Genomic DNA, 54,498 nt, shown 5'->3' on the forward strand with positions numbered 1-54,498 from the left:
CAATGTATTGCACAACTTGTCATTGGTACTTTGGAGGGATCTATACACAAGTAACTGCCCCAAACGTGTATAGATATCTCCCTGTGGTCCTCGAGGCCAGGCTTGGGACAGGCGAGATGACTTGTACTTCTTAGGAGAGCTTTTTCTTAACGTAATAGCGTTTGGGAGGATTACCGGAGTTATCCCCTTCAAAGCCCAATTTTGCGGCTTATCGATGATACGTGCATCCCGTCATTTTCACTGGTTTCCTCCGCATTCTTCCAGGTATAAAAAGTAGGTCTATGGCTGGCTTTTAACGGTAACCGTTTGAAGCTGATGTGTTTGAAGAGAATACTTTGTATTACCCTTTATATAATATTATGTGCTGGCTGGCACCATGCGACTGCGCAATGTGGTGGCCAGATCATGGAGCCTGGTTTTGCCTTTCTAACCAGCAGCCGGGGCTGTGCGCCTTTTACAGTACAACTGGAAACCAACTATCTGGCCTCTACACCAGGTACGGTCTATTATGTCGACTGGGGAGATGGTACTCCCGAAGAAGAATATATTCAGCCTGGCGCTTCCGGTGTTGTCCTTACCCATGTTTATCCTAACTCTCCAGTAGATTGTGGTTACGATCTTATCATTGACGCTGAGAATGGATGTAACCCCAGGGGTAGCGTAGTGCCCATTTCCACCCAGGTAGTAGTTTGGACTAACGATGTAATCTCCGTTGATCCCGGGATATTTCGAGTTTGCCAGGGATATGCTGCTGATGTACAATTTACTGATAACAGCGATTGGAACTGCTTTCCCAGGGCTACAAGAGAAAACAATGAACCTCGCTGGATACAATGGATCTATGGAACCGGAGCGGATGCCAATAGAATTCCCGGTATACAGGTTGATGCTATCAGCCCTGGTGGATACCCTTATCAGGACCCGGCGCCAGGTTCTAATCCTAAATATCCTATTTACGCTCCAGGCGATTTGAGTTTGCCGATCAATGTGCCGGCTACCGCACCGGCAGATATCGGAAGAGAATTTCAGGTAACCTTAAAAAACTGGAATCAGTGTAATCCCTATGATAACGATCTCACGGACGGAGATGCCTTTAATCCTGTAAATGGTGATCTGGTAAATGGCGACAATACACCACAAACTATCAATGCGAGAATTGTTATTGTAGAGTCTCCGGAGCCAGAATACCAAACCAGGTTGGGTTCGGCTGCAGGTGCTGTTCAAAATACTTTTTGTATTGGAGAGAACATTTATTTCGAAGACCTGACAGCTCCTATTGCCGGTGCAGGCTTTCAGTATACCTGGGAATTTTATGATAACAGCACCGGTACAGGCACACCTGTTCATACCAGCAATGCGGTAAATCCTATCTATTCGTTTGCAAGCGGAGGCCAAAAATTAGTTCGTCTGATCATTAGGGATGGGAACGCTGCAGGTAACTGTGAAGCAGTGTACGACAACTTTGTTTTCATATCACCCACGCTGATTGCTAATATTGAAGCTACAGATCTGGCTGGTAACCCAATTACGCCTCAATTTTGCCAGGATACAGCCTCACCGCAGACCTTCGATGTCAGGTTTGTTGATACATCCGTAGGAGTACCTAATGCCAATACCAGATGGAGGTGGGAATTTTATGACGAAAATGACGCATTGGTTGCGGAGGAGCCGGGTGGGGGAGCTTTTTCCAGCACCGAATTAGGACCTTTTGATAGGTCATACCTTAATGTTGGCACATACAGGGCGAAGCTGATAATTATGGATCTCAACACTTCGTGTTCAAGTGAAGACGTGGTGCAGGTAGTGGTGTATGAAAATCCTGTGGCTAACTTCACCGCTGACCGGGTCTGTGAGGGAAGTGAAACAACCTTCACGGATATATCCACTCTTAACGCGATCAACGGAGAAAGTATAGTTTTATGGGAATGGGATTTTGACTATGATGGTGTCACATTCAGTAAAGATGCTACATTTGATAACCAAACCACTTTTTCGAGGTCATTGAGAACTGCGGGAACATACCAGGTAGCGCTGAGAGTAACAACAGATCAAAATAGCTGTTCCGATGTTTTTGTGCTATCCGTTACGGTAGACGCATTACCTGTGGCAGATATCACCCCTGATCAGACTTCCGGTTGTAGTGTTTTAGCCGTTAATTTCACCAATAATGGAGTGGGGTCACAACCTGAGCCTGTCGATCAGTATGTTTGGGAAATAAACGGCGGGAGTGGTTTTGAAGTGGATTCTATACAAAGACCCTCTGACCCAGGGTTTTCGGGTACGTTTGTGAAGTCTTTTGAAAACCTCTCTACTACAGATAAGAACTACGCTGTAAGGCTGCGGACCATAACAGTTCAGGGCTGCGAGGCGGTTAGCCCACCGGTTACCGTCACCGTTTATCCGGGGCCTCCTTCGGGCTTTAGTACTATCAACTATTCGCCATTTGACGACAACTGCTCACCGGTGGGCGTAGACTTTCAGGTAGATAGCGAGACACAGGCCCTAAATCCCAGCAGCTACCATTGGCAGGTAGATGATGTTGATGGCCTGGTATATCAGGAAAATACGGGCACTACACCGGCATTCAATTATATTTTTGAAAATAACACACCATCGGTAAAGAATTTTTATGTTACACTGAATACCACACTTCCCAATGGATGTAGTGGAGACTCTACCCGGATTATCCGGGTTAACCCTACCCCGCAGGCAGAGTTCACCATCGATACATTGAATTTCGATTGCGAATTGATGCGATTGGGCTTTGAAGCAACCCAAAAGGGATTAAGCGGCTACCAGTGGGAAATCAGGGAAAATGGAGTTGTTACTTTTGCTACCGATGCCACAGGGGACCGGTTGGAGCATACATTTAACAAAGCTTCTAATGATATATTCGTGGAAGTAAGTCTTCAAACAACCAATTTTGCTAATTGTGAAAGTGAAGTAGTTGCCAAAAGCATTGTTGTGCCCAAACTGGAAAATATCAATGCCTCTTTTACGGCTACCCCATTGAATCAAACGCTTCCGAACGCTACTGTCTATCTGACAAACACTACTAATGAAGGCCCCTGGAGCTATCTTTGGGATTTTGGAGATGGGCAAATATCCACCGACCCAAATGTGTCGCAGCATATATATGATACGTATGGTATTTATACTATTACACTGACTGTATCTGATAACGAATGTGTAGAGGTCAGCACCACCACTGTTACTATTGATCCCATACCACCTGTTGTTGATTTTGACTATGATCCTGCTGCAGGATGTGCTCCGCTAACGGTGAATTTCACTAATTTGACCCAATATGCCGACCCTGGTAGCTACTACTGGCAATTTGGTGCAAATCAGGGTATTTCCAGGTCTGAAAACCCAACCTACACTTATTATGAACCCGGAGTCTATACAGTGAGCCTTTCAGCTACAAATATACTTGGAGATACAATTACCGAAACCAAGCCACTGATCATCGAAGTATATGCCAGACCGAGTGCACAATTTGAGGTGCGTCCAGGCGTGGTTTATATCCCGGATAATCCGGTTTATACCAAGAACAATAGTTTTGGGGCATCTCAATTTACCTGGGATTTTGGTGACGGAACGATATATAATGGATATGAACCGACACATATTTACCAGTCGGAAGGAGAGTATGATATTACACTGATAGCCGCCAATGAATATGGGTGTAGTGACACAACAAGAAGGGAAGGGATAGTGAAAGCCATTATCGGAGGGCAGGTGCTCGTGCCAAATGCGTTTTCACCAAACTTATCAGGTCCGATAGGAGGAGAAGCTGGCGGTATACCAGGTACCAACGATATCTTTTTACCGCTTACCGAGGGAGTAGCGGAATTTGAGATGCTGATTTTCAATAGGTGGGGGGAACTGTTGTTTCAAAGCACCAATAAAAACATAGGTTGGGATGGCTACTACAATGGGAAGCTATGTCCGCAAGATGTATATGTATTCAAGTTGAACCTGACCTTTGAGGATGGTCGGAAAACGACCAGAATGGGCGATATAAACCTGATTAGATGATGAAAACCTGGTTATTTATACTGTTTTTTTGCTGTATAGCAATCAGAGTAATGGGGCAGGACCCGCATTTTTCGCAATACTATGCGGCACCTCTTTACCTTAACCCTGCATTTGCCGGAACAGGCAATGATCACCGGTTTATTGCCAATTATCGAAATCAGTGGCCTAATCTTGCCAATGGTTTTGTTACCTATTCTTTTTCTTATGACTACAACATCCAGGACCTAAGAAGTGGCGTAGGGCTGCTGGTAGGAGTGGATAAAGCCGGTTCGGCCAATCTCAGATCCACAAGTGTTGGTTTTTTATATTCCTATAAAGTACAACTATCCAATAAATGGATGCTTACACCCGGGCTTTATTTTGGGTATGGTCAGCGTAATATAGACTTCAATAAGCTTGTTTTTGGTGATCAGTTAGAGTTTAGGAATGACGGTCAGGTACCTACCACGGATCCAACTTTCGGTAACCTGGGCAGCACCGCTTACTTTGATTTTGGTGCGGGTTTGCTAATGTATAATAAAACATTCTGGGCAGGTTTTTCTGCACAGCATATCAATGAACCTAATCGCTCTCTTCTGGGCGAAGAGAGCAAGATACCGGTCAAAACTTCGGTCCATGCCGGTGTTAAGATCCCTTTGTACAATGGTGTATTTAAAAGAGATCGTATATCGACCCTGGCGCCATCGTTTGTCTATCAGAACCAGGGAAGTTTTGATCAATTGGATGTAGGGTTACATTTTCTGTACGAGCCGGTAATGATAGGAGTGTGGTATAGAGGAATTCCCATACAGCAAAATACAAAGGACAACGTTAGCCAGGATGCAGCGGTTTTAATACTGGGGCTCCAATTTGATCAATTGGAGATAGCTTACAGCTACGATTTTACCATCTCAGAATTAGGCTCTGTATCAGGTGGAGCACATGAAGTATCACTGAAGTATCTGATGGCACTTTCGTTTAGAAACAAAACGAAAAAGAAGGATAAGTTTATCCCATGCCCCACCTTTATGAAGTAGTTGCTTTTCAGGGTAGGTATTAAATGCTAAATTTGCGGCTTAACAAAAGTTACGGCTTTAGCCAAGCCTGCATGTATGGATTATTCTGAGCATATAAACACCAATCCTATTTTCAAAGTGGTGAGCGATGCCGCTACCGCTCTTAACCTGGAAACATATGTAATTGGTGGCTTCGTACGTGACCTGCTATTAAAGCGGCCATCAAAAGATATAGACTTTGTATGTGTAGGTAGTGGTATTGCCCTTGCGGAGGAAGTTGCGAAGAAACTTGGAAATGCACATGTCAGTGTTTTTAAGAACTTTGGCACCGCCATGGTCAACTATGAAGACTGGGAACTGGAGTTTGTAGGAGCAAGAAAGGAATCGTACCGGTATGATAGCCGGAAGCCTATCGTTGAAAATGGAACACTGGAAGATGATCAAAACAGGCGCGATTTTACGATCAACGCGTTGGCAATAGGTATGGTGGCCGGTAATTTCGGAAAGCTGATCGATCCCTTTGGTGGCGTGAAAGACCTGAAAAGGAAAATCATCAAAACCCCCTTAGGTCCTGATATTACTTTTTCTGATGATCCTTTGAGGATGATGCGAGCCATTCGATTTGCTTCTCAGCTTAACTTTGATATTGAACCTGTAACATTCGAGGGGATCATAAGAAATGTGGACAGGATAAATATCGTTTCACAGGAGCGCATTACAGACGAATTAAATAAGATCATCCTTTCCGGAAAGCCGTCTTATGGGTTTAAACTACTCTTTCACAGTGGCTTGCTGGAGAAAATATTTCCTGAAATGGTGGCATTACATGGTGTTGAAAGCATTGAGGGGAAGTCTCATAAGGACAACTTCTACCATACACTGCAGGTGCTGGATAATACAGCCGAACGGACTGATGACCTCTGGCTACGATGGGCGGCCATACTTCACGATATTGCTAAGCCGGCCACCAAAAGATTTGATAAAAAGGCAGGGTGGACTTTTCATGGCCATGAAGATAAAGGAGCCAGAATGGTGCCTAAAATATTTCGAAAGCTGAAGCTCCCTCTTAACGAAAAGATGGATTATGTGCAGAAGCTTGTGAGATTGCACCTGAGGCCTATAGCGCTTGTCAAAGAAAATATCACAGATACGGCCATTAGAAGGTTGCTCTTTGAGGCCGGAGATGATATAGAGGATCTCATGCTTTTGTGTAAAGCTGATGTCACCTCCAAAAATGACGTGAAAGTGAAAAAATACCTTAGTAACTTCAAAAAGGTGGAAAGAAAGATGAAGGAGGTAGAGGAGAAGGACCGGGTGAGGAACTTTCAACCACCAATAACAGGTGATGAGATTATCAAAGCATTCGATCTGAAACCTGGCCGGCTCATTGGCGACATAAAGGAAGAAATAAAAGAAGCCATCCTGGAGGGTAGGATCAGGAATAACAGGGAAGAAGCGTGGAATTACATGATGAAAGTGGCACAAAATAAAGGTGTAGCCAAATAAGAGAAATTCATTACCTTTGAAGTTTATAAAATTAACTGTATAAAAGATGATTAGTTTAAGAAGTGCATTGTCAGTATTGTTGCTCACTTTGATGTGTGGCACAGTTTATTCCCAAAACACGCAGAACGAGCAGCAAAAGGCGCCCTCCGCCGGGCAGATACTTTCCAGCCATTATGCCAGAACTTATCAAATGGCATTGAGGTATAACGATTACGGCATGGCAAAAAATGCACTTTATAACCTATATGTTGAAAACCCTCAAAACGATTCTATCCTATATTCTTTGTCGGCATTGTACCTGCAGTCAGGGCAGTATGCTTCTGCCGCCATCTCTGCACAGGATGTGATCCAGATGCGGCCGGAACATATAGGTGCGGTGGAGATCATGGCCGTATCATATGAGAACCTGGGGTTGAAAGACAAGGCGCTTGACAATTATGAATCGCTGTATCTAAAGACCGATGATTATCAAACCCTCTACAAAATTGCTTTCCTGCAGTACGAATTGGAAAGGTATAATGAAAGCAAGATCAATGCTGATATATTGATGACCAAGAAAGGGGCAGAAGATCTGAAGGTAGTATTTGATGCCGGTAACAATGAGCAGAAAGAATACTCTATAAAAGTAGCGCTACTCAATCTCAAGGGTCTTATTGCTAAAGCTCAGGGAGATAAAGCTGCAGCTAAGAAGCACTTTGAAGAAGCGCTGAAAATTGCTCCTGACTTTACACTTGCTAAAGAAAACCTGCAGAATATCGATAAATAATTCTTTTTCCGTGCAACCCTGATGAAATCTTTACGGTCTATAGCTATAGAACAGTGAATTCATTGGGAGAGAAGTTTCAAAATATCCATGCTGAAATCATAGAAAGGTGTCTGGAGGGAGACCGATATGCGCAGAATCAGTTGTACAAGCTGTATTCAAAGGCAATGTTTAATGTCTCCTACAGGATCACAAACAATTTTGACGATGCAGAGGATGCTCTTCAGGAAGCTTTTATCAGCGCATTTAAAAACCTTACTTCTTATAAAGGAGATGCTGCATTTGGCGCCTGGTTGAAACGAATTGTGATCAACAAATCCATTAACCTGATCAAAAAACGTCATTCCGGGCTTGAGGAGGTAAGCGAGGATGTGGGCGAAGAATCTGACGATCAGGAGGTAAAAGTCGATCAGCTAAGTGTAGAAAGGATTAAACGGGCTATTGAAAAGCTTCCTGATGGATATCGGGTGGTTTTTTCACTATATTTACTGGAGGGGTATGATCATGGGGAGATCGCTGAAATACTAGGAATAACCGAATCAACCTCAAAATCCCAGTTTAATCGCTCAAAAAAGAAAATCAAAGAAATATTAGAGAAGGAGGTGATCTATGAATGATCCATTGGAAAAATTCATTCGGCAAAACAGGGGAGAGTTTGATGATAAACAACCCTCCGACCGGGTATGGAATAGCGTATACAAAAAGCTTAACGGAGAAAGTAACCCGTCCTTTAACTGGATTTGGAAAGCAGCCGCCATTTTGTTTTTCCTTACTTCATCATTTATGTTTTATAAGCTCCGGTTCGATGGGCAGGCAGATGCTGTGGCAATAAGTAAGCAACAGCTCAACGAAGATTTTAAAACCGTTGAGTCGTATTATGTTCAGAAAATATCCGAGAAAAAGGAGCTCATCTATGACTTTGAAGAGAACAGTGTAAATGTTAATGGAGTTTTTGAGCAGGATTTACAAAAGCTGGAAGCAATGTATGAAGTGTTGAAGGATGAATTGAGGGAGAATCCAAGCAAGAAGGTGGTGGATGCTTTGATCCTGAATCTACTGGTCCGGGTTGATATCCTTAATGCACAGCTTCAGGAGCTGGAGAATATATCCAGACAAGACAAAGAAGAGCCTGAAATAAACGTTTAGTAGTTACTTGTGCTTAGGTCGAAAGAGCTTACTTTAGAATCAAGTACTTTGCCTTTTTCACATTTTAATACACGAGCCGGATATTTTTTCACCAAACTGTGGTCATGGGTTGCCATTAGTACGGCTGTTCCGCTTTTGTTGATCTCTTTAAATAAATTAAAGATCCCCTGAGATACCTCGGGGTCGAGATTTCCGGTGGGCTCATCTGCCAGCAGTATGACAGGTTCATTGATCAACGCCCTGGCGATCACTACCCGCTGTTGTTCACCCCCAGAAAGCTGGTGAGGCATTTTGGATGCTACAGAACCTAGTCCCACCCTCATGAGAACATCAGTTTGCCGGGCCTTCATCTTCGACTTTTCTTTCCATCCGGTGGCTTGCATAACAAAATCCAGGTTCTCGCCTACAGTACGATCCGGGAATAGTTGAAAATCCTGAAATATAATACCAAGCTTTCTGCGAAGCATAGGTACTTCTTTTGGTTTAATGGTACTGATATTATATCCGGCAACTATTATCTCACCAAGCCGAAGGTCGAGATCGGCATAAAGAGTTTTAAGCAAAGATGTCTTTCCACCTCCGGTTCGTCCTATTAAAAAAACGAATTCACCCTTTTCAATTTCAAAATTGACGTCACTCAGTACAGTTCTGTCATCCTGGAAGATGGAAGCATCTTTTACGCGTACTACTGGATCAGAGGAGAAAGACATCTTTTAGATTGTTTAATTTTAGCTGTTGACTTTATGATGATCTGCCAAAAATTGCTTCAAACCTGAATCCGTCAGCGGATGGTTGAGCAGACTTGTGATCACTTTCAGTGGGCAGGTAGCCACGTCAGCGCCTATCTCGGCACACTGTACCAGGTGCATGGTGTGTCTGATACTTGCTGCCAATACCTCTGTGGCGTAGCCATAGTTGTCGTATATCTGAACTATCTGCTCTATGAGGCTCAGGCCATCGTAGGCGATATCATCCAACCTGCCGATGAAAGGCGATACATAACTTGCTCCTGCTTTTGCAGCTAAAATAGCCTGGCCAGCAGAAAATACGAGCGTACAGTTGGTCCTGATCCCCTGAGCGGTGAGGTATTTTATGGCTTTTACTCCATCTCTGATCATTGGTATTTTGACCACGATCTTCTCATCTATTTTAGCCAGCTCTTCACCTTCCTTTATCATAGTATCAAAATCAGTGGCGATTACCTCGGCACTCACATTATTATCTACAATATCGCATATCGCTTTGTAGTGAGCTTTTACATTTTCTTCCCCTTTTATACCTTCTTTGGCCATTAAAGAAGGATTGGTCGTAACGCCATCAAGCACACCAAGATCATAAGCTTCCCGGATCTCGTTGAGGTTAGCAGTATCAATAAAAAATTTCATGTGTATATATTTTAGTATTGAGATATTAATATTGAGTTCGAAGCACGAAGTCGGAAGTCCGAAGTTGTGTTACTGAAGACTCACGATAAGGCGCTCATGGTTTAAACCCCTTCAAAGATAACTATGATAATGATAAACAAAAAAGGCAAATCAGGGTATCGCACCGCTACAACCGCTTACCCTTGCTACCTTCCGGTCCTGGGGGAGTTCAGCGGGAGCTGGTCGTACCCGATTTGCCACTGCAAAGATATGACTTCTGACACAATTGATGAAATCTATCTCCACTTTTTCGTAAATTGTTTTATATTTAAAAACCATGTCAACTAAAATGATATACAAACTCAGGTTATTAAAGCTCAATTGCTATCGCCAAAATGAAGCTGACGGTGATGAAATTTTTATCAAATACCAAAATAAAAGAGTATGGCCTTTGAATTCAAAGTATCAGAAGTTAAATGAAGGGTCCGCAAAATTAAACCTGGACATATCAGGAATTGAAAAGGAAAGTATGGTCACGCTTGAGCTTTGGGATTATGATCTTTTTACTCCTAACGATATGTTAGGCACCTTCTCCATGTTAGTAAATGAGCGAGGGGGACCGTTTACTACAGATTTGAAGAGAGATATGGGTACGGACGACAGCAAGTACTCTATCGAATGGGAAGTGTCTTAATTAGTGTTTCTAAGAAAACGCCAATGTCTGCGTTATGCTCGTCCCAAAAATGCTCATGTACCCAGTACGCTCCGCTTTTTGGTACTTCACAAGCCTTGCCCTTAATGTTTCTTAAAGCCACTTAGAGTTACAAACACTAATTACTTGACCAACCCTTTAAGATAAAGATTGAACTCCAGGGAACTGGACTCAGCAAAACCATCTACGGCCAGATCTTCAAAGATATCTTCATCAAAGTTCAATTTTCTTTTTTCAACCTCCCCTTTTTTGTGAACTGTGAGTTCAACACCCGAATATGTTACCGGGTTAACCTGTACCAGTACGATAAAATCTTCGAATTCTTTTTTAAAATATTGGTGGACAATGTTTTGCATACTACTACTTTAGTGTAAAGTTAGGTTATTTACCTGATACGTTAATTCTCTGAGCCTTAATATTCCCGTGAACAACTTGAAGTAAGTGATGATCGAAATCATATTAGCAATAGGTTAGGATAGAAGTAGGGATCCTTATTTTTCCATTGGTAGCAATAAGGAAAAAGCATATATTGTATGCTAAAAAAATGCCGGTGCTATCAGTTCTTCAAAAGCCAGTTTACCAACTCCTTTTTATCCAACTGCTGTCAGTTGTGGTTTTAGTTATTTATAGGCCTTCAAATGTTGATAGCTCCTGGACTGCCAGTGGCTTATGTTATATCCTCTTTATTCTCATCAACTCAATTTTTATATGGTCTGCGCCACGGCTTTGGGTGTATTTTTTTACGTCACTCGGCTTTTCAATTCTGTATGTGCTGCTGGCATACCTGGTACTGTGGGCATTTAATGAATTGCTAAAACTCAAGGGTTCCGGAGAAAGCGGAATGATATTTCTGGTGATTATATATCATCCATTCCTGTTGCTACTTGTAGTATTTTTGAAATGGGTCTATGGTAAAATAATTTAACGATGCGAGGCTTTTAGAGAAAATGTGCTTCCAGAAATTTTACCAGTTCGTTGGTGTCACGCAGTCCCTCTTCTTTTGATGTGTTGCTGAGGTGTGTCAATTTTACTGTTTTTCCGCTATTCAATAATATCATAATATAGAAGGTGTGAGATTCTATGGCGTTGCTTCTATATTTATAGCTTATCTCTTCTTTTATTTCGAATCCTTTAATTTCCTGAGCTGAATAATGATGTCTGAAAGGCGATCGTATATCGATACCGGCCGACTTGATTGTGAGGAAGAAAAACCATTTGTTTAGCATCACAAATAATGCAACCGTCAGTAAAATGCTGCCAACAACAGCGGCTACTATATGAATAGGGCCACTCGAGTCAGGATCAGAGTTTACGGCCAAAAAGGCGAATACCAGTCCCACCATTCCTGTAAAGGAGAGGCTGAAAAGTAATTTTTTAGTAAAAATTACTTTTACGCGCTGTCCACCATGAACATCGGACGTAAGTCGATAGCCATACTTGTTTAAAAGTTGAGCACAAGAATGTATTTTACGATATTCATTAGAGTCAATCAGCGGTTGCCAGTTTGCGATTGCTGTTATGTCAACCTCCAAATCGCTAGTGATCCCGTGTACTGTTTTTTCAAATGTCAATGCACCCGTGCTTAGGCTTTTTGGGCGAACAATCCCATCGTACTTACCAATAATGGTATATTGCATTTTGGTCAGCTCTACCAGGATTAGTTGTGTAAAATAGGTGTCTTTCTCTTTGACGTAATTAGCCAGAGCAACGGAGGTCTTTGTTCCTGCAAGAACAAAATCTTTGAGAAACAGGTGCTTTTCCAGATTGTGCGGAACCCCGTTAAGGTTTAATGAAAACAGGGTAGGGCCAAATGGTATTTCACCACCAGCTTCAAGCACTACAAAATTTTGTGGATCAGTCAATATGTTGATGCGTTCTGACAATCAATTATACTATTTGATCTGATCCTTTTGCCTTCATTTCACTTGTAGAAACTCCTGCAAGATATAGCTTTTAAATGAAAAAAGCTTCTGGTTTATTTGAGTTGAGCATTTAGCCATACCAAGCTTTGTTCTTCTTGTCCCATGCTGCCTTAAAAAATACTAACGTCCCGAAAGCTTTCGGGATGCTCATATTTGTTTGCGTTGCCTGGATCAAAATTAACTGCAACTTATACGGCACAGTACACTTAACTCAACACTTCATTTCAAAATGATTATCAAGGATGGCGTTAGCTATGTCGCCCACGCCTTGTCACCTTTTTTGTAGTCTATACAGGCCTCATATCTGCCGGGTGTTTCCACGTATCTTCGGGCCTGAGTACAGCCCACTTCTGAGGTAAAATAGCCCAACAGGGTGAGCTCCTTCATTAGTTTGAAATAATGAGGGACAGCTCCGGGATCTTTTTCATTGGCTTTGCCATATTCCCTTTGTTCTTTGTCCAGGGCATTGAGGAATGCTGTTCGTGTTTCCCGGGGCGCCTCGTCAAAGCTATCACCATGATCTTTTTCGAAGTCAGCTTTAAGTTTTGCCAGGCCATCAGTAAAGGCTTTTTGGTCTTTTTCCTCATAGCAATCCAGTACCATCATTGCCATGAAACCGCCTATGCCTACCGCTTTGGCTCCGGGGGTATCTGTTGTAGGTATTATTATGTCACCTATTTCATCCAGGAGGGCAACATCACTTTCCATGAAAAGTGCATTTACCCTTTCATCCCTTTCTACTGAGCAGCCCGAGAGGAATGCATTAGCACCTACTACGGTGCCTCCCATGATCACGGACACTGCTTTTATTGCATCTCTTCTATTCATATTTTTCAGAGGTTTCCTTTTTTTAATTCATTTGTTGCAAAATCACATGCTCTGGCTGTTAGTGCCATGTATGTCAATGACGGGTTCTGGCAAGCTGCTGATGTCATGCACGCACCATCTGTGACAAACACATTTTTTGCATCCCACACCTGGTTGTGGCCATTTAACACTGAAGTTTTTGGATCCCTACCCATACGGGCTGTCCCCATTTCGTGAATACCCTGGCCAAAGGTGTATCCTGCATCCCATGAAGTGACATTTTTCACACCTGCGGCTTCAAGCATTTCTGCTCCATCATTCATCATATCTTTGCGCATGTTTTCTTCATTTTCCTTGAGCGCACAATCAGTCACCAGCACAGGTAGTCCCCACTTATCTTTAGTTTCATGAGAAAGGTATATCCTGTTTTCATGGTAAGGAAGTATTTCTCCAAACCCTGTAATACCGATAGTCCACTGCCCCGGCTCTGACATGGCGTCTTTCAGTTTTGCGCCAATGCCCAATTCCGCTACTTTTTCACTCCAGCCATTTCGGCCGGCACCACCCTGGTAGCCAAATCCTCTAACATAGTCACGCTTATCACCGAATAGGTTTCTATATCGAGGAATATAAATACCGTTGGGTCTTCTGCCGTAGTAGTATTTATCTTCGTAGCCTTCCACCGTTCCGGATGCACCGGCTCTGAAGTGGTGGTCCATAACGTTATGGCCAAGCTCGCCGGAGCTGCTCCCCAATCCTCCAGGCCATATATCGGTGGCCGAATTCATAAGTACCCAGGTGGAGTTGAAAGCGGAAGCACATAAAAAGACTATTTTAGACTTAAATTCATAAGTCTGGTTGTTTTCGGCATCCAGCACCTCAACACCGGTGGCTTTTTTGCTATCCTTATCATATAGCACGCGAGTTACTATAGAAAAAGGTCTGAGGGTAAGATTACCGGTTTTCATGGCAGCAGGCAGCGTGGAGGATTGTGTGCTGAAATATGCGCCAAACGGGCATCCCAACCAGCATTTGTTTCGGTATTGGCACTGGGCGCGGCCCTCTTTTGCTGCCGTCAGGTTTGCCGAGCGCCCCATGATCATCGTGCGTTGTCCTTTATAGTGCTCCTTTATGCGAGCAGCAACATCTTTTTCTACACAGTTCATCTCCATTGGCGGCTGGAAATAGCCATCGGGTAGTTGCGGTAAGCCTTCTTTGGAGCCATTGACACCGATGAATTGCTCCACTTTGTCGTAGTAGGGAGAAATATCCTTATAGCGAATAGGCCAGTCTACAGCTATACCTTCTTTAGCATTGGCCTCAAAATCTATCTCACTGAGCCTGTAGCTTTGCCGGCCCCAGGTAAGTGACCGGCCACCCACCTGGTAGCCCCTGAACCAGTTAAATGGCTTCTCTTCTACATATGGACACTCCGCCTCATGAGCCCAAAAATCCAGGTTCAATTCATTGAGAATATAGTCACGCTTTAATACAGGATGTGCCTTTATCATCTCCTGGGTGTCCATTCCCCTGTGAGGGACTTCCCATGGATTTGTAGTGGCATTTTTATAGTCTACACCATGTTCAACATTTTTCCCTCTTTCCAGCAGCAGCACTTTCATCCCCTTTTCTGTTAATTCCTTAGCCGCCCAGCCTCCGCTGATCCCTGAGCCGACTACAATCGCATCATAAGTTTGATCTGCCATAAGATGTATTTTGTTTTTTATATATCACATATTTTAATAGCCTCTGCGAGAGCGGCTTCCTTGTTTTCCTTTGTAGGAATAAATTCCTGGGCTACATATCCCTTGAAACCGGTTTCTTCGATAGTTTTCATGATGGCAGGGTAGTACAGCTCCTGAGAATCATCGATCTCATGTCTGCCGGGAACGCCAGCCGTATGGTAGTGTCCAAAAAACTGATGATTTTCCTTGATGGTTCTGATGATATCGCCCTCATTGATCTGCATGTGGTAGATATCGTAGAGTAGCTTGAAATTTTCGGAACCCAACTGCTTACACAGTTCAATTCCCCAGGCGCTTTTGTCACACATGTAATCAGGGTGATCAATTTTGCTGTTAAAAAGCTCCATCTGTAATATAACATTATTTTTTTCAGCCAAAGGCATGACTCTTTTCAGTCCATGAATGCAATTCTTAAGACCCGTCTCGTCATCCATACCTTTACGGTTACCGCTGAAGCAAATCAGGTTTTTATACCCCGCGTGGGCTACAAGAGGTATCATTTTAGAATAGTTTTCAGTCAGTTGGTCATGATAACCGGGATCATTCCATCCTTCTGTCAGGCTGATCTCGGCTCCGTTGCACATCGATGAGTCTACACCGTGTTTTTTTAATACACCCCATTCCCCCGGGCCCACCAAGTCAATAGCTGTAAAGCCGATTTTTTTCACCAACAAGCACAACTCATCCAAAGAAAGATGACCATAGGTCCACCGGCACACCGAATGTCTGATGTTATTATTTAATCTATATTGTGCCGGACCTCCAAGAGAGGTGTGAGGTAACATAGGTAAAGTAGAGGCAGCTACTGCCCCGGTCACTAATTTTTTAATTGCTGACCTTCTGCTTTTATGCAAGTTCATGGATTTATTGCCAATGGACTAACTCAGAGCTGAATAAGAAGAGAATATTCCATTTTCTATCAATTTTAATTCTTTAATATATGGAAAATGGATAATTGCTGCAATAAAATTTGTGGAAGGTTGACCGTTAAAAATTTCGCAAACGTTTGTGGTCATGATGAGCGACTCTATTTTTTTATGGCACTGACTTTTTTTATCGCGGTTTTATAAGTGGAAGGTATTGTAAAGCAGGTACATAAGATTAAAGGAAGTGGGACGAGAGGATTGAGAAGAGAGTGGGACCTGCTGGTGCGGTCCCACCTCTAGAGATCAGATACAAGTTTAAACTCTACCCTAGTTAATCTAATCTTGCAGAAGTCTGATCTTTTTCCAAAATGACATACGCCATTGTATGTCGAGCCAACATTGCGAGGCCGTATGCCTTCGCATTGATATTTTTATTCTACTACTTTTATTAAACCTAATTGATCCTCGCTTGAAGATATTAGCGTCCATCCTGTGGTTGAATTTTGGTCATTTTTGCTGGCATATACTTTCCACCGGTAAGTTCTGCCGGGTACTAATTCTGCCATTGTAGCATTGCCATCTTCATTGTATTGTATAGTCTTTTGAGAAGACGGAATAACTATATTTTTTACCGGATCAGCTCCACTGTAATCGAGCCCTCCCCAAATTACATTACCTGTAGCCACATCCACCACTTCGATGACATAGTCTGAGGTACTTGAATAAGCTGTCCATGCGAATGTAGGTGTCGTTGAAGTAATTTCGATGGGCTGAGTAGACGAAGGGTCATTGGTTGGCGTATTTAATTTGATTGAGCCCGTTATGTCAAAAGTCAAGGTAAGGGCGCCACCGGCGTTAAAGGTAACTTCCGGTTCTCCGAACTTGGCAATCCTGTCCGGGTCCATCACACGCTCGTCATTTTTATAAGTAGCTCGCGCTATATAGGTGCCGTCAGGAATGTTGCTGATCGTATAAGCCAGGTTAGCACTTACTGTGGTCAGGCCTGGAATAGTTTCTTTCGTAATCGGATGGACAAGAGATACATCAACATCTTTATTGTCTGTAGCCAGGTTACGCACCGTCCCCGTCAGACTCCCCGAAGCACCTTCAGTAAGATCAATGTTTATTCCTGAGGTTTCTGTGTTTGCAGATAAATTTGCAGATACCACATTAGACGAATAGTTCAGGAGGTATGCTTTTACTTCATAACTTCCCTGTGGAATATTATATATGGAATAATTTCCATCCTTATCCGAAATTGTCGAGTAGGCTTTTTCATTCGCCAGGTCTTCTGCTACTATGAGCGCACCGGCCACTCCTGCAGAGCCAGTGGCGGCTTTGCCGGAAATAAAGCCTCCGTTTATTACAGCACTTGGCGACATTTCAGCAGACTGGCTGACAGTACCACCTGCCTCTACAGAAAAAGCCACAGCTTCAATACCACGTGGTGGTACAGCCTCATATCCCTGCTTGAAAAATTTTAAATAATATGTGCCAGGGCTGAATGTGCCACTAAATGTGCCGCTGGCATCGGTAGAAAGAGTTGTTTCGGTTGGTAAGCTGCTCTCCACGTCAAAGACGATGATCTGAACATTTTCTATTCCTGAACCGGTTTCTATATCGGTAACCGTTCCTTCCAGTTTTCCGGTTGAAGGTTTGGGATCATCTTTAGAACAATTAAAAAATAAAATAGGACTAACAATGATGAAAGCCACTATAAAAAATAAACTTCTCTTCATATACGTTCGGTTTTTTATCTTGTTTACCCCTATAGCACCGAAGTATGTTTCTACCCCCAAATGATTTTTATATTTTTTTTTAAAAATTTATTCTAGTAGCTTAAATAATTATTTATCAGAAGGAGCCACCTCAATCAATATCATGTTGGCAGATATGCAGGAAAACGCTTATTCCGAATTCGAAAGCTTATTTAAACAGCATCATAAAGGACTGTGCGATCTGGCTTTTAATATTGTGCGAGATCCTGACGCTGCTAAGGATATTGTTCAGGAGGTATTTCTTAAACTATGGAAAAACCGTGAAAGTGTTGCTTTTGAAAAGCAGATTAAGCATTATCTCTTTAAGGCTACAGCACATACATCATTGAATTATCTTCGCTTTAACAAACGACTTGTCCGGTTTGATAACGGAGCGCCCCTCCAGGAGCTCGTGGCCCATACAGACAGTGAAGGGGCCGGATATAAGGAACTTGAACTTCGTGCAAGACAAGCTATAGACAGGTTGCCTCCTAAATGTAAAACTATATACCTTCTTAGCCGTCATGAGGGCATGAAGTATAGCGAAATCGCAGAGACTCTTGATCTATCCATCAAAACAGTGGAAAACCAGATGGGAATAGCACTTCAGAAGTTAAGAGATGAACTAAAGCCATTCCTTACTATTGAATTTCTGACTATAATATTGCTGACCTGGTTTGCCCTGTCACTACTTTTTTAATAGCTCGAAGACTGAAGTCAGAAGTGTATCACCGACATAACGACTTAGTACTCATGACTCTCCTTGCCCGCTTTGGAACCGTTTGTTTTTGCTTGCGACTTGAAGCTCACAGCTTACAGCTTCATTTGCCAACTACCTATTTCGTAAAAAAATATTTTTTCTTTTTGGGGGTATTGTCTTTTTCGGGTGCTATAGGTAAAAATGTGGGCGAAATGCCTGATTCGAGGTTTTAGTTGGTAATCAAATTTTTTGGCTTATGAAAAAGTTTATAGTTGGTTTTATCTCAATAATTATGGTATTTTTAATGGTATCCTGCTCATCTTATACCTGCCCGGCATATTCTAAATATGCGGCTAAAAAGCAAGTAAAGGTAAGGTACCGATAAATGGTAATAAGATGGGGTACTTTGGTTTTTTTCGTGAAAATGAGAATATGAGATCTGACAAACAACATTGGAAGAGGTTGGCGGCCTATCTGTCTGGTCATCTTAATGATGCGGAAAAATCAGACGTTGAGGAGTGGAAAAATTCTTCAACGGAAAATAAGCGGGTTTTCAATGAGTCGAGAAAGGTCTGGGAAAACTCTTCAATGCGCCTTCGGTTGAGTGACGATGATACTGAGCAGGAATGGGACAAACTGAAATTGCAACTGGAGAAAGGGCCTTCAGGAGGAGGTAAAGTGGTGCAGTTTTTTGCTGCTCACTCCAGGTGGATATCGGTAGCAGCCAGTATATTATTAGTTGCAGGGGCTTTTTATATTTTTTGGCCCTCGGATAACACTGTTACAGCGCCTATAGTGGCTGAGGCAGTAGTTACTTTTTCTGCTGGCAACGAAGTGGCTACCATTTATCTACCTGATAGCAGTAAGGTGTGGCTCAATGTTGGAAGTACAATAACCTATCCCGAGAGCTTTGGAGATAAGCTGAGGAGTACCCAGATCTCGGGAGAAGCTTATTTTATGGTGCGCCCGGATACCAGTGCCCCGTTCACAGTGAGTACGGAGCTGGCCTCTGTTCGGGTACTAGGAACTTCTTTTAATGTAAAAGAAGATTCGGCAGGGGTTGTACTTACTGTGGCGGAGGGCACTGTGAGTTTTTCAGCAATGGAGGCTGATAGCAGCCAGGCTGTAGTAGTAATGGCAAACGAAAAAGCTGTAGCCACGGGAAAAGGGGTGGTGTCCAAATCGGCCAATGACAATCCGAGATTTGCCGCATGGCGAACAGTTAACAACCCGGCATATGAGTACGAGAAAAATAACGCACGATCATTTTTGATAAATAATTACACCTGGGAAAAGAACAAGCTGAATATGTCGGTCATAGATGGGGTAATTGAAAACCGGGCGGAACTGGCCACATTTACGAATATTGTGCTTAAAATGTCATATACAAAGCCTAATGGAAAGATATCCGTTACCAGATTTAAAGTTATGGATACTTTAGAGCCCGGTCAAATGCTTCCATATCAAAAACGGCTTTTCGATATTTTTACCGACACCAAAAAGGTGAAAGTAGAGATAGAAACGGTGGACGTTATAGTTGAATGATCAAAGAATGCTTAATGGTCTGTTTTTGTTCGGAAATCTACGGGAGTTCCGGCATGATCAACCACTTGTATCTGTTGACGAGGGTAAACCGCTATGATCTTGTTTTTATACACTTCCTTGTTTAATTCCTTGAGTACATTCAATGTCAAACTGCTTTTCCAGCGTCTTCTTTCTCTCGCTCCTACAAGGTATCTGACGATAATGTCGGTCCATGATTCGTTAGCGGAGATGTACACCTCAGGTTTTTCGGCAACTTCATAGCTGAGATTAGCCCTTTCCAAGATCTTCCGATATTCCCGGGCTGGTGTTTCCATATAATCTCTCAACAGCAGACTGGCCACCTCATTAATGGTTTTTATCGCTAACTCTACATCAGATTCATTGGCAATTGCTATGGCCAGTTCGTCCCAAACGTACGGAAAATCACGGGTAAGGTTCACCACCGTTCCCGAAAGGATCTCATTGTTAGGGAAAGTGACCAGGCGGCCTGTCGGTTGTTCGGCTTGTACAAATCCCTGGCGGTAGGGTGCACCTATTTCCCATACGGTTGTTGTTAAAAAGTCTATTTTATAAACATCACCAAACACCTCCCCCACACTGATTCGATCTCCTACGCGGTAATACCTCTGAAAGGAATTTTGAAGCCAGCCTGTGAAACTTTCAATCGGGGTTTGTAGCGACCAGGAAAGTGCCAGACCAACAAGGCCAAGAGAGCCCAAAAGTGCGCGAATGTCTCCCGCTACTGCGCTTACGGCTACACCTATGGCTATTATCCATAGCGAGATACCAACCAGGGTAATAATGGCATCAATATCTTTCCAGCGGTGCAGTATCTTTTTGAGTAAGGCTTTTACGAGCCGCACTATTATCCAGGCCAATAATAATGTAACTATGGCCACTAATAATTTCGGAAGATTAGCGTAAAAGCCTTCCCATAGATTCCTGGCAGTGTTTAGTGCTTCGTTTTTGGCGGCTTTGCTAAACTCTTCTTCAAGAGGTTCAATGGTATCAGCCAGCACTGACTCTTCGACAATTGATTCTGCAGGAGCAGTGTCTAATGAGTCTTCCTGCGAAAAGCTGACATCCTGAGGGGTAAGCACCAACAAAAGAAAACCCGTCATGGCCACAGCAAGAATGGAGGCCTGTTTGAATTGCTTCAACCGGGTTTGGGCACCCTTGATAGTACTGCCTCCTTGAGTTTTTTTGAGTCGCTTGCGGTATTTTGTATCTCGAAACCTTGCTCTTCTATGGCGATCCACTTCAATGCGTTCTTTGTCCTTATCTGAATTATAGTATGGTCTCTGTTTTCTCATAATGCTTCCACCGCATTTTCTTTCGTACCTATAAAAGCATTTTTATCGTCTGGTTGTTTAGCTTCCGGGGAAAATATAGAAGAGTCTCACCTACTGATAGGAGTCAACGGGCTGCAAAAAGAAAAGCCTGTCATTCGGTGAACAACAGGCTCTGCAACTATTTCGGATCAGGATTGATGAGGATTATTGAAATGCTGGTATACCCGTGATATCAGCTCCTAAGATCAGCAAGTGAATATCATGTGTACCTTCATAGGTAACGACTGATTCGAGGTTCATCATATGGCGCATCATTGGGTATTCACCGGTGATACCCATACCACCATGGATCTGTCTGGCTTCTCTGGCTATGTTCAGGGCCATTTCAACAGAATTCCTCTTAGCCATTGATATCTGGGGAGTGGTTGCTTTACCTTCATCCATCATTTTACCCAGCTTCCAGTTGAGCAACTGTGCCTTGGTGATCTCGGTAAGCATTTCTGCCAATTTTTTCTGCACCAGTTGGAATGAACCAATCGGTTTTCCAAACTGTATTCTTTCTTTGGCATACCTTCTGGCAGAGTCATAACAGTCCATGGCAGCGCCTATTGCACCCCAGGCTATGCCATAGCGGGCAGAGTCCAGGCACATGAGGGGAGCGCCAAGGCCGCTCTTTGCAGGGAGCAGGTTTTCCTTAGGTACTTTTACATTGTCAAATACAAGTTCACCGGTGCAACTGGCCCTCAACGACCATTTTCCGTGTGTTTCAGGGGTACTAAAGCCTTCCATACCTCTTTCTACGATCAGTCCGTGGATTCGCCCCTCTTCATTCTTAGCCCATACCACGGCTACATCAGCTTTTGGAGAGTTGGAGATCCACATTTTGGCGCCATTGAGCAGGTAGTGATCGCCCATATCTTTAAAGTTAGTGACCATGCCACCAGGGTTAGAACCATGGTCAGGCTCTGTGAGTCCGAAGCAACCCAGCCACTCACCGGAAGCCAGCTTGGGCAGATATTTTTTGCGTTGCTCTTCGGATCCAAATTTATAAATAGGGTACATTACTAGTGAACCTTGAACAGAAGCGGTAGATCGCATACCGGAATCCCCCCTTTCAATCTCCTGCATGATGAGTCCATAAGAGATGTAATCAAGGCCACCGCCACCATACTCCTGGGGAATAGTAGGGCCGAAAGCGCCAATCTCTCCGAATTTTTTTACTATTTCATAAGGAAAATGAGCATTTTGGCACCACTCTTCGATGTAGGGGCTGATCTCTCTCTTTACAAAGTCTCTGATGGAACCTCGGATGAGCTTATGCTCTTCTGTAAGCAGATCATCAATCTGATAAAAGTCCGGAGACTCAAATAAATCATTTGCAGATTTTCGCTTGGCTTCGTTCACCGTATTCGTTGTCATCAATAATCTATTATTTGGGTTATTCAGTTTTAAGTTTCAAATTTACGCAACATTTAATGATTTACCATTTTATGAAGCTCAATTTCCCGTTAGTTTCTTAACTAAATCGTTTGAAATAGTAACAGGCTATATGAGAAAAAGCAGTTAATAGCACATTAAACCAGTTAATTTAAATTACATGGAAAAGTCGGAAATAGATCCTAAAATACTTGAACAGATTAAGAAGCTTGAAATGAAATATGAGGTAATGGGGCAGGACCTTTCTTCATACCTCGATGGCTTATTGTACTCCGACTACCTGACCTACTGGGACTACATACATCTTGATACATTGCTAAGCCTTCAGAACCCAAAAACTGGGTTTGAAGACGAAATGATATTCATTTCCTATCATCAACATACCGAGCTGTTTTTTAAGCTGATACTGTGGGAGATCAGGCAAATCGCGGATAAAGAGGATATCGATGAGGATTACTTTCTTACCAAAATAGAAAGGATCAACCGCTATTTTAGTATCCTGGAGGACTCTTTTTCAGTAATGATAGACGGTATGGATCGTGATCAATTCCTGAAATTCAGGATGTCACTGTTGCCGGCTAGTGGTTTTCAGTCTGCTCAATACAGAATGATCGAATTGTGTTCCTCAGATCTGTATAACCTGATTGAGTTTGATTCGCGAACAGAACTGCAGCCGGACGATTCGGTTGGCCTGCTGATGGAGAAAATTTACTGGAGAAGGGGTGCCACTGAGCTAGCTTCCGGTAAAAAAACGTTGACCCTGAAGCAGTTTGAAGAAAAATACCTGGAAGAGTTTATCCATCTTGCCGGTGAGTATAAGGGAAAGAATATCCTGAAAGTATACCAGAAGCACTTCAAAGACTCGGAGAGAAAAGAGGAAATTATAGCAGCATTGCGGCAGTATGATGTTCAGTCTAATATTTCATGGCCGCTTTCACATTATAAATCAGCCGTGAGGTATCTGCATAAAGACCCGGATGATATTGCAGCAACAGGAGGTACCAACTGGCAGAAATTTCTTCCACCCCGCTTTCAGAAGATCATTTTCTTCCCGGAATTGTGGTCTGACCGCGAAAAAGAAGAGTGGGGAAAGACCTGGGTAGTAAAAGAGGTGTTCAATAAATAGGGCCTCTCTGGCATCCGATTAGCGATATTATTACGTATCTTGGTATAAATTCCATCTTTTTGAGAATAGTCATAGCATATATTGCCATTAGCTTTCTCTTTGTCTCTCATGTAGTGGTAGGCCAGCAGACCCGCTATACCTTTCATGATGAAGAGAAAACACAGCTCAAAGAGATATACCATGTAAAGGACACGATTTCCAATATTCTTGAAGGAAAGTACCTCTCATATTATATCAATGGAAACATAGAATCTACAGGGCAATTCTCTAACAACGAGACGGTTGGCAAGTGGGAATTTTTCTATGAAACGGGAAAGCCTAAAATGCGGGGGGTACTTAAAAACAACTCTAGTGATGGATACTGGGAGTATTTTTATGAGAATGGCAACAAAAGTATGGAAGGTGAGATTGTCAACCAGAAAAGGCAGGGTGAATGGAAGATCTATTATGAAAGTGGCGCTGTAAAAGAAAAGGGTCCGTTTAAAGATAACAGGCAAGAGGGGCTATGGAAGCACTACTATGAAGAAGGTAATCTAAAAGGAGAAGTAGAATATTCGTATGGAAAAGGCCGCTTTACGGAATACTATCCGACAGGTGAAAAACGAGCGGAGGGGCCCAAATCAGACACCCGGAATGTAGGAATATGGAAGTACTATTACAAAGATGGTGTGCTTCAGGCGGAAGGTCAATATGACAATGGCCGGAAGTCCGGGATGTGGAAATATTATCATCATAACGGGGAGTTATCAGCGGCAGGAGAGTTTAGCAAAGGAGAACCGGAAGGAGAATGGATCTATTATTATGAGAATGGCGCTGTAAGCTCAAGGGGAAAGTTCTCGGAAGGTAAAAAAAGTGGCTACTGGGGCCTTTTCTATGAAGATGGCTCTCTCAAGGGAGAAGGAAATTTTGCAGATGGAAGCGGCAACTATGTGGAGTACTACAAAAGCGGCAAACTGAAAGTGAAAGGCCCAATTGTAGACGGTAACAACCATGGCACCTGGAAATACTACTATGAGGGAGGTGACCTTGAGGGAGAGTGTGAATTCGAGAATGGCAGGGGAGAATACCACGGTTACTACCCTGATGGTACGCTTCAGACCAAGGGGATAATTGATGACGGAAAAAAAGTTGGCAAGTGGGAGTTATATAAAAATGATGGCGCTTTATCAGGGTATTTCAGGCCTATTTACGATAACACACTTTTAAAGAAGGAGGATATGCGGACTATCCGGGAGACTAAAAAATATGGTGTGGCAGAGTTTAGGTTCAGAGGCAGGAAGTTTAAATATTTCGAATCCCGGATCAATGAATTTCAAGGGGTGATCATGAGCCTCAATCCCCTATCTTCCCTAATTGGCAGAATACCTTTTGGCTTCGAGTTTTACATGCAGGAGCGGTTAGGGCACGAGTTTGAATTCATGTCTGTCCGTGATCCGTTTTATACAAAGGATAATAATGTGCCCTTGAACGAGGTTTATAGCAGAGGTTATGCCATGGCCATCAAACAAAAATTTTACAATCCTGGTGGCGACTTCGGACTGTGGTACTTTGGACATGAGATCAGGTTTACCAATATCAGCCATTTTGCGAATATAAACCATGTGCTGCTTCCTGATAATGTGATAAGAGCCAGCGCCAGTGAGCAAAAAATTGAATATTCAGCGCTACTGGGATACCGGCTCATGCAAAATACGGTGAACAAAGGATTTACTGCTGATGCGTTTGTAGGCTTAGGTACAGGATATAGAAGCTTTGATGTGGAGGATAATTTTGCTGAGACTTTTGACGATCTGTCACAACAAAAGGTTCCGTTAACTTTTAGTTTTGGGCTTAATCTTGGCTATACCTTTTCCTTTGGAGCCCGAGGGAGGAAATAATTTTTAAGGATAAAAACCTTACAGAACGTGAAGAAGATATTTGATTTGAAACTGAGGCCTGAGGAGGCTTTTGATGAGGCCCGCTTGCAACAGGCGCTGCAACGAAAAGCCGGGGCTGGACCCAATACAGCCTTTCGTATTGTAAAAAGATCTATAGACGCCCGCCAGTCAACGGTGTGGGTGAGGGTACAGACCGAGGTATTTTTCAACGAACCACGCCCGGAATTGATCCAATATAAAAAGAACTATCCTAATGTTTCGAATGCACCCGTAGGCCTTGTTATCGGTGCGGGCCCGGCAGGTTTATTTGCAGCGCTTCGTCTGATCGAAAATGGTGTAAAACCGATTGTTTTTGAGAGAGGGAAAGATGTGAGAACAAGGCGAAGAGATCTGGCAGCTATAAACAAAGATCATGTTGTAAATCCTGATTCCAATTATTGTTTTGGTGAGGGCGGGGCTGGCACCTACTCCGATGGAAAGCTTTACACCCGGTCAAAAAAAAGAGGTGATGTGCAGCGGATACTTGAAATACTGGTGGCGCATGGGGCACGCGAAGAGATACTGTACGATGCTCATCCGCACATTGGTACCAATAAATTACCGAAAATAGTTGAAGAACTTAGAGAAAGCATTATCAATGCTGGGGGTGAGGTGCATTTTAATGCAAAAGTAATTGACTTGGCAATAGATAAAGGAGAGATAAAAGGGGTAAAGCTGGAGAGCGGTGACCTAGTGAAAGGAGAGGGAGTTATATTGGCTACCGGGCATTCAGCCAGGGATATTTTTGAGCTGCTTCAGACCAGGCAAGTAAAAATAGAGGCTAAACCCTTTGCTCTGGGGGTGAGGATCGAACATCCGCAGCAGCTTATCGACAAGATACAATACAGTTGTGAGGGCGACAGGGGCACTTATTTACCGGCCTCTTCTTATGCGTTGGTGAACCAGGCAATGGTCAAAGGGCAGAAGCGAGGCGTGTTTTCATTCTGTATGTGTCCGGGCGGATTCATAGTGCCGGCAGCTACGAGTCCCGGAGAAATAGTAGTAAATGGAATGAGTCCGTCACGAAGAGATTCAAAATTTGCCAATTCGGGAATAGTAGTGGCTGTTGATCTTAACGACCTTAAAGGATTTGAAAAACACGTAGCTTTGGCTGCCATGCAATTTCAGAAGTCCATTGAGCAAAAAGCTTGCGCATTGGCGGGAGGAAGACAAACAGCTCCGGCCCAGCGAATGGTGGATTTTGTTGAAAACAGAATTTCAAGTTCATTGTTAGAAACATCATACCAACCTGGAATTTTATCTTTGGACATGAGGGAGGTATTACCTGCCTTTATAGCTGAGAGCCTAAGACAAAGCTTTAAGGCATTTGGAAAAAAAATGAAGGGCTATTATACCAATGAAGCACAAATTATAGGCGTAGAAAGCCGCACATCGTCTCCTGTAAGGGTGCCGAGGGAAAAGGAAACCCTGGAGCACGTAGAGTTGAAGCGACTTTTTCCTTGTGGAGAAGGGGCAGGTTATGCCGGTGGCATAGTTTCAGCCGCCATGGATGGGGAGCGTTGTGCAGAAGCCATGATAAAGCAATATATAAAACCTTTGATGAACAAATGAAAAAAACAGCGATAATCGGAGCAACCACAAATCCCGCGAGATATGCATATTTTGCTGCCGAGCTTCTTACACGGCATGGCCATGAAATAGTGCCAATAGGTATAAAGAAAGGAGAGGTAGCCGGCAAACCAATACTGGATCTCCGTGAAAAGCCTTCTGTTGACGGAATTGATACTGTAACCATGTACATTGGCCCTCAAAATCAACCTGAGTGGTACGACTACATACTCAGTTTGCAGCCCAAACGTATCATTTTTAATCCAGGGACCGAAAATCTGGAATTTCAGGAAATGGCCAATGGTCAGGGAATTGAAATAGAAGAGGCCTGCACTTTAGTGATGCTGAGGGTGGGAAATTATTGACCTACTCCTTAGTGCCTCTAAGAATCCCTTGCCGTCATTGTGCCCGCCTGCATAGTCGCTAACCAACCCTGCAAAAGGCCGGATCACAACCCGCTCAAAAATTTCATCGTATCCACACCATCTGCATAATCCCATACCTCAGGGTATTGTGCATTTCCGAACGGTTGGCTGTTCGGCCAGTTATCAGCTACTATACATTGGATCTTTTCCTTATTCTGATCGAGAATGGACTTCAGCTCATCCTCACTGCCATATTGCTCGTAGTATACCACGGAGATGGGAGAGACCATTTGTTTTTCTTCACGAAGCATCAAAAAACCATTGTCAAAGTGTGCTTCTCCATTTACCAGATAAATAGATTTATTGTAGTCATAATTATTGGAGTATTTATGGTGATGCGTGATGCCCTGGTAATGCTGGATACCCTCGAAAAAGGAATTGAAATCATAACCTTGAGGGACAAAGAGCTTCGAAACATTTCTGCAGCCTAAGCCGAAGTACAGGAATATGTCCTCTGCCAGACCTTTGAAATCCTCCGAAGTCTCGTTGCCGGTTAAAATGGCGCATGATGTCCTGTTTTTACGAATGATATGGGGGTATTTTGAAAAATAATATTCAAAATACCTGCTGGTATTATCGCTACCTGTGGCTATAATGGCATCGATATCCTTTAGTCTCTCTTTTATAAAGACTTGCTCCTTAAACGATGGGGCTATTTCAGTAAGTTCTGTAATGATAAACTTTATCAGCGCAGTATCTTGAGAACTCAGCTTTATGTGTGCCTGATTACCGCTGATCAATACTGAAAGCAGGTCATGAAACCCGACAAACGGTATGTTTCCCGCCATAACGATACCTACCTTTTTGTTCTGATCTTTTATGGGGTATTGGCTGGCCCATTCCTGCAGTTTGTCTTTCTGCAGGTAACCAATGATGCCTTTTAAGGCAGTATCTACGTTTTCAGGAGTAAACCAATTATTATTGGCACGGGCCTGTAAATGCAACTTTGTGCGCGTGTTTTCATTTAGATTTTCAAGGTATTGTCCTAAGGCCGACAGAGCGGCAATTCTTTCTTTAATATCCATATATGATCCGAACCTTTACGCTTTACTTAGTGTCTCTAAGAAACGCCAATGTCTGCGTTACGCTCGCCCCAAAAATGCTCATCCCGACAACTGTTCGGGACTCCGCTTTTGGCACTTCACAAGCCTTGACCTTGATGTTTTCTTAAAGCCACATAGAGTTTTCTTTCAAACACTACTTATGTTTGAAAGCAGGAAGATAGTTCCTATTTTTGCAAAGATTAGAAATTAATACTTTATACATAGAAAATACGCTATAGAAATGGCAATAATGATAACAGATGAATGCATCAATTGTGGTGCATGCGAGCCGGAATGCCCCAATACAGCAATATATGAAGGTGGAATTGAATGGAACTGGAGCGGAGGCACCGACTTATCGGAAGTGGAGATGGAAGATGGTTCTGTGATCGATGCAAAAGAGATGCAGGAGCCAATATCGGATGAATTTTACTACATAGTTCCGGGAAAATGTACTGAGTGTACAGGCTTCCATGAAGAGCCTCAGTGTGCTGCGGTATGTCCTGTCGACTGCTGCGTGCCTGATCCTGATTACGAAGAGACTGAAGAAGAGTTGCTGGCCAAGAAGGATTGGATGCATAATGAATAGCAGTTCTGAGTTTGCAGTTCTCAGTTCATAGTTTGTTGGTTTTAAACTGAGAATTCAGAACTGTTCATCTCATTTTTGACCTTTTGATAAGGTACGCGTTGAGCACCTCATTATAGTCAGCGCTGATGTCAGCTTCAATGAAATCTATTTTGAGCTGCCCACATCTCAGTTTTAGCTCTTGATAGTACTTTTTAATTTGTTGTGTGTAATTTTCTTTTACTTCATGAGGCTGCAACTTAAGCTTTTGACCTGATTCAAGGTCAATAAACTCATAGGGGCGGTCTTCAAAATTAAAATCATATTCCGTTGCCATATCAGTAACATGAAACAGCAGCACCTCATGCTTGTTGTGTTTGAGGTGTTGCAGCGCTTTGAATATCTCATCAAGTTCATCTTCATTGTCGAACATATCGCTGAAAATGATGATCAACGACCTTTTATGATTCTTTTCCGCAACTTCGTGCAAAATATTAGCAACGGCCGTTCTTTTGTGTTTATCCTCCTGCTTGTAAAGGTGCTCCAGTTGGATAAATAGTTTATTCAAATGCGTGCCGGTGGATTTTATTGGAGTGGTTGTTTCGATTTGGTCTGAAAATGTGGTGATACCCACGGCATCACGTTGTTTTTGTAACAGGTAGGCTATGGCTGCAGCAGAAAGTATACTAAATGTAAGCTTTCCCTTTATATTCTGTGGGTAGTGCATGGAAGACGAATTGTCTATTACTATCTGACAGCGCAGATTTGTCTCCTCTTCGTACCTTTTTGTATATAACCGGTCGGTTTTTGCATATACTTTCCAGTCGATATGACGCGTACTTTCACCGGTATTATACAACTGGTGTTCAGCGAATTCAACGGAAAATCCATGGTATGGCGACTTGTGCAGACCGGTGATAAACCCCTCAACCAGTTGTCTGGCCAGGAAGTCTATGTTGCCTATATCTTTGACCTGATCGAGGTTTAACTTCATGAAGGTGCCCAGTGTTTTGATAGGCTAAAACTAACAAATTGATCTCTTTACAACGAACGCAAATTAAAATTGTTTTGTAATTAATAATTATCTTGTTTGCATTAAACCTAATTATTGTACTATATTTAACACTGATTTATAAAAACTAAGGCTATATTATAAACTAAACTATTAGGATTGTGGAAGAGAATAATACCAATGAAAGAGAGGAAATATTTTCTGAAAGGGTAAGAGCAGGAAAGAGGACGTATTTCTTCGATGTAAAGGCTACGCGTTCGAATGACTATTATCTGACAATTACCGAGAGTAAGAGAAGGTATAAGGATGATGGGTTTACTTATGAAAAACATAAGATCTTCTTGTATAAAGAAGATTTCAATAAGTTCGTAGAGGCTTTGAATAGCACGGTAAATCATGTTAAAGACGAGCTATTACCAGACGTTGATTTTGCACAATTCGATCGTCCTCTTGATCTGGATGGTGAGGAGAATGAAGACAGAAGATCAGAGATTGACACAGAACTGAAGTGGGATTAAATAGTCCTTATAAATAATATAAAAAGGCCCTTGATGTTTCGAGGGCTTTTTTATTGGTGGTGTTGTTAGATAAAATAGTACCCCTGCATTGATACCTTAAAGACGTGTAAACGCCTCATCCTGTCAAAATTCTGTAGTTTCTCTACTTTCAACTTCTCGCTTCGATTGCCCAACCCCACTCATATGGGAACATGCTGAGTCACTTATCACGAGTAGCTCCCGGTTCTTTTGCACGTTCAATTTTTTTCTTACCAGGCAGGATTGATTTTGGATGTCAATCATTTGACAATTAAAAATTTAACAAATTACGAACGGCCTTTTCAATTATTTTTTGAAATACTCGTCAATATTTTAAAGGCAACATTGTTGCATTTAAAGAGGGTTATTGGTATATATGCAACACTGTTGCAATAGTAAAGGGTAAGCCGAAAACCTTTCAACAGAGTAGGTATCAATCAAAATTCAGAAAACTATGAAAACCAACAAAGAGGCTTTGATCTCCAGGATACTGGCTGACAAAGCGGCAAAAGCGGTAGGAAGCGCACATTGCAGCAACTGTGGTCATTGCACTTCTACCTTTTAATTTTTGATGTTTACGTAGCAGCGTGTTTATACATGCTGCTGCTATTTATTTCAACCTGCTTATGGAAACACTTGAGAAGAACCAGCTAGAGCAACTACTTGAGTACGAAAATGAAGATGTACTATCAAGGTTTCTTGATTTGTATAATGTTACTGAAGGAGAGGCGAGAGATATACTTAAAGAAACATTAAAGTTTTTATATATCAGCCAGATACCCGGGGTTTTCATACCGGATGATTTGCTTGTTATTGATGAAATGTGGCACAACTTGATCTTGTTTACCCCGGAGTATCACAAGTTCAGTCAAAAGTACTTTAGTCAGTACTTCCATCATATTCCGGCTCGCAAACAGGAGAAGGAAGACCGTAGAAAGTCCATGGATGCTGACCCTGACAAAGCTAAAAAGGCATACCTGGATAAGCTGGAAAAGCTGATCTCCGTTACCTATGACCATTTAGGTGAAGATACCGTAAGAAAATGGTTTGAGGAGTATCCTGTTAAATACAGTAAGGAGCAATTGAGGATACTAAGAAAGTAGAAGAAACATGAGTATTTTCCCTAAGCGTTCCGTACCAGGTGGTACCGTCACCATTCACTGGAACTTCAACACGGCCCATTTAAAAGATGTACACATCTTTCCCTGGGTGAGGATCGGGGTTAGGGACCCGAAAGGTAAGGAGACCATGCTTTTTGAAAAGCATGTACTTGGCCTTCCTGACCCGGTCGGACCCAAAAAGAGATATGTAAAGAAATTAAAGTATCTCAATAAAAACCTGCCGTTGATGATTGTAGCTGATTACCTGGGCGGCCGGCAAAAAACAGAAAGGCTTGTTGAGATCTTACAAAATATTCAATCAGGTCGGCACTACTACTTCACATATCATGTGCCTGAGGATGCTCCTGCCGGGAAATACACCCTGATATCCGAGGTTCACAGTGGTGGTGAAGTGAGGTATTCCAAAACTGCGGCAGATGACTATTTTTTTATCGAAAAAATTACCCTCGAACGGATCGTGGAGGATGCATCGGAGGCCATAGTTTTTAACCACTCTGAAGAACGCACCCCTGTAAAAGTAATAGGATGCCACCCTTTGCCTGAAGGCAAAATGCATACGGATGTTGAGGTTTTTGAAATCCCGCCTTTACAGGAAACATCTATTAAAATGAGCGCTCCGGTTAGTTATCTTGCCTATAATGAGGAAAGACAGATCATACCACTTCAATACGGCTCTTCCGGCTATTTGCTGAGAAACCAATGCATACCACAAGCAGCCAAAGCAGATGGCAGCATCTATTTATTTAAAAAAGATGTGGAAGAAGCCTATGCACTTGAGGAAGCGCACAAACTGCTGTGGGAAAAAGCAAATGGCCTGATTAATACAGCCAGCCTTTCTGATAACGAAAAACCGCTGCTTGACGAGATGGCGGCCGAAGGACTGATCCACAAAGTGTCTTTCGACTAAAGACAAATAATCCGCTCATCCTCTCATTCAACCTGTTGATATTATTTTCTGTAAATATTTAAATGCAAGTGTTTTGCGTTTGTGCATAAATCTTATATTTGCAACATAGTTGCATTTAAAGACATGGTTCGATTTAGTATTTATATTCTTCTTTTAATGGTATGCCCGGGTATTTCCGGTGCATACGCAGCAACTATTTCCGGTGTAGTTCTGGATGAAAAGGGTAATGTCATTCCAGGTGTATATGTTGAGCTTTCCCATGCCGGAAAAAGTTCCATAACGGATGAGGCCGGACATTTTACTTTTGCAGAACTGGCACCCGGAGTTTATGAGCTAAGCTTTTCTTATATCGGTTTTGAACCTCAAAAGAGAACCCTCACCATAAATGCCGTACGGCATGATGTAAACATGGAAGTAACACTTGTGGAGCAGGTTACGGAGCTTAATGAAGTGACTATAACCGGGAAAACGGAAGGACAGGAGCTACAGGAAAGTGTAGCCAGCGTGGCAGTTTTGGACACACGCGATTTTTATTCTAAAAATATCAATACCAGTGACGTCATCAAGCAGATCTCGGGCGTGAACGTACGGCAAACCGGGGGCTTTGGCAGTGACGCGCAGGTTTATATCAACGGTATGTCTGGCAAGCAGGTAAAATTTTTCCTTGACGGCATCCCTTTGTCCTACTTCGGCTCAGGTTTTGGGCTGAATGCCTTGCCGGTCAATATGATGAAGCGGATCGAGGTGTACAAAGGTGTAGTGCCTGTAGACCTTGGCGCTGATGCCCTCGGTGGAGGTATTAATATTATTTCAAGGAAGGAATACATCAGCTATATGGACGCCTCATATGCTCGGGGGTCTTTTAATACGCACAAGCTCAACTTCAATGGGCAATGGGTAAATCCTTCGGAAAATGTCATTTTGGGCCTCTCTTCATTTTACAACCATTCGGATAACAACTACAAGATTGATGTAGAGATCCCCGATGCCAATGGTAATCCGCAACCTGCTACAGCAAGGCGTTTCCATGACCGGTTTACCAACTATTTATTAAACTTTCATGGCGGTGTTTTTGACAAAAAGTATGCAGACAGGCTGATGGTTAGCGTCAGGTATTCGGGGTTGGATGATGATATTCAACACAACGCTATTATGTCACAGCCCTATGGAGAAGCTACTTATGAAGAGTCTACAACGGGGGTTTCGCTGGAATATGAAAAGCAGTCTGTTCTGCCTCGTACCGACCTTAAATGGTATGGAGGCGCCAATTTCACATCTGGCTATTTTCAGGATACCACGCTTAATGCTTATACCTGGGACGGTCGGGTATACCGGAGGCGCACGGATGGGGGCGAAATATCTACTTCGGGAAATTTGCTGGACCTAAGTTCTAAAAACGCTGTCAACAGACTTAATATCACTTTCCACCCATGGAGCAAGGGACATTTTACACTCAATATACTTTCTTCATGGTTTAAACGAGTTGGAGAAGATCCGGTGGCATCGGATTTCTACGGGCAGGATTTCTATGGCAATCCTACCAAACTGATCAGGAATGTGGCAGGGTTGGCCTATAAACATGCTTTTATCAACGGGTTGACGAGCTATACTGCGCTTAAATATTTTGCATTCAGCGCGGATGGTTATTCCATTCGCAATATGGAGTTTCTCCCTCACAGTCAGTCCATTTCAAACTATGGTATTTCACAGTCCCTTAAATACAGCTTTACAGGCCATTTACGGGCAAAAGCCTCCTATGAATATGCCACTCGTCTCCCGGACGAGCATGAATTATTCGGAGATTTTACGCTGGTTAGGCCTAATCCATCACTTAACCCTGAAAAGAGTCATAATGCTAATGCTGGTCTGCAACTCAACAGTCGTAGAATAACAGCCGAGGTGAGTACTTTTTATCGCATAACCAATAATATTATATGGCTTAGAACTTCTCAGTTTTTTGCTCAATACCAAAACCTGCTCAAAGCCATGGTTAAGGGAGTGGAGGCGGAGATACAATACACGCCTTTTACCTTCCTGTCTGTAAAGGCCAATGCTACTTATCAGGACATTCGAAACAGGTCGCCCAGGGAAGTAACCGGCTCGGTTGATAACCGTTATTTCGATGCCAGGCTCCCCAACATTCCTTACCTATTTGGCAACGGAGAAGTACGCTTTACCAAAGAGAACATCTTAGGTAGCAAAAACAGCTTTTCCGCATGGTGGTCGGCAGGTTATGTGCATGATTTTTATCTGTTCTGGGCAGTGGATGGCCGGAAGGACCTGAAGAACACAATCCCTGAACAGTTCATACAAAACGCTGGGGTATCGTATAGCCTGCCCGAAAACAAATTATCCGTGGCTTTGGAGTCCTCTAATCTTTTTGATCGCAAGGCGTACGACAACTTTAGCGTACAGCGGCCGGGAAGGGCTTTTTATCTCACATTAAGAACTTTTATAAACACTAACCAAAACAATAAATGAAAATTCAGTTTTTAAATCTATGGTATTGCAGGGCGGCCCTTTTTTTTCTATCGGCCCTCGCATGTGTAGCTTGCTCTGATGACGATGGCCCTGCTGCCACGCCAGAGACGGAGGTAAATTATGCTGTATCCACAGTCAGCGGGGCATGGCCTGATCTCACCACGTATATTCAGGGGTTGGAAAACCTGGATCTTTCGAGTGTTGATAACAGCAATGCGATTGAACTTACCGGAAGTGCGAGTACTGTAGCCTACGGGAAAAGCCTGTTTGCCACACCTTTTGGCGCTCCGGCTAACCTTGTAAAGTATGTGTTCAATAACGAAGGCCTTCCTGAAGAAGAAGAAAGGATAGTGGTGCCCGGTGCCAATACCTTTTCTACGTTGCATTTTGAGAGCGAAACAGTAGCCTATGGTACGGTATCAGGTGGTATTTCCAAGCTGATCATCTTCAACCCTACTACCATGCGCATTGAAGATGAAATACCACTCAGTGCGGTGATAGATAAGGTGCCGGAAGCGACTCGTACTTACTATCTGGATATGCTGGAGCGGGACAATAAGCTGTTTATGGGGGTGCACTATGAGAATAACTTTGTGCCTGTCAACGATTCAGCTTATGTGGCGGTGATAGACCTGGCAACGCACCAGGTAGAAAAAGTAATAGCCGATGGCAGAACGGGGATGGTGTTTGGCGGTCAAAGCCCGAATTCCGGAATGGTGAAAACTTCCAATGGAGATATTTATGTGCAGGCCCTGGGTACTACCAATGCAGGTGGAAGCAGCCCCAGTGGCGTTTTAAGGATCAATAACGGAGAGACTACATTTGACCAGGATTATTTCTTTAATCTGGAGGACGCCACCGGCAACATTTGTTTCGGCATCTACCACACATCGGCCGGGCAATCATTCACGGCCAGAGTGGAAGATGAGAGTGACTTCTGGGAGTACGCTACCGGGCAGCCGCAATTCAAATATTATAAAATAAACCTTGACGGGGAAACGAGTGAGGGTGCGGTACAGGGGCTACCGGTAACCTACGGATCCCGTAGGATGATCATACATGAAGAAAGCGCCCAAAGTCTGCTTTTTTCCATAGCCACCAATGACGAGAATGCGGTGTACCGGTACGACCTGTCATCGGATAATGCTACGAAGCTCTTTACTTCGTCAGGAGGGTATATCACAGGATTGGAAAAACTGGATTGAGAGGAATGATTCGAAAATTAATATGCCTGGCGCTATCCATATGGGTCTGTGAGCAGGCGTTTTCCCAGATCAATGTTAGGGGAACTATCGTTGACGCGCGGCAAAACAGTATACCCGGGGCCACAGTGAGCCTGACCAGTGATAATAGAAGCCTGGGCATTACTACAGATGCAGCCGGTGCTTTTAGCATAATCCTTTCTAATACGGGGACATATCAGGTAGAAGTGAGATTCATCGGTTATGAGCCCCATCTGAAGTCATATGAATTTCTTCAACAGCGAGAATATAATTTGGGTACTATTGTGCTCAGCGAACTTGCCCACGAGTTGCAGACAGTGGAAATACTCGGACGTCAGCAACGGGACTACAGCAGTGACTATTCCTTTTCGGCCACTAAAATTGGTATTAAAAACAAAGAGCTTCCCCAATCGATGGGTACAGTCACAAAAGAGCTGATAGCAGACCGGCAGGCCTTTCAGTTGGCTGATGCGGTGAAAATTGTCAGTGGTGTGGCCCCATCAAGTTTTTATAATCAATATAATATACGGGGCATCAGCCAAAACGAGGAGGGACAGATCATCAACGGCATGCGAACCCGGCAGTATTATTTTCTTCAGCCCATCACCTCTCACATTGAAAGAGTCGAAGTGTTGAAAGGGCCGGCTTCTGTTACTTTCTCCACCGTAGATCCGGGAGGAAGTATTAACATGGTCACAAAAAAACCTTTGGCAGAAGATCGCAAGACAATTAGCCTGAGTGCAGGGAGCTTTAGCACGCTTAGAGCTGCTTTGGATTTCACAGGGCCTTTGAACAAATCCAAAACGCTGCTGTACCGCTTCAACGGTGCTTTGCAGGAGGCGAAATCTTATCGCGATCTGGTCACCAATAATGCTATGCTTTTTACACCTTCTATCAGCTACATCCCCAACGACAAAACGGCCATTAATGTAGAAATGATCTACAGCAACAGCGAAGGCACGCTGGATCGAGGGCAGCCCATTTTTGGCGCTACAGCGGGTATCTCGGACTTGAACAGCACACCCATCAGCTTAAATTTAGGAGCTTCCAACGACTACTTCATCTCCAAAGAGTTCATGCTCATGACTAACCTGGCGCATAAGCTCACCGACAACATCAGTTTCAATATAGCTCATATGAAACAAACCTGGAAAGAAGACCTGCAGGAGCACCGGACTACCAATGCTTTTGCAGTAGATATTGACAACCAGCCGGTCACTAACCTGGCACGCATGCAATTCGTGCAAAGGCAGCAATATTGGGATATTGATAATCTGAATGCATACTTTAATGTTGATTTCAATCTTGGTCAGGTCGCCAACAAGCTGTTGGTGGGCTATGATTTGAGTCGTTGGCATAAGACAAAAGGTGGTGGACAAAACGCTGCACGAGGTTATTTGCTGGCGGATGGAGGTGTGACCTCAGGTTTTGATGCTACTAGTGCAGACACCTATCAGACCATAACAGTTGATGGACGAATACTGCCAAAACCAAACGTTGCCCACTTTGACCTTAATAATCCGCAGTACACCATCAAGAATGTTCAGGATTATGTGCTTAACTCCAGGATTGCAGTGCCATCGGCCCTTACTACCACACATGCAATTTATGTGCAAGATCAGCTTAAGCTGGGAAGGCTTTCCGCACTGCTTAGCTTGAGAAGGGAATGGTATAAAGACATCACCAACTACGAAGCTCCGAACGAACGTGGGTTTAACAATACTGCGCTGATCCCGAGAATCGGCCTTACCTATGAAGTGACACGGCAGGTCAATGTTTATGCTACTTACCTGAAAGGCTATCAGCCGCAGGCAAATACAGTTACACTCATGCCCAATACTGGGGCATTTTTCTGGGATCCTAATTCCCCGGCCCGGTTTAAACCGCTTATCAGTGATTTGAAGGAGGTAGGCGCAAAGGGTGAGTTTTTCGATAAGAGAGTGATCATGAATATGGCGGTTTACGAGATCAATCAGAAAAATATTTTGATCAACGCCAACCTTCCGAATTTTCCTGATTCACTCGTGCAGCGCGGAGCCGACAGAAGCCGTGGATTTGAATGGGATTTGGCAGGGTTTATTTTGCCCAACTGGCAGATCAACGCTTCCTACAGTTACATAGATGCCCGTATCGTCACAGATCAGGACGAAAGCCTCAACGGCAAACGTAAGGAAAACACTCCGGTGAACAGCGCAAACATATGGACGCGCTACGATTTCTCTGGGTCTGGTATCCTTAAGGATCTGGGAATTGGCGTGGGATTGCAGCACAGCGGAAGCAAGGTGCCATGGTTTACCCGCGACTTTACCGTGCCAGGATATACAATTATGGACCTAGCCGTGTACTATAATCCGGCAAAAACCAATATGCAACTGGCGCTGAACATCAATAACGTACTGGATGAGACCTACTGGATAGGTGCGCAAAACTATCTCAGGTTGTTTCCCGGTGCGCCTCGAAACTTTATGATTACAGCTACATATAAATTCTGACCCGACAAATGAATAGAGCGTTAGTATTTCACATAGCAAAACATTTCTGGTTAAACACCTTTCGGTCAAAGGCCATTTATCCGATAATGATTATTGTAGGTTTAATTGTAGCCTTTGCTGCCTATAGTGGATGGAAAAGCTACGCTACCCATAATCACATTCGCACGCACTATCAGCAGGTAGCGCGGGAGAGCTGGGAAGCCAATCCTGACAAACATCCTCACCGGATGGCGCACTACGGCTCATTTGCGTTCCGGCTAAAACATGCCCTTAGTGTCTTTGACTTTGGTTTGGAAAGTTTTACAGGCAATGCCGTTTTCCTTGAGGCGCACAAACAAAATAGCGTAAACTTTTCAGAGGCCAGCTTCTCAACGGGGCTGCTTCGGTTTGGTGAAATAAGCATGGCCATGATCCTTCAGATCATCCTTCCCCTGGTTATTTTCTTCCTTGGGTTTGTCTCTGTCGCAGTAGAAAGAGAGCACGGAACCCTGAAGATCATCCTTTCCCAGGGTGCAGGCTGGAAGGAGATACTTATCGGTAAGTCTGTGGGACTGATGGGGCTCGCTTTTTTGTTTTTCATTCCTGTAGCACTGGTTATCCTGCTGTTGTTATTCTTGGCTACAGAAGGAGGGCTGACGGCTGACATATGGCTGCGATACGCAGGGATCCTCATCAGCTACTTGTTGTTCTTCCTGATCATAAGTATCATCACCGTGCTGATATCTGCGGTGAGTAAATCATCCAAAGACGCGCTGATCAAGCTACTGGCGCTTTGGTTGTTCTTTTTCATTTTGTTGCCACGCACCACCCAGGCGCTGGGAAGCTACTTTTATGCTTCACCGTCCAAAGCGGAATTTGAATCTGTTGTTGAAAAAGAACTGATCAAAACTGGTGATAGTCATAATCCTGATGATCCGCATTACAAGCACCTGAAGGATTCTGTCTTGCTTGCACATCAGGTAAATTCTGTGGAGGAATTGCCATTTAATTACAGCGGATTTGTAATGCGTGAAGGAGAAAAGTTAAGCTCCCGGATCTATAATGATCATTTGAATGATTTACTGGAAACTTATCGAAAGCAAAATAGCTTTACCCGGATCACCGCATTGATCAACCCCTACGTAGCTGTCAAAAATGTTTCCATGGCGATTTCAGGAACTGATTTTGAGTCTTACATCGATTTTCAAAGGCAGGCAGAAGACTATCGATATCAGTTGGCGCAGCAGATGAATGAACTGCAAATGGAGCTGATCAGTAACAAAGCACCGGCCCCGGGTGAAAAGCCCCATACGATAAGCCGGGACCACTGGAAGCAACTGCCGGATTTCAAACATCGGTATATCTCCATAAGTAGTACGCTTCGAAGCGAATTATGGTCAATCATAGCGTTACTTGGCTGGAGTATAGCCACCGTTGGGGGCATTATTTATTTGTCAAAAAAAGCAAAGGCAATCTAACTATGTACTTACTGATAATTAAACAATTTATTCGTTCTAAAGCGGTAATACTCACTACAATACTGATCCTCGTGTTGGGTTTAATCAGCATTTTTATTGGTAACCAGTTTCTGGTAAAGCAGGAAAAAGCAATTGCTGAAGTCACCAGGCATCAGCAAGAACACATTGAGAGAAACGTAAGCTGGATTGATAGTGACATGGGGCTACTGCTCTATTACCTGCGGTTTGCCCTGATCAATACCCCGGATAATCTGACGGCACTATCCATTGGGCAGCGTGATGTGAACTCAGGGATTCAAAGCGTAACCATCCGAACACTTGAAGGACAGAAATACGACACCGATCTGAATAATCCCACCAATCTGCAATCAGGTAACCTGGATTTCGGCTTTGTGATCATCTACCTGTTTCCATTGCTTGTCATTGCATTTACATATGACCTGTTATCTGAAGAAAAAGAGAAAGGGACGTGGCGGTTGGTTGCCATCCAATCTCAATCTGTTCGCGGCTACCTGATCAAAAAATTATCCGTCCGTGCAGCCCTGCTGTATTTGGCGTTGTTTGTACTATTCGCCATCGCCATTCTGAAGCTCTCACTCCCGATCAACGAAGTGCTGATGGCATTTATGGCCCTAAGCATTCTGTATCTGACTTTTTGGCTGGCGCTAAGCTTCTGGATAGTATCGCTGCAGCGCAATTCGAGTTTCAACTTGCTTACACTGCTTTCGCTATGGGTGGCACTTGCCATTCTTCTGCCTGCATCGGTGAACAATTTCGTGGCTAACCAGTATCCGGTTCCGGAAGCGTTAAGTACCATGGTAAAACAGCGGGACGGATACCATGAAAAATGGGATATGGAGCAAGAAGTGACCATGAACAAGTTCTTTGCTCACTATCCGGAGTATCAAAAGTATCCGCTGCCCGAGGGGAACTTTAGCTGGCTCTGGTACTACGCGATGCAGCAGATGGGAGATGATGAATCACGGCAGCAGAGCGAGGCCATGCGTAAAAAGATCATGCAACGAGAACGGGCAAGCAGTGCAGTGGCTTTGTTTGTGCCTACTATGCATACGCAATTAATATTTCATGATCTTGCCCGAAGCAGTTTGGATGACCACTTGAAATTTCTGGATCAGACCAGCGCTTTTCATGAAAAGATGAGGCTGTATTTCTATCCGAAGATTTTTGAGAACGCCTCCATCAGCGATGTCGACTGGAAACAGTTTAAACCCGAATATTTTGCTGATAAACCGGATATCAACTGGGCCAGGTCAATGTTTCCCCTGCTGCTTTTCATCATTGGTTTTGCTCTGTGGTCGATCATTAATCTAAAGAAATTGAAGGTCACCTAAAACTTTCTTACAAACACTAAATAGGAACATCATTAACTGATAATAAAGAACAAAAATTTTTGCATATGCTACAAGCTACAAACCTTACCAAAAAATACGGTGATTTTACCGCTCTCAACGGACTTAACCTTTCTATTAATTCCGGTGATATCTTTTGCCTTTTGGGTGCCAACGGAGCTGGTAAATCTACTACGATCAACCTGTTTCTTAATTTTATTGAGCCTTCTGGCGGACAGGCTACCATTAATTCCATGGATGTAAAGCAATATCCGAAGGAAACGAAGCAACTGCTGTCCTACATTCCGGAAAACTTAATGCTATATCCGAACCTGACCGGACTGGAAAACCTGGATTTTTTCTGCGGTCTTGGCGGAAAACGCTACTCCAAAGAGCAGTTGGAGGAGCTGCTTGCGCAGTCTGGCCTGCAGCCCGACTTTATACATCAGCGCGTGAGCAGCTACTCCAAAGGTATGCGTCAAAAGGTCGGTATAGCTTTGGCCAGAGCGAGAGGAGCCGGTGTGCTGCTGCTGGACGAACCTACCTCAGGCCTGGATCCAAAGGCTAGCAATGAATTTTCAGAGCTGCTGCTCGATATGAAGGAAAAAGGGGTAGCTACATTGATGGCAACCCACGACCTGTTTCGTGCGAAAGATACCGGCACGCACATCGGCATCATGAAAGAAGGGGTATTGATAGAGCAGTTCAAATCAGAAGATGTGAGTTTTCAGGATCTGGAAAAGCTTTACCTCAAACACATGCACAATTAAACCATGCGAGACTTATTTTCTATAGCAAGAAAGGAGATCATAATAGCTTTGCGGGAGCGGCTGGTAGTTTCACTGGGCATTATTATTTTATTGCTGCTCGGGGTAGCCCTTTATGCCGGCTACTTGTCGTATAGCCAGCAAAGCCGGATCATAGCTGAAAAACAGCAGGAAAAGCGGCAGGAATGGCTCGGGCAGGGAGATAAACATCCGCATATAGCTGCGCATTATGGTACTTTTGTTTTCAAACCAAAGACCATACTCAGCGTATTTGATTTCGGGCTCGATACGTATACCGGAACATCAATCTACCTGGAGGCGCATCATCAGCATGAGTTTATGTTCCGTCCTGCCCAGGATCATAGCAGTATGATCCGGTTCGGTGAGCTTAGCGCTGCATTGGTACTTCATGTTTTATTGCCGTTGCTGATCATATTTTTGGCCTTTTCTTCTTTTACGAAAGAAAAGGAAACGGGAACACTTAAGCTACTGCTCAGCCAGGGGGTGTCTTATGCCACCATTACATGGGGGAAGGTACTGGCCTACGGGGTTGCGCTGGTTGTTATTTTGGCTCCCTATATAGCCGGAATGTTCATTTTGGCCACCTTCAGCGTGTCTTCCTCTTTTATCCCCGATGTGGCCCTGCGCACCATTTTGCTGGTGGTAGTCTATATGCTTTACATCTTTATCTTTTTATCGCTGGCGGTATGGGTATCCCTCCGCTCTGCCACTGGGCGAAACGCCTTGCTCACATTGCTGGCATGTTGGATATTCCTGGTCATTCTGATGCCAAAAACAGTGGCCAATCTCAGTGAAAGCTTTCATACACTGCCCTCTATGCGCGCCTTTAAGGAAGCCATTCAGAATGATATTCGCGATGGTGTTGACGGACAAACACCCCGGTCGGTGAGGAGGGGAAAGCTGGAAAAGGAATACCTGCAAAAGTATCAGGTAGACTCGGTACATCAACTGCCGTTTAATTTCGAAGGAGTAAGCATGCAGGCAGGAGAGGAGTACGGCAATATGGTATATGACATTCACTGGAAAAAGCTTCGGGACATCTTTCACCGGCAAAACAGAATGGGCAGCATAGCCAGTATTTTCAATCCTTACCTGGCAGTACAGCACCTTTCCATGGCCTTGTCGGCTACGGATATGCATACAGCCATAGACTTTGAAGACAAGGTAGAGACTTACCGCAGGGAGTTGGTTCGCAAGATGAACAACGACATGGCTCAGAATTCCCGGTATGGTGAATTCTATGAATACAAGGCCAGCATCGATCTGTGGAATGAGGTGGAAGATTTTAGCTATGTTGTGCCTTCAGCGTTTGAAATATTACAATACTACAAGCTAGAGATGATCTCCATTGTCGGCTGGAGTATACTGATCATCCTACTGCTCAATTATTCAAACCGTAAAAGCAAACCAATTCATGGATAACGCCATTAAAACACTCATCCGCTATGAATGGATCTCATTCGCGCGAAACAGGTTTCAATTGCTCATGATCGGAGTGACTTTCCTGTTCGGTCTGTATGCCATCTACTATGGGCAAAGCGAAATAGATGCGCAGCGCAACGTCATTAAAGAGATCATGGAAATGGAGCAGGGTGAGTTTAAGACGTACCAGGCCAGTTTCAAACGAGAGCCGGAAACCGTGGAGGAAGAACAGAACCATGACATAGCCTCCAACCCGGCTTTTGCTTGGTACCGGCATGGCTATCACGCTATTTTACCTCCACACGATTATGCAGCGCTGGCGATAGGGCAACGGGACCTTTTTCGCTACTATTACAGGTTGACGGGCATGAGCCTCCATTACCAGTTGTTTGAAAACGAGCTGGCCAATCCGGTTAATCTGCTGGCAGGTAATTTTGACCTTTCCTTCGTGATCGTTTATCTGTTGCCATTACTGATCATCGCTTTTTGCTACGGCCTGTATTCAGGAGAAAAAGAAAATGGTACGCTTCCGCTGCTACATATCCAGTCGGTAACCATCAGCCGGATAGTTGTTATACGTCTGCTGTTTTATTTCACCCTGATCACAGGGCTGGCTATACTGATGTCTCTCATTGGCCTGATCAGTTCAGGCAGTGTATTCAAGCCAGAAAACCGCTTGCCAGCCCTCCTATGGGTGGTCGGAGTGATCATTTACACTGCTTTTTGGTTTGGCCTGCTATTTTTGATCGTCAGCTACCGCAAAAGCTCGTCTTTTAATGCGATAACTGCGGCAGGCTGCTGGTTATTCTTTCTCATCGTCATTCCCTCGGTGCTCAATATTGTCGTTACCACCATGTACCCGCTAAGCAGTACCACACTGGCCAGTCTCACCCGCAGGACTGGCTTTGAAAACGAAGATGACGAGGAGGAAACCAAAGAGGTGATCATGGAGTTTCTGGCCCACAAGCCTGAACTGGCCGGAAGCGACAGCCTGATCAGAAACAACAGGCTGGCTAAAGCTTATGCAGCGTTCACCTCACTAAAAGATATCAACAGCCAGCAGGAAGTCGATCACTATAACGAGCAGGTAAACAAGAGGAACGATTGGACGACTCATTTCCACTGGATCAATCCCGCAGTGAGTATGCAGGATGTCTTCACCCATATCGTTCATACAGACCTGAACACTTTTTTACGCTTTCAGGATGCATTGGCGGTCTTTCATGGGAAGATCACAGACTTCTATTTTCAAAAGCTTTTTAGGGATCAACCCATACTCTTTGAGGATTATTCACGATTGCCCTCATTCCAAATGGATGAGGACACGCATCGGTACACAACAGCCAGTGGTAACATTTTAAAAATATCGCTTCTGGCCATTCTTTTTGTTATGGCCGGATTGGTACAGATAAAAAAGAAGAATCTGATATGAAAAAGCATTTGATTTTACTTGTAGTTATCTTCTTCAAGGTTGCCGGACTTTATGCTCAAATGGACAACCAGAATTTTCCTCCGCCACTAACACCCCCGGTGGTGAAAGCAGTGCAGGCCAAAGGAGAAATAAGGGTCGATGGTAAGCTTGAAGAAGCAGACTGGCAAGGCGCCCCTCTCATAACCGATTTTTTTAAAATTGAGCCTCGTCAGGGCGGGGAGTATGATTACGTGACGAACGTGCGCTTACTGTATGACCATAAGCATTTGTACGTAGGTGTTTTTTGTGCAGATTCTCTTGGGAAGAAGGGCATTCGTGTGCAGGATCTTAGAAGAGATTTTACCTGGAAAGAGAATGATAATTTTGGCATTCAACTCGACCCTCAGAACCTGAAGCAATACTGCGTGTCCTTTCAAACTACGCCATATGGCAATCAGCGGGATCTGCAAAACTTCAACGACAACAACACGGATAATGATTGGAATGCACTCTGGTCAGTCAGAACGCACCAGACAGACTCAGGCTACTATGCCGAATTTGCTATTCCTTTTAAATCCATTCGGTACGAGCTGCCCGCAACGGCAGATTCCGTCACCTGGGGAATAACCTTTACACGGTTGGCGCGAAGAGATTATGAACATACGGTTTTCCCCGCGATACCACAGTCATTTTCTCCCTATCGCATGACCTACGCGGCAAGTTTAAAGGGCCTTACAGTGCCGGAACCAAGCGCCAACGTGCGCGTAGAGCCCTACTTTTTGTATCAATATGAAGACAGGGAGACCAATGATGAGACTATTTCTGGTGGAGACGCAAAGATAGGAGGTGATGTGAAATGGGCAATCAACCCGCGATCCGTGCTGGATCTGACGTTTAATACGGATTTTGCTCAGGCAGATGTGGACAGAGCAGTCAATAACCTGGAGCGGTTCAATATATTTTTCCCGGAGAGGAGGCAGTTTTTCCTGGAGAACTCAGGCATCTGGGCAGGGGCAGGAGACCCTTCCATTAAACCTTTTTTCAGCCGCACAATAGGTCTTCAGGGTAATTTTAATGCCGAGCCTGCCCGGATTGATGGCGGTGTGAGGTACACCATGCGTGATGATAACCGTTCTGTTGCCGGACTGTACATTCACCAGGCCCAGACCGATAACTCTCCGGCAGCCTCCTTCGGTGTGGCCAGGTACCTGCAGAATTACGGACGGGAAAATAATGTTGGTATTATGATTACTCATCGTCTGGATGAAAATTCATCAGAGCTGGGCATGCGCCAGAGCAACAATACCACTATAACTGTCGATGGTCTGATCAGGCCTAAAAATGAACTGACCATCTCCTATTTGCTATCCGGGTCTAGAGATAATTCAAGCGATACACTCGGCCTGGCAGGTAAATTGTTTGCAGGATACTCGACCAATAAATTCTACCTGGGTTGGATTACCAACTTTGTCAGTGAGGATTATAATCCTGATATGGGTTTTGTGTTTCAGAAGAATGTGATCAAACACAATCCGGGAGGCTACTTTATTTGGAGACCAAAGAATATTCCGTGGATACGGAGGTTTGATCCGGGCGCTTTTATTAACTACTACCATGATGCCGGCGATCCTGGAAATTTTCAACAGGCAAATATCTATCTGTTTCCCATATACCTGATCTTTACCAACGGCAGTTTCCTGGAATACGCTATCTATCCAACCTGGCAGAATATCAATTTTTATTTTGCACCACTTGGGATACCCATTGCTCAGGATGAGTACTACTATACAAGCCATCAGATCAACTACAATTCTGACCGGTCACGAAAACTGTCGGTATCCGGTAACATCAGTTGGGGTGGTTTTTATAACGGGAAAAAACTCACCGCCAATGGAGGAGTACGATTTGCGCCAGTACCACACCTGGCATTTACAGCAGATTATGAATTCAACAAGCTCAATGAACTTGGGGAGATGCAGCAAAACCTGGAGACACACCTGACTACCCTTGGAGCACGTTTTGCACTCAACCCGAGGGTGCAACTCTCTGCATTTTATCAGTACAATTCATTCGATGAACAGGGGAGGTGGAATATACGTGGTAGCTGGGAGTACAGACCGTTGTCTTTCATTTATATCGTTTTTAACGACACCAGAATCCAGGGGTTGGAGCAACCTTTCAGGGAGCAGCAGTTGATCGGGAAGATCACTTTTTTGAAGCAGTTTTAGATGGCGGGTAGACCTGACCTGCTGAATGATAACCTCTGGCGGATTGCGATGAGGCTTTCACCCCCGGGTATACTGGGGATGTTGATGATCTCTATTAATTCATTGATAGATTCCATTTATCTTGGCAACCTGGTTGGAGCGGATGCGTTTGCAGGGGTTAGTCTTTTATTTCCGCTTACCCTGGTCATATCAGCCGCTACCGGGTTAATAGCTGCCGGCTCAGGCTCTGTATTGAGTCGTGCCATTGGGGCTGGCAATGTGGAAGTGCAGCGTAAAGTGATTCCCAACCTGCTGGCGCTTGCCCTGATTTTTTCTGTGGTATTAATGGCGGCCGGACTGTTATTTACAGACGGATTGGTAGCGTTGATGGGAGGCCAAGGAGAGGTGCTGGAGACCGGTAGAACGTATTTCGGAGCTTATGTATACAGCATTTTCTTTAGCATCTACGGGCTGTCCGCCAACGGGCTGATCCGCGCGGAAGGGAAGGTAAAGGAAGCTATGAACTACACAATGATCAGTGTAGTGCTTAACCTGTTGACAACACCATTGTTCATTACCGTTTTTTCTATGGGTGTGGCCGGTGCCGCGTGGAGCAGTGTATTGAGTATGGGCATATACAGCCTGCTCACTTCATGGTACTTTATCGGTGGGAGGTCGTCATTCAATACCGGACGCTTTGGCATACGTATTGAGCGAGCGATCATCAAAGATGTGATCAGCGTAGGCACCTCGTCCCTGTCTATGCAACTGTCCAATGTGGTGAGGCAGTTTTTTCTGTTCAGGCTTGTAGCTGCATATGGCACTAACCATGATATTGCATTTTTTGGTGCAGCATTCAGGCTGTTTACATTTGTATCGGTTCCTGCCATGGGGCTATTACAGCCGTTACAACCAGTTATTGGTATTAATTTTGGTGCAGGCAAGTGGCAACGTTGCGGGGATACAATAAAAATATTTCGCCTGGGAGCTATTGGTCTGACATTATTGCTGTTAGCTCCAATAATTATTTTTCCTGAGGCAGTTGTATCCATCATGATACCGGGTGAGAAGTTGCTTGAAGGTGAGTTGCACAACCTGCGGCTTATATTTCTGGCCATGCCCTGGCTCCCCATAGCGTCTACCGGTATTATATTTTTTCAGGCTACCGGCAAGGGCTGGCTGGCTATCACCATGCCTGTAGCCCGTCAGCTTATATTGTTTGTGCCATTGGTTTTGCTGCTGTCATTGAAGGCAGGTATTGATGGTATTTACTATGCTTTGGCCATTGAAAATATGGCGTATGCCATCGTGGTACAGTTGCTTTTGAGAAAAGAGTTGAAAAAACTGAGCCCTATGACCGGTTTAAGCGCAGGGTGAGGTTATATTTTTCTGGCTACTACATGAAAGACGTGCCAGTATTTGGGTTGTCCTGAAATTAATTTACCCTGTTTTTCTACTTCCTCCAGGTGTTCTATTTCGAACCCTTCCAAAAGTTGATGCACCTCTTCTCGTGTGTGGAAAGTCATTTCAGGATTAGAACTCCACGAGTCGCGTACTCCGAAAAACTGGCCACTGAACCTGCCTCCCGGTAAAATAGCTTTGCAGATGACATTCCATAAATGATCAAACCGGGCAGGCGGGCAGAACGGAAGGCTGAAAGTGGCATTAACTAATTTACATGCAGGTAGAGTGTCTATTTCGGCAAAGTCGATACACCGGGTTTTCAGGTAGCTGCGTAATTCGGGTTCAACGAGCCTTTCCACGGTTACCAACGCCTGGCGCTCGCGGTCTATGGCAGTAACATGCCAGTGGTCTTGCAGCATGGCCAGGGTATCTATGCCATTGCCACACCCAAGGTCTAGAGATAGCTTTTCGGCATTGTTTGCATTTTCATGTTCAAAGGCCGCCAGTGCCAGAGACAGCATAGCGGCAGGTGGAGTCTTTTCGTTGAGGTGCTTGTAATGCCCGTTCCAGTTTTTAGCCATGGTTCAGGATTTACATTGTTTGCAAGTGCCTTTTAATGTGTAATTGACCCTGTCGATAGCGTAGCTATTGGAGACTTTGACTTCCGGAACTTTTACATCTTTGAGACAATAGGTATGATGGCACTCATCGCAGGTAAAGTGTGCATGCATGTCGGTGTGTACTTCATCAGGGCAACTGCTGCTGCACAGTGCATATTTTATACCCTGTACATCCTCTGACGCTTTATGCAGAATGCCGTGTTCTTCAAATGATGCCAGCGCTCTGTACACCGTTACCCTGTCATGGTCTGATTTCATAAAGGCTTCAAGGTCGCTGGCCGACAAGGCAAAATCGTATTTAAGAAATAACTGCAGCATCTCCAGTCTGATGGGAGTTCTCTTTAACCCATGCGATCTTAAAAGGTCTTCTACAATCCTGGTGTTCTCCATTATATTCTATTGATGTTTCATGCCAGAACACAATGTCTGTTAAATCAGTTTTCATACAATCAGCTAATATAGGATTTATTTTAGAACAAGAGCAAAATGCATAGCTGGTCATTTGATGCAACACCCTAATAAACCGTGGCATCTTCCAGAATATAATTGCATTGATAGATGTCGTCCCGGTTCAGTTTCAGGCGACCTTTGATAGTAACTATCTGGTCCATTCTGAACTTCGGATGATCTGGCCGTAGCTTTAATTCAACGATAGATTCAGGGCCTCCGTTGCCGCAAAAAAAGCAGGAAGCATACGGGTATTTCGAGAGGATGTATATATTTTCTTTAGGATTGATGGGCAGCATATATCCTTTGATATAAACTTCCTGACCGTCCAAATCCTTTACTGTAGGGCCGAAATGAGGATAGTAATAATATGCCTCCACCTCTTCGCTATACTTGTCTGTGAATTTCACATCACCAAGTGTTTTCCAGGTGATTTCTGTCTGAGCCGAAGCCATACTGGCAGTCAGCATACAAATAATAAATGATCTAAGCATCGGCTAATGTTTTTGAAATATTAATGTGGAAAGCCTGTATTGCCGGAATCAGTGCTGCTATCAGTCCTATAGCGCATGAGATAAATAACAGGACCCATTCTTCAGGAAGAAATTTCCAACCCGGCAATTTGAAGTGATAGCTGTTCTCCACCGTTGAAGATAAAAGCCATAAACCTGTTCGGCTGATCAGCAAACCGCACAGAAAACCCAATCCTGTTAGTAACAGGGCTTCCTGCACAACCAGCCACACCACCTGCCATCTTGATGCTCCATAGGCACGCATCAGGGCCATTTCATATTTGCGGTTTTTCAGGGTATTCCACAAGCTGACAAACATACTTAACCCCGATATGGCAATAATAGACATAGCGATGACATTCAGTGTATCTATGCCTATGCCCATCAGGCCGAATAGCCGGTTGAGTTCATAGGTGGGAACAGATGCCTGCATGCTGGTGCGCTCGTTTACCAACCGGGGAAGCTGTACTAACCCCAATGGACTTCTGAAAGTTACCAGCATAGCTGTAATTTCACGATCAGACATTGATTCATGGTGCTCATCCGGGTGCTGTGAGTGACTTGCTTCATCATCGTGATCGTGGTGCAGTTCATTGTCCCCATCGTGATGTACATCCCACACACTTTCCAGCGAGGTCAGGATCAGGTGATCCATTACCGAGTGGGTATGGTCAAAAACGCCAACTACCAGATACGGATGGTCTTGATGATACTCTCCGCCTTCACCAAGCCCATGGGTTCCGGTGAAAGTGTCGCCAGGCTTCAGTTGAAGTTTTGAAGCTACAACTGCACCTACGGTTACTTCAAAAGGGTTCTTCCATAAAGTGCCACGGGCAAGTTTAGCGTTATATTTTTCCGGATATTCATGAGTAGTACCGACTATACGATAGCCCTCATGGCTGTCTCCGTAGGAGAGGGGAATACCTGAAGCCACCAGCCGGTGTTGCCTTATTTTTTCCGCTTCGGCAAGGGAGATGTTGCCTGTGGGCATATCTATATGGTATACAGCAGAAAGGATCAGTTGAAGGGGGCTGCCTTTCGCACCTACCACCATGTCTATACCATTAATGTTATTCTCCATTTGTTCGCGTGCGAGCTTATTGACGTGTAGCAGCAGAGAGATAATACCTGTACCCACCGTAAGCAAGATAAGGCTCAGTGTGGCTGACAGGGGACTGGCAATAATGTTTTTTAAGCTTAGTTTAAATATGTTCATACCAGCCTGCTTGTTGGAGGGGTGAAGTAATATTGATATCCGACAACTCCAGTGAGTTGTGAAAAACCTCTTTTAACCGCTTATCATGGGTGATTACTACAAGCATAGCCCCTGTGAGAGATGCCTGTTCATGGAGTAGGTCAGATACCACTTTGCAGTTTTTATCATCCAGGCTGGAAGTAGGTTCATCCGCCAGGATGAGCCGGGGCTGGTTGATCAGCGCCAGCGCTATGGCTGCGCGTTGCTGCTCTCCCTGGCTTAAATGATGAGGCTTTTGTTGCTGTTGTTGAGCAATGCCTAACCTTTCAAGTACTTCTGCTGTTCGCGTACCATCTTGTTTTTTATTGGCCAGATGCTGCGCCAGGTGCAAGTTTTCTTTCAGCGTTAGTGAATGAATGAAGCGGGGCCGCTGCAATATTACACCTATATTTTGTCCGCGAAAACGGTCAGTTTTCCAGAGGGTAGCAGAGCTATGTCCGTTCCGTACAATTCTACCGATCCCGATAAGGGTCTCAGCATGCCCGCAAGCAGGTGCAACAATGTTGTTTTGCCTATGCCAGAGGCTCCAAGTATTAACAAGTTTTCTTTGTACTGTAGCTCCAGATCCGGGAAGTAAAATTTTCGGCTGTGGCTGTAAGTAAATTGTAAGGAATTAGTTTTCAGCATACTGTCTTTTTTTAGCAAACATAATTAATGGTATTTATAAATGCAACAATGTTGCATTTGAAGTAAATCTCTTTATATTTGCAATCAGATGTTCGGTTGCTGGTCCCTTGTCGACCGGCTGGTGGGAAAGGTGTTGGTGTCTGATTGATTCGTACCACCATTAACCACTGAAGAACCGAAAACCGAAAACCGAAAACCGAAAACTGAAAACTGAAAACTGAAAACTGAGAACTGAGAACTGAGAACTGAGAACTGAAAAAATGAAAGAACTAATAAGTAAGATCAACCCCGACATTGTAGGTTTTATTACCTCAATGTTGTGCGCCATTCATTGTGCTATACTTCCTTTTCTGCTCACGCTTGCACCGTTGGCGGGCCTTGGTTTTCTTGATAATTCTTATGTTGAGTACGGCACCATTGCAGCCAGTTTTTTGATTGCTTCTTACGCATTAGTTCATGGGTATCGCAACCATCACCGAAAAGCTTTGGCGCTTGTAGTGGTGTCAATTGGGTTTGCATTAATCGGAGTAGGACACCGGCTCCCCATGGAGTGGGCCGAACCGGTATTTAATACGGTAGGGGCGTTAACAGTAGCAGTGGCTCACTTTATTAACTGGAAGCATATCCGTCAGTCAGCTATACAATATCCCGAGTGCCTTCATGAAAATAAACTTCCTGAAAATGATGCTAAAAAGAGCTAAAAAATTGCCAGTAACAGTATTAAGTGGTTTCCTTGGTACGGGAAAGACCACACTTTTAAATCATGTGCTTCACAACAGGAAGGGGTTGAAAGTAGCGGTTATCGTCAACGATATGAGCGAAATAAACATCGATAGTCAGCTTGTGAAAAATGAGATCAGACTTTCCAGAACGGACGAAAAGCTTGTAGAGATGAGTAACGGTTGTATTTGCTGCACGTTAAGGGAAGACCTGATGATTGAGGTAGAGCGACTGGCGAAGCAAAATAAATTTGACTACCTGCTAATCGAGAGTACTGGTATCTCGGAACCTATACCCGTAGCACAGACCTTTTCTTTTGCTACAGAAGACGATCTGTATGACCTTAGTCAGTTGACACGGCTGGACACTATGGTGACAGTGGTAGATGCCTGTAATTTTTTTACCGACTTTGGTAGCGCGGAAACAGTAGCAGACAGAAGTATGACCGATGATACTGGGGACGAACGTGCCATTGTCAACTTACTGACCGACCAGATTGAGTTTGCCAATGTGATCCTGCTTAACAAAACTGATCTCGTAGACAGTGATCAACTCCATGTTCTGGAAGGCATTATTTCAAGGCTCAATCCGGAAGCCAAACTGATCAGGACCAGCTTTGGAAAAATTGATCCACAACTGATCCTGAATACCAGGCTGTTTGATTATGAAAAGGCAGAACAGTCTGCCGGGTGGATACGGGAGTTGAATAAAGAACATACTCCTGAAACCGAAGAATATGGCATATCCTCGTTCGTATTTCGTGAACGCAGGCCGTTTGATCGGGAGAAGTTCCTGAAATATGCTACCCAATCCTGGCCTGCTAATGTCATCAGGAGCAAGGGGTTGTTTTGGTTTGCTTCGGAGCCTGAAGTGGCCTATTTATGGAGCCAGGCCGGAGGCTCCGTGAAGGCGGACATTTATGGCAGGTGGTGGGCTTCTGTGCCCATAAGGGATAGGGTAAGGAGTGAAGCATATATGCAAAATCAGAACAGTATTATGCAGAAGTGGGACAAGCAATGGGGCGACCGGATGAATGAGATCGTATTCATAGGCCGTGATATGGATAAATCAGCTATTATTAGGGATATGGCAAGCTGCCTTCATTGATTTGTGGTTGTTTAGTGCAGATACAAAAACCCCGGATCCAATCCCTTCCCGCCGGGAACCCAAATAATTATTCAATTCTTCACTACCGTCATCCCGAGGTAACCAACAACTTTCAGTTGATTTTGTGGATAATGACATAGCTTTCAGAACGGCCTTGA

General features: G+C 43.9%; 48 protein-coding genes and 1 other RNA gene. 30 read left to right on the plus strand and 19 right to left on the minus strand.

The features are described from left to right. Positions 1 to 321: 321 nt before the first annotated feature. The 6 genes from C900_RS20970 (at position 322) to C900_RS20995 (ending at position 8,451) form a co-directional block, all read left to right on the plus strand. A complete protein-coding gene (locus tag C900_RS20970; protein ID WP_185113986.1) occupies positions 322 to 4,041 on the plus strand; it encodes a PKD domain-containing protein in 3,720 nt (1,239 codons plus the stop codon). Further along, positions 4,038 to 5,057 (plus strand): PorP/SprF family type IX secretion system membrane protein, encoded by a 1,020-nt coding sequence (locus C900_RS20975; RefSeq protein ID WP_009582214.1) that lies wholly within the window; start codon positions 4,038 to 4,040, stop codon positions 5,055 to 5,057. Before C900_RS20970 ends, C900_RS20975 begins: the two co-directional genes overlap by 4 nt. A 75-nt stretch (positions 5,058 to 5,132) precedes the next feature. Beyond that, positions 5,133 to 6,542: a CCA tRNA nucleotidyltransferase gene (locus C900_RS20980; RefSeq protein ID WP_009582215.1), complete on the plus strand. Its 1,410-nt coding sequence runs from the start codon at positions 5,133 to 5,135 to the stop codon at positions 6,540 to 6,542. A gap of 46 nt (positions 6,543 to 6,588) precedes the next feature. Continuing rightward, on the plus strand, positions 6,589 to 7,308 hold the full coding sequence (locus tag C900_RS20985) for a tetratricopeptide repeat protein (protein WP_009582216.1): 720 nt from the start codon (positions 6,589 to 6,591) through the stop codon (positions 7,306 to 7,308). A gap of 62 nt (positions 7,309 to 7,370) precedes the next feature. Continuing rightward, positions 7,371 to 7,922: an RNA polymerase sigma factor gene (locus C900_RS20990; RefSeq protein WP_009582217.1), complete on the plus strand. Its 552-nt coding sequence runs from the start codon at positions 7,371 to 7,373 to the stop codon at positions 7,920 to 7,922. Further along, the gene (locus C900_RS20995; RefSeq protein WP_009582218.1) at positions 7,915 to 8,451 is read left to right on the plus strand and encodes a hypothetical protein; all 537 of its coding nucleotides are present in this window, start codon (positions 7,915 to 7,917) and stop codon (positions 8,449 to 8,451) included. Before C900_RS20990 ends, C900_RS20995 begins: the two co-directional genes overlap by 8 nt. Here C900_RS20995 and C900_RS21000 read toward each other — a convergent pair. The 3 genes from C900_RS21000 to ffs all read right to left on the minus strand — a co-directional run bounded on the left by C900_RS21000 (position 8,448) and on the right by ffs (position 10,074). Then, a complete protein-coding gene (locus C900_RS21000) occupies positions 8,448 to 9,161 on the minus strand; it encodes a cell division ATP-binding protein FtsE (RefSeq protein WP_009582219.1) in 714 nt (237 codons plus the stop codon). The genes C900_RS20995 and C900_RS21000 overlap by 4 nt on opposite strands. Positions 9,162 to 9,179: 18 nt before the next feature. Beyond that, positions 9,180 to 9,836, minus strand: a complete 657-nt coding sequence (fsa, locus tag C900_RS21005; protein WP_009582220.1) for a fructose-6-phosphate aldolase — start codon at positions 9,834 to 9,836, stop codon at positions 9,180 to 9,182. A gap of 141 nt (positions 9,837 to 9,977) precedes the next feature. After that, positions 9,978 to 10,074, minus strand: an RNA gene (gene ffs, locus C900_RS29465) — signal recognition particle sRNA small type. A 90-nt stretch (positions 10,075 to 10,164) separates the two neighbouring features. On the opposite strand from ffs, the gene C900_RS21015 reads away from it, so the two are divergent. Then, positions 10,165 to 10,509 (plus strand): hypothetical protein, encoded by a 345-nt coding sequence (locus C900_RS21015; RefSeq protein ID WP_009582221.1) that lies wholly within the window; start codon positions 10,165 to 10,167, stop codon positions 10,507 to 10,509. A 140-nt stretch (positions 10,510 to 10,649) separates the two neighbouring features. Here the strand turns inward: C900_RS21015 and C900_RS21020 are convergent, their stop codons facing one another. Then, positions 10,650 to 10,883 carry a hypothetical protein gene (locus C900_RS21020; protein ID WP_009582222.1) on the minus strand — a complete coding sequence of 78 codons (234 nt, stop codon included), beginning with the start codon at positions 10,881 to 10,883 and terminating at the stop codon, positions 10,650 to 10,652. 188 nt (positions 10,884 to 11,071) lie between these two features. On the opposite strand from C900_RS21020, the gene C900_RS21025 reads away from it, so the two are divergent. Then, positions 11,072 to 11,452, plus strand: coding sequence for a hypothetical protein (locus tag C900_RS21025; RefSeq protein ID WP_040497232.1), 381 nt, complete (start codon positions 11,072 to 11,074; stop codon positions 11,450 to 11,452). A 13-nt stretch (positions 11,453 to 11,465) separates the two neighbouring features. Here C900_RS21025 and C900_RS21030 read toward each other — a convergent pair whose 3' ends face one another. The 5 genes from C900_RS21030 to C900_RS21050 form a co-directional block, all read right to left on the minus strand. Next, a complete protein-coding gene (locus C900_RS21030) occupies positions 11,466 to 12,410 on the minus strand; it encodes a hypothetical protein (RefSeq protein WP_040497233.1) in 945 nt (314 codons plus the stop codon). Between the two features lie 291 nt (positions 12,411 to 12,701). Further along, positions 12,702 to 13,277, minus strand: a complete 576-nt coding sequence (locus C900_RS21035; protein WP_009582225.1) for a gluconate 2-dehydrogenase subunit 3 family protein — start codon at positions 13,275 to 13,277, stop codon at positions 12,702 to 12,704. Between the two features lie 5 nt (positions 13,278 to 13,282). Beyond that, positions 13,283 to 14,962: a GMC oxidoreductase gene (locus C900_RS21040; RefSeq protein WP_009582227.1), complete on the minus strand. Its 1,680-nt coding sequence runs from the start codon at positions 14,960 to 14,962 to the stop codon at positions 13,283 to 13,285. 17 nt (positions 14,963 to 14,979) lie between these two features. Next, positions 14,980 to 15,861, minus strand: coding sequence for a hydroxypyruvate isomerase family protein (locus C900_RS21045; RefSeq protein WP_040497234.1), 882 nt, complete (start codon positions 15,859 to 15,861; stop codon positions 14,980 to 14,982). A gap of 437 nt (positions 15,862 to 16,298) precedes the next feature. Further along, the gene (locus tag C900_RS21050) at positions 16,299 to 17,606 is read right to left on the minus strand and encodes an MSCRAMM family protein (RefSeq protein ID WP_245558467.1); all 1,308 of its coding nucleotides are present in this window, start codon (positions 17,604 to 17,606) and stop codon (positions 16,299 to 16,301) included. A gap of 154 nt (positions 17,607 to 17,760) precedes the next feature. Between C900_RS21050 and C900_RS21055 the strand changes: the two genes are divergently transcribed. After that, on the plus strand, positions 17,761 to 18,324 hold the full coding sequence (locus tag C900_RS21055; RefSeq protein ID WP_185113987.1) for an RNA polymerase sigma-70 factor: 564 nt from the start codon (positions 17,761 to 17,763) through the stop codon (positions 18,322 to 18,324). Positions 18,325 to 18,756: 432 nt separating this feature from the next. Continuing rightward, positions 18,757 to 19,869 (plus strand): FecR family protein, encoded by a 1,113-nt coding sequence (locus C900_RS21060; RefSeq protein WP_157494108.1) that lies wholly within the window; start codon positions 18,757 to 18,759, stop codon positions 19,867 to 19,869. Positions 19,870 to 19,880: 11 nt separating this feature from the next. Here C900_RS21060 and C900_RS21065 read toward each other — a convergent pair whose 3' ends face one another. Then, positions 19,881 to 21,182 carry a mechanosensitive ion channel family protein gene (locus C900_RS21065; protein ID WP_009582238.1) on the minus strand — a complete coding sequence of 434 codons (1,302 nt, stop codon included), beginning with the start codon at positions 21,180 to 21,182 and terminating at the stop codon, positions 19,881 to 19,883. 183 nt (positions 21,183 to 21,365) lie between these two features. Next, the gene (locus C900_RS21070; RefSeq protein WP_009582239.1) at positions 21,366 to 22,580 is read right to left on the minus strand and encodes an acyl-CoA dehydrogenase family protein; all 1,215 of its coding nucleotides are present in this window, start codon (positions 22,578 to 22,580) and stop codon (positions 21,366 to 21,368) included. A 178-nt stretch (positions 22,581 to 22,758) separates the two neighbouring features. Here C900_RS21070 and C900_RS21075 point away from each other — a divergent pair, with 178 nt between their 5' ends. Genes C900_RS21075 through C900_RS21090 form a run of 4 tightly spaced genes read left to right on the plus strand, consistent with a single transcriptional unit; the run spans position 22,759 to position 27,574 of the window. Continuing rightward, positions 22,759 to 23,724, plus strand: a complete 966-nt coding sequence (locus C900_RS21075) for a tryptophan 2,3-dioxygenase family protein (protein ID WP_009582240.1) — start codon at positions 22,759 to 22,761, stop codon at positions 23,722 to 23,724. A gap of 59 nt (positions 23,725 to 23,783) precedes the next feature. Next, positions 23,784 to 25,601 carry a toxin-antitoxin system YwqK family antitoxin gene (locus C900_RS21080; RefSeq protein ID WP_009582241.1) on the plus strand — a complete coding sequence of 606 codons (1,818 nt, stop codon included), beginning with the start codon at positions 23,784 to 23,786 and terminating at the stop codon, positions 25,599 to 25,601. Between the two features lie 27 nt (positions 25,602 to 25,628). Continuing rightward, a complete protein-coding gene (locus C900_RS21085) occupies positions 25,629 to 27,212 on the plus strand; it encodes an NAD(P)/FAD-dependent oxidoreductase (RefSeq protein WP_009582242.1) in 1,584 nt (527 codons plus the stop codon). Beyond that, positions 27,209 to 27,574, plus strand: coding sequence for a CoA-binding protein (locus C900_RS21090; protein ID WP_009582243.1), 366 nt, complete (start codon positions 27,209 to 27,211; stop codon positions 27,572 to 27,574). The genes C900_RS21085 and C900_RS21090 overlap by 4 nt, the downstream gene beginning before the upstream one ends. A gap of 83 nt (positions 27,575 to 27,657) precedes the next feature. On the opposite strand, the gene C900_RS21095 is transcribed toward C900_RS21090, so the two are convergent. Next, positions 27,658 to 28,659 (minus strand): acyl-CoA reductase, encoded by a 1,002-nt coding sequence (locus tag C900_RS21095; protein WP_009582244.1) that lies wholly within the window; start codon positions 28,657 to 28,659, stop codon positions 27,658 to 27,660. A gap of 259 nt (positions 28,660 to 28,918) precedes the next feature. Here C900_RS21095 and C900_RS21100 point away from each other — a divergent pair, with 259 nt between their 5' ends. Beyond that, positions 28,919 to 29,266: a 4Fe-4S binding protein gene (locus C900_RS21100; protein ID WP_040497235.1), complete on the plus strand. Its 348-nt coding sequence runs from the start codon at positions 28,919 to 28,921 to the stop codon at positions 29,264 to 29,266. Positions 29,267 to 29,330: 64 nt separating this feature from the next. Here C900_RS21100 and C900_RS21105 read toward each other — a convergent pair whose 3' ends face one another. Next, a complete protein-coding gene (locus C900_RS21105) occupies positions 29,331 to 30,236 on the minus strand; it encodes a DUF58 domain-containing protein (RefSeq protein ID WP_009582246.1) in 906 nt (301 codons plus the stop codon). A 179-nt stretch (positions 30,237 to 30,415) separates the two neighbouring features. Between C900_RS21105 and C900_RS21110 the strand changes: the two genes are divergently transcribed. The 13 genes from C900_RS21110 to C900_RS21170 all read left to right on the plus strand — a co-directional run bounded on the left by C900_RS21110 (position 30,416) and on the right by C900_RS21170 (position 49,025). Continuing rightward, positions 30,416 to 30,772 (plus strand): DUF3276 family protein, encoded by a 357-nt coding sequence (locus C900_RS21110; protein ID WP_009582247.1) that lies wholly within the window; start codon positions 30,416 to 30,418, stop codon positions 30,770 to 30,772. A 644-nt stretch (positions 30,773 to 31,416) separates the two neighbouring features. After that, positions 31,417 to 31,893: a glycine-rich domain-containing protein gene (locus tag C900_RS21115; RefSeq protein WP_009582248.1), complete on the plus strand. Its 477-nt coding sequence runs from the start codon at positions 31,417 to 31,419 to the stop codon at positions 31,891 to 31,893. 7 nt (positions 31,894 to 31,900) lie between these two features. After that, positions 31,901 to 32,818 carry a hypothetical protein gene (locus tag C900_RS21120; protein WP_009582249.1) on the plus strand — a complete coding sequence of 306 codons (918 nt, stop codon included), beginning with the start codon at positions 31,901 to 31,903 and terminating at the stop codon, positions 32,816 to 32,818. A 123-nt stretch (positions 32,819 to 32,941) separates the two neighbouring features. Further along, a complete protein-coding gene (locus C900_RS21125) occupies positions 32,942 to 35,299 on the plus strand; it encodes a TonB-dependent receptor (RefSeq protein WP_157494109.1) in 2,358 nt (785 codons plus the stop codon). Continuing rightward, positions 35,296 to 36,504 (plus strand): DUF4374 domain-containing protein, encoded by a 1,209-nt coding sequence (locus tag C900_RS21130; RefSeq protein WP_009582251.1) that lies wholly within the window; start codon positions 35,296 to 35,298, stop codon positions 36,502 to 36,504. Before C900_RS21125 ends, C900_RS21130 begins: the two co-directional genes overlap by 4 nt. A gap of 5 nt (positions 36,505 to 36,509) precedes the next feature. Continuing rightward, positions 36,510 to 39,014, plus strand: a complete 2,505-nt coding sequence (locus C900_RS21135) for a TonB-dependent receptor (RefSeq protein WP_009582252.1) — start codon at positions 36,510 to 36,512, stop codon at positions 39,012 to 39,014. 8 nt (positions 39,015 to 39,022) lie between these two features. After that, positions 39,023 to 40,471 (plus strand): DUF3526 domain-containing protein, encoded by a 1,449-nt coding sequence (locus C900_RS21140; RefSeq protein WP_040497236.1) that lies wholly within the window; start codon positions 39,023 to 39,025, stop codon positions 40,469 to 40,471. A gap of 2 nt (positions 40,472 to 40,473) precedes the next feature. Further along, positions 40,474 to 41,823 (plus strand): DUF3526 domain-containing protein, encoded by a 1,350-nt coding sequence (locus C900_RS21145; RefSeq protein WP_009582254.1) that lies wholly within the window; start codon positions 40,474 to 40,476, stop codon positions 41,821 to 41,823. Between the two features lie 65 nt (positions 41,824 to 41,888). Next, on the plus strand, positions 41,889 to 42,590 hold the full coding sequence (locus C900_RS21150) for an ABC transporter ATP-binding protein (protein ID WP_009582255.1): 702 nt from the start codon (positions 41,889 to 41,891) through the stop codon (positions 42,588 to 42,590). 3 nt (positions 42,591 to 42,593) lie between these two features. Further along, positions 42,594 to 44,030, plus strand: coding sequence for a DUF3526 domain-containing protein (locus C900_RS21155; protein WP_009582256.1), 1,437 nt, complete (start codon positions 42,594 to 42,596; stop codon positions 44,028 to 44,030). Next, entirely contained in the window at positions 44,023 to 45,462 is a 1,440-nt protein-coding gene (locus C900_RS21160; RefSeq protein ID WP_009582257.1) for a DUF3526 domain-containing protein, read from the plus strand. The genes C900_RS21155 and C900_RS21160 overlap by 8 nt, the downstream gene beginning before the upstream one ends. Beyond that, positions 45,459 to 47,669, plus strand: a complete 2,211-nt coding sequence (locus C900_RS21165) for a DUF5916 domain-containing protein (protein ID WP_009582258.1) — start codon at positions 45,459 to 45,461, stop codon at positions 47,667 to 47,669. The genes C900_RS21160 and C900_RS21165 overlap by 4 nt, the downstream gene beginning before the upstream one ends. Further along, positions 47,670 to 49,025 carry an MATE family efflux transporter gene (locus tag C900_RS21170; RefSeq protein WP_009582259.1) on the plus strand — a complete coding sequence of 452 codons (1,356 nt, stop codon included), beginning with the start codon at positions 47,670 to 47,672 and terminating at the stop codon, positions 49,023 to 49,025. Between the two features lie 2 nt (positions 49,026 to 49,027). Here the strand turns inward: C900_RS21170 and C900_RS21175 are convergent, their stop codons facing one another. The 6 genes from C900_RS21175 to C900_RS30705 all read right to left on the minus strand — a co-directional run bounded on the left by C900_RS21175 (position 49,028) and on the right by C900_RS30705 (position 52,513). Then, a complete protein-coding gene (locus C900_RS21175; RefSeq protein ID WP_009582260.1) occupies positions 49,028 to 49,633 on the minus strand; it encodes a methyltransferase domain-containing protein in 606 nt (201 codons plus the stop codon). A gap of 3 nt (positions 49,634 to 49,636) precedes the next feature. Then, positions 49,637 to 50,062 carry a Fur family transcriptional regulator gene (locus C900_RS21180; RefSeq protein ID WP_009582261.1) on the minus strand — a complete coding sequence of 142 codons (426 nt, stop codon included), beginning with the start codon at positions 50,060 to 50,062 and terminating at the stop codon, positions 49,637 to 49,639. A 125-nt stretch (positions 50,063 to 50,187) separates the two neighbouring features. Then, positions 50,188 to 50,613: a DUF3299 domain-containing protein gene (locus C900_RS21185; protein WP_009582262.1), complete on the minus strand. Its 426-nt coding sequence runs from the start codon at positions 50,611 to 50,613 to the stop codon at positions 50,188 to 50,190. After that, a complete protein-coding gene (locus C900_RS21190; RefSeq protein WP_009582263.1) occupies positions 50,606 to 51,847 on the minus strand; it encodes an ABC transporter permease in 1,242 nt (413 codons plus the stop codon). Before C900_RS21190 ends, C900_RS21185 begins: the two co-directional genes overlap by 8 nt. Further along, entirely contained in the window at positions 51,834 to 52,262 is a 429-nt protein-coding gene (locus C900_RS21195) for an ATP-binding cassette domain-containing protein (protein WP_425402000.1), read from the minus strand. The genes C900_RS21190 and C900_RS21195 overlap by 14 nt, the downstream gene beginning before the upstream one ends. Before the next feature lie 8 nt (positions 52,263 to 52,270). After that, positions 52,271 to 52,513, minus strand: a complete 243-nt coding sequence (locus tag C900_RS30705) for an ATP-binding cassette domain-containing protein (protein WP_009582265.1) — start codon at positions 52,511 to 52,513, stop codon at positions 52,271 to 52,273. Positions 52,514 to 52,773: 260 nt separating this feature from the next. On the opposite strand from C900_RS30705, the gene C900_RS28765 reads away from it, so the two are divergent. After that, positions 52,774 to 53,214, plus strand: a complete 441-nt coding sequence (locus tag C900_RS28765; RefSeq protein ID WP_009582266.1) for a MerC domain-containing protein — start codon at positions 52,774 to 52,776, stop codon at positions 53,212 to 53,214. Continuing rightward, positions 53,198 to 54,340: a GTP-binding protein gene (locus tag C900_RS21205; protein WP_009582267.1), complete on the plus strand. Its 1,143-nt coding sequence runs from the start codon at positions 53,198 to 53,200 to the stop codon at positions 54,338 to 54,340. The genes C900_RS28765 and C900_RS21205 overlap by 17 nt, the downstream gene beginning before the upstream one ends. Positions 54,341 to 54,498 lie beyond the last annotated feature (158 nt).

Origin of the sequence: Fulvivirga imtechensis AK7 (assembly GCF_000331535.1) — a bacterium.
In the GTDB taxonomy this organism is placed as follows: domain Bacteria; phylum Bacteroidota; class Bacteroidia; order Cytophagales; family Cyclobacteriaceae; genus Fulvivirga; species Fulvivirga imtechensis.

Coding starts and splice junctions, on each gene's coding strand:
- C900_RS21100 (WP_040497235.1), top strand. CDS start 28,919: ATGGCAATAATGATAACAGATGAATGCATCAATTGTGGTGCATGCGAG.
- C900_RS21020 (WP_009582222.1), bottom strand. CDS start 10,883: ATGCAAAACATTGTCCACCAATATTTTAAAAAAGAATTCGAAGATTTT.
- fsa (WP_009582220.1), bottom strand. CDS start 9,836: ATGAAATTTTTTATTGATACTGCTAACCTCAACGAGATCCGGGAAGCT.
- C900_RS21075 (WP_009582240.1), top strand. CDS start 22,759: ATGGAAAAGTCGGAAATAGATCCTAAAATACTTGAACAGATTAAGAAG.
- C900_RS21190 (WP_009582263.1), bottom strand. CDS start 51,847: ATGAACATATTTAAACTAAGCTTAAAAAACATTATTGCCAGTCCCCTG.
- C900_RS20980 (WP_009582215.1), top strand. CDS start 5,133: ATGGATTATTCTGAGCATATAAACACCAATCCTATTTTCAAAGTGGTG.
- C900_RS21120 (WP_009582249.1), top strand. CDS start 31,901: ATGAGTATTTTCCCTAAGCGTTCCGTACCAGGTGGTACCGTCACCATT.
- C900_RS21055 (WP_185113987.1), top strand. CDS start 17,761: ATGCAGGAAAACGCTTATTCCGAATTCGAAAGCTTATTTAAACAGCAT.
- C900_RS21065 (WP_009582238.1), bottom strand. CDS start 21,182: ATGAGAAAACAGAGACCATACTATAATTCAGATAAGGACAAAGAACGC.
- C900_RS21000 (WP_009582219.1), bottom strand. CDS start 9,161: ATGTCTTTCTCCTCTGATCCAGTAGTACGCGTAAAAGATGCTTCCATC.
- C900_RS20975 (WP_009582214.1), top strand. CDS start 4,038: ATGATGAAAACCTGGTTATTTATACTGTTTTTTTGCTGTATAGCAATC.
- C900_RS21170 (WP_009582259.1), top strand. CDS start 47,670: ATGGCGGGTAGACCTGACCTGCTGAATGATAACCTCTGGCGGATTGCG.
- C900_RS21140 (WP_040497236.1), top strand. CDS start 39,023: ATGAATAGAGCGTTAGTATTTCACATAGCAAAACATTTCTGGTTAAAC.
- C900_RS21125 (WP_157494109.1), top strand. CDS start 32,942: ATGGTTCGATTTAGTATTTATATTCTTCTTTTAATGGTATGCCCGGGT.
- C900_RS21035 (WP_009582225.1), bottom strand. CDS start 13,277: ATGAATAGAAGAGATGCAATAAAAGCAGTGTCCGTGATCATGGGAGGC.
- C900_RS21145 (WP_009582254.1), top strand. CDS start 40,474: ATGTACTTACTGATAATTAAACAATTTATTCGTTCTAAAGCGGTAATA.
- C900_RS21115 (WP_009582248.1), top strand. CDS start 31,417: ATGGAAACACTTGAGAAGAACCAGCTAGAGCAACTACTTGAGTACGAA.
- C900_RS21135 (WP_009582252.1), top strand. CDS start 36,510: ATGATTCGAAAATTAATATGCCTGGCGCTATCCATATGGGTCTGTGAG.
- C900_RS21180 (WP_009582261.1), bottom strand. CDS start 50,062: ATGGAGAACACCAGGATTGTAGAAGACCTTTTAAGATCGCATGGGTTA.
- C900_RS21185 (WP_009582262.1), bottom strand. CDS start 50,613: ATGCTTAGATCATTTATTATTTGTATGCTGACTGCCAGTATGGCTTCG.
- C900_RS21070 (WP_009582239.1), bottom strand. CDS start 22,580: ATGACAACGAATACGGTGAACGAAGCCAAGCGAAAATCTGCAAATGAT.
- C900_RS21175 (WP_009582260.1), bottom strand. CDS start 49,633: ATGGCTAAAAACTGGAACGGGCATTACAAGCACCTCAACGAAAAGACT.
- C900_RS21040 (WP_009582227.1), bottom strand. CDS start 14,962: ATGGCAGATCAAACTTATGATGCGATTGTAGTCGGCTCAGGGATCAGC.
- C900_RS21025 (WP_040497232.1), top strand. CDS start 11,072: ATGCCGGTGCTATCAGTTCTTCAAAAGCCAGTTTACCAACTCCTTTTT.
- C900_RS21095 (WP_009582244.1), bottom strand. CDS start 28,659: ATGGATATTAAAGAAAGAATTGCCGCTCTGTCGGCCTTAGGACAATAC.
- C900_RS20995 (WP_009582218.1), top strand. CDS start 7,915: ATGAATGATCCATTGGAAAAATTCATTCGGCAAAACAGGGGAGAGTTT.
- C900_RS21155 (WP_009582256.1), top strand. CDS start 42,594: ATGCGAGACTTATTTTCTATAGCAAGAAAGGAGATCATAATAGCTTTG.
- C900_RS21205 (WP_009582267.1), top strand. CDS start 53,198: ATGCTAAAAAGAGCTAAAAAATTGCCAGTAACAGTATTAAGTGGTTTC.
- C900_RS30705 (WP_009582265.1), bottom strand. CDS start 52,513: ATGCTGAAAACTAATTCCTTACAATTTACTTACAGCCACAGCCGAAAA.
- C900_RS21045 (WP_040497234.1), bottom strand. CDS start 15,861: ATGAACTTGCATAAAAGCAGAAGGTCAGCAATTAAAAAATTAGTGACC.
- C900_RS21060 (WP_157494108.1), top strand. CDS start 18,757: ATGAGATCTGACAAACAACATTGGAAGAGGTTGGCGGCCTATCTGTCT.
- C900_RS20985 (WP_009582216.1), top strand. CDS start 6,589: ATGATTAGTTTAAGAAGTGCATTGTCAGTATTGTTGCTCACTTTGATG.
- C900_RS21090 (WP_009582243.1), top strand. CDS start 27,209: ATGAAAAAAACAGCGATAATCGGAGCAACCACAAATCCCGCGAGATAT.
- C900_RS21165 (WP_009582258.1), top strand. CDS start 45,459: ATGAAAAAGCATTTGATTTTACTTGTAGTTATCTTCTTCAAGGTTGCC.
- C900_RS21015 (WP_009582221.1), top strand. CDS start 10,165: ATGATATACAAACTCAGGTTATTAAAGCTCAATTGCTATCGCCAAAAT.
- C900_RS21050 (WP_245558467.1), bottom strand. CDS start 17,606: ATGAAGAGAAGTTTATTTTTTATAGTGGCTTTCATCATTGTTAGTCCT.
- C900_RS21105 (WP_009582246.1), bottom strand. CDS start 30,236: ATGAAGTTAAACCTCGATCAGGTCAAAGATATAGGCAACATAGACTTC.
- C900_RS28765 (WP_009582266.1), top strand. CDS start 52,774: ATGAAAGAACTAATAAGTAAGATCAACCCCGACATTGTAGGTTTTATT.
- C900_RS21160 (WP_009582257.1), top strand. CDS start 44,023: ATGGATAACGCCATTAAAACACTCATCCGCTATGAATGGATCTCATTC.
- C900_RS21130 (WP_009582251.1), top strand. CDS start 35,296: ATGAAAATTCAGTTTTTAAATCTATGGTATTGCAGGGCGGCCCTTTTT.
- C900_RS21150 (WP_009582255.1), top strand. CDS start 41,889: ATGCTACAAGCTACAAACCTTACCAAAAAATACGGTGATTTTACCGCT.